General features: G+C 62.1%; 50 protein-coding genes. 31 read left to right on the top strand and 19 right to left on the bottom strand.

Annotation, left to right across the window (positions count from 1 at the left end; genetic code table 11):
- The 6 genes from CQ14_RS28905 to serA form a co-directional block, all read left to right on the top strand.
- Positions 1 to 1,200, top strand: a 1,200-nt coding sequence (locus CQ14_RS28905; protein WP_156435550.1) for a PQQ-dependent sugar dehydrogenase, incomplete at its 5' end; no start/stop codon positions are given.
- A 111-nt stretch (positions 1,201 to 1,311) separates the two neighbouring features.
- The gene (locus tag CQ14_RS28900) at positions 1,312 to 1,878 is read left to right on the top strand and encodes a c-type cytochrome (RefSeq protein WP_057861214.1); all 567 of its coding nucleotides are present in this window, start codon (positions 1,312 to 1,314) and stop codon (positions 1,876 to 1,878) included.
- Between the two features lie 286 nt (positions 1,879 to 2,164).
- Positions 2,165 to 3,556, top strand: a complete 1,392-nt coding sequence (locus CQ14_RS28895; RefSeq protein ID WP_057861240.1) for an amidase family protein — start codon at positions 2,165 to 2,167, stop codon at positions 3,554 to 3,556.
- Between the two features lie 11 nt (positions 3,557 to 3,567).
- Positions 3,568 to 4,044: a glutathione peroxidase gene (locus CQ14_RS28890; RefSeq protein WP_057861213.1), complete on the top strand. Its 477-nt coding sequence runs from the start codon at positions 3,568 to 3,570 to the stop codon at positions 4,042 to 4,044.
- Between the two features lie 17 nt (positions 4,045 to 4,061).
- Positions 4,062 to 4,310: a DUF3297 family protein gene (locus tag CQ14_RS28885; protein ID WP_057861239.1), complete on the top strand. Its 249-nt coding sequence runs from the start codon at positions 4,062 to 4,064 to the stop codon at positions 4,308 to 4,310.
- Between the two features lie 305 nt (positions 4,311 to 4,615).
- Positions 4,616 to 5,875, top strand: a complete 1,260-nt coding sequence (gene serA / locus CQ14_RS28880) for a phosphoglycerate dehydrogenase (RefSeq protein ID WP_057861212.1) — start codon at positions 4,616 to 4,618, stop codon at positions 5,873 to 5,875.
- Between the two features lie 24 nt (positions 5,876 to 5,899).
- Here the strand turns inward: serA and CQ14_RS28875 are convergent, their stop codons facing one another.
- From CQ14_RS28875 to CQ14_RS28860, 4 genes are all read right to left on the bottom strand, one after another.
- Entirely contained in the window at positions 5,900 to 6,331 is a 432-nt protein-coding gene (locus CQ14_RS28875; RefSeq protein ID WP_057861211.1) for a GNAT family N-acetyltransferase, read from the bottom strand.
- Complete coding sequence (locus CQ14_RS28870) at positions 6,328 to 7,515, bottom strand: DUF418 domain-containing protein (protein WP_057861210.1); 1,188 nt, start codon at positions 7,513 to 7,515, stop codon at positions 6,328 to 6,330. The genes CQ14_RS28875 and CQ14_RS28870 overlap by 4 nt, the downstream gene beginning before the upstream one ends.
- A gap of 33 nt (positions 7,516 to 7,548) precedes the next feature.
- On the bottom strand, positions 7,549 to 8,916 hold the full coding sequence (locus CQ14_RS28865; RefSeq protein WP_057861209.1) for a malonyl-CoA decarboxylase: 1,368 nt from the start codon (positions 8,914 to 8,916) through the stop codon (positions 7,549 to 7,551).
- A 118-nt stretch (positions 8,917 to 9,034) separates the two neighbouring features.
- On the bottom strand, positions 9,035 to 9,835 hold the full coding sequence (locus CQ14_RS28860) for an AraC family transcriptional regulator (RefSeq protein ID WP_057861208.1): 801 nt from the start codon (positions 9,833 to 9,835) through the stop codon (positions 9,035 to 9,037).
- Between the two features lie 68 nt (positions 9,836 to 9,903).
- Here CQ14_RS28860 and CQ14_RS28855 point away from each other — a divergent pair, with 68 nt between their 5' ends.
- Entirely contained in the window at positions 9,904 to 11,085 is a 1,182-nt protein-coding gene (locus CQ14_RS28855) for an MFS transporter (RefSeq protein WP_057861207.1), read from the top strand.
- A 2-nt stretch (positions 11,086 to 11,087) separates the two neighbouring features.
- Here the strand turns inward: CQ14_RS28855 and CQ14_RS42625 are convergent, their stop codons facing one another.
- Positions 11,088 to 11,702 carry a bestrophin-like domain gene (locus tag CQ14_RS42625; protein WP_082650073.1) on the bottom strand — a complete coding sequence of 205 codons (615 nt, stop codon included), beginning with the start codon at positions 11,700 to 11,702 and terminating at the stop codon, positions 11,088 to 11,090.
- Between the two features lie 384 nt (positions 11,703 to 12,086).
- Between CQ14_RS42625 and CQ14_RS28845 the strand changes: the two genes are divergently transcribed.
- The 5 genes from CQ14_RS28845 to CQ14_RS28815 all read left to right on the top strand — a co-directional run bounded on the left by CQ14_RS28845 (position 12,087) and on the right by CQ14_RS28815 (position 15,786).
- On the top strand, positions 12,087 to 12,434 hold the full coding sequence (locus CQ14_RS28845; protein ID WP_057861205.1) for a hypothetical protein: 348 nt from the start codon (positions 12,087 to 12,089) through the stop codon (positions 12,432 to 12,434).
- Positions 12,434 to 13,105, top strand: a complete 672-nt coding sequence (locus tag CQ14_RS28840) for an OmpA family protein (protein WP_057861204.1) — start codon at positions 12,434 to 12,436, stop codon at positions 13,103 to 13,105. Before CQ14_RS28845 ends, CQ14_RS28840 begins: the two co-directional genes overlap by 1 nt.
- Positions 13,106 to 13,187: 82 nt before the next feature.
- Positions 13,188 to 13,967 carry a transporter substrate-binding domain-containing protein gene (locus CQ14_RS28835; protein WP_057861238.1) on the top strand — a complete coding sequence of 260 codons (780 nt, stop codon included), beginning with the start codon at positions 13,188 to 13,190 and terminating at the stop codon, positions 13,965 to 13,967.
- Between the two features lie 906 nt (positions 13,968 to 14,873).
- Positions 14,874 to 15,194 (top strand): hypothetical protein, encoded by a 321-nt coding sequence (locus CQ14_RS28825; RefSeq protein ID WP_057861202.1) that lies wholly within the window; start codon positions 14,874 to 14,876, stop codon positions 15,192 to 15,194.
- 373 nt (positions 15,195 to 15,567) lie between these two features.
- Entirely contained in the window at positions 15,568 to 15,786 is a 219-nt protein-coding gene (locus CQ14_RS28815; RefSeq protein ID WP_057861200.1) for a hypothetical protein, read from the top strand.
- Positions 15,787 to 15,927: 141 nt separating this feature from the next.
- Here CQ14_RS28815 and CQ14_RS28810 read toward each other — a convergent pair whose 3' ends face one another.
- The gene (locus CQ14_RS28810) at positions 15,928 to 16,218 is read right to left on the bottom strand and encodes a GYD domain-containing protein (protein ID WP_057861237.1); all 291 of its coding nucleotides are present in this window, start codon (positions 16,216 to 16,218) and stop codon (positions 15,928 to 15,930) included.
- A gap of 286 nt (positions 16,219 to 16,504) precedes the next feature.
- On the opposite strand from CQ14_RS28810, the gene CQ14_RS28805 reads away from it, so the two are divergent.
- Together CQ14_RS28805 and CQ14_RS43965 are read left to right on the top strand one after the other, a co-directional pair.
- Positions 16,505 to 17,014, top strand: coding sequence for a lipocalin-like domain-containing protein (locus CQ14_RS28805; protein WP_057861199.1), 510 nt, complete (start codon positions 16,505 to 16,507; stop codon positions 17,012 to 17,014).
- 408 nt (positions 17,015 to 17,422) lie between these two features.
- Complete coding sequence (locus CQ14_RS43965; protein ID WP_156435543.1) at positions 17,423 to 18,043, top strand: hypothetical protein; 621 nt, start codon at positions 17,423 to 17,425, stop codon at positions 18,041 to 18,043.
- 150 nt (positions 18,044 to 18,193) lie between these two features.
- On the opposite strand, the gene CQ14_RS28800 is transcribed toward CQ14_RS43965, so the two are convergent.
- The gene (locus tag CQ14_RS28800) at positions 18,194 to 18,547 is read right to left on the bottom strand and encodes a cupin domain-containing protein (RefSeq protein WP_057861198.1); all 354 of its coding nucleotides are present in this window, start codon (positions 18,545 to 18,547) and stop codon (positions 18,194 to 18,196) included.
- A 613-nt stretch (positions 18,548 to 19,160) separates the two neighbouring features.
- On the opposite strand from CQ14_RS28800, the gene CQ14_RS28795 reads away from it, so the two are divergent.
- Both CQ14_RS28795 and CQ14_RS28790 read left to right on the top strand, forming a co-directional pair.
- The gene (locus CQ14_RS28795; protein WP_057861197.1) at positions 19,161 to 20,012 is read left to right on the top strand and encodes a formate/nitrite transporter family protein; all 852 of its coding nucleotides are present in this window, start codon (positions 19,161 to 19,163) and stop codon (positions 20,010 to 20,012) included.
- A 61-nt stretch (positions 20,013 to 20,073) separates the two neighbouring features.
- On the top strand, positions 20,074 to 21,807 hold the full coding sequence (locus tag CQ14_RS28790) for a bifunctional protein-serine/threonine kinase/phosphatase (RefSeq protein WP_057861196.1): 1,734 nt from the start codon (positions 20,074 to 20,076) through the stop codon (positions 21,805 to 21,807).
- Positions 21,808 to 21,922: 115 nt separating this feature from the next.
- Here the strand turns inward: CQ14_RS28790 and CQ14_RS28785 are convergent, their stop codons facing one another.
- Entirely contained in the window at positions 21,923 to 22,717 is a 795-nt protein-coding gene (locus CQ14_RS28785) for a substrate-binding domain-containing protein (RefSeq protein WP_057861195.1), read from the bottom strand.
- A 194-nt stretch (positions 22,718 to 22,911) separates the two neighbouring features.
- Entirely contained in the window at positions 22,912 to 24,135 is a 1,224-nt protein-coding gene (locus CQ14_RS28780) for a polyhydroxyalkanoate depolymerase (protein WP_156435542.1), read from the bottom strand.
- 175 nt (positions 24,136 to 24,310) lie between these two features.
- On the opposite strand from CQ14_RS28780, the gene CQ14_RS28775 reads away from it, so the two are divergent.
- Together CQ14_RS28775 and CQ14_RS28770 are read left to right on the top strand one after the other, a co-directional pair.
- The gene (locus CQ14_RS28775) at positions 24,311 to 24,964 is read left to right on the top strand and encodes a glutathione S-transferase family protein (protein WP_057861193.1); all 654 of its coding nucleotides are present in this window, start codon (positions 24,311 to 24,313) and stop codon (positions 24,962 to 24,964) included.
- A gap of 307 nt (positions 24,965 to 25,271) precedes the next feature.
- A complete protein-coding gene (locus tag CQ14_RS28770) occupies positions 25,272 to 25,706 on the top strand; it encodes a cupin domain-containing protein (RefSeq protein WP_057861236.1) in 435 nt (144 codons plus the stop codon).
- A gap of 251 nt (positions 25,707 to 25,957) precedes the next feature.
- Here the strand turns inward: CQ14_RS28770 and CQ14_RS28765 are convergent, their stop codons facing one another.
- A complete protein-coding gene (locus tag CQ14_RS28765) occupies positions 25,958 to 26,173 on the bottom strand; it encodes a hypothetical protein (protein WP_057861192.1) in 216 nt (71 codons plus the stop codon).
- A 234-nt stretch (positions 26,174 to 26,407) separates the two neighbouring features.
- Here CQ14_RS28765 and CQ14_RS28760 point away from each other — a divergent pair, with 234 nt between their 5' ends.
- Positions 26,408 to 26,752, top strand: coding sequence for a hypothetical protein (locus CQ14_RS28760; RefSeq protein ID WP_199805637.1), 345 nt, complete (start codon positions 26,408 to 26,410; stop codon positions 26,750 to 26,752).
- 14 nt (positions 26,753 to 26,766) lie between these two features.
- Here CQ14_RS28760 and CQ14_RS28755 read toward each other — a convergent pair whose 3' ends face one another.
- Positions 26,767 to 27,873: a mandelate racemase/muconate lactonizing enzyme family protein gene (locus CQ14_RS28755; RefSeq protein WP_057861190.1), complete on the bottom strand. Its 1,107-nt coding sequence runs from the start codon at positions 27,871 to 27,873 to the stop codon at positions 26,767 to 26,769.
- Positions 27,874 to 27,991: 118 nt separating this feature from the next.
- Here CQ14_RS28755 and CQ14_RS28750 point away from each other — a divergent pair, with 118 nt between their 5' ends.
- Positions 27,992 to 28,828, top strand: a complete 837-nt coding sequence (locus CQ14_RS28750) for an AraC family transcriptional regulator (RefSeq protein WP_057861189.1) — start codon at positions 27,992 to 27,994, stop codon at positions 28,826 to 28,828.
- Positions 28,829 to 28,919: 91 nt separating this feature from the next.
- Here the strand turns inward: CQ14_RS28750 and CQ14_RS28745 are convergent, their stop codons facing one another.
- The gene (locus CQ14_RS28745; protein ID WP_057861188.1) at positions 28,920 to 29,459 is read right to left on the bottom strand and encodes a hypothetical protein; all 540 of its coding nucleotides are present in this window, start codon (positions 29,457 to 29,459) and stop codon (positions 28,920 to 28,922) included.
- Between the two features lie 228 nt (positions 29,460 to 29,687).
- On the opposite strand from CQ14_RS28745, the gene CQ14_RS28740 reads away from it, so the two are divergent.
- The 5 genes from CQ14_RS28740 (at position 29,688) to CQ14_RS28720 (ending at position 36,088) form a co-directional block, all read left to right on the top strand.
- On the top strand, positions 29,688 to 30,614 hold the full coding sequence (locus tag CQ14_RS28740) for an SMP-30/gluconolactonase/LRE family protein (protein ID WP_057861187.1): 927 nt from the start codon (positions 29,688 to 29,690) through the stop codon (positions 30,612 to 30,614).
- A 255-nt stretch (positions 30,615 to 30,869) separates the two neighbouring features.
- Positions 30,870 to 31,463 (top strand): GNAT family N-acetyltransferase, encoded by a 594-nt coding sequence (locus CQ14_RS28735; RefSeq protein ID WP_057861186.1) that lies wholly within the window; start codon positions 30,870 to 30,872, stop codon positions 31,461 to 31,463.
- A gap of 24 nt (positions 31,464 to 31,487) precedes the next feature.
- Positions 31,488 to 33,131, top strand: coding sequence for a GMC family oxidoreductase (locus CQ14_RS28730; protein WP_057861185.1), 1,644 nt, complete (start codon positions 31,488 to 31,490; stop codon positions 33,129 to 33,131).
- Positions 33,132 to 33,492: 361 nt separating this feature from the next.
- On the top strand, positions 33,493 to 35,034 hold the full coding sequence (locus tag CQ14_RS28725; protein ID WP_156435540.1) for a response regulator: 1,542 nt from the start codon (positions 33,493 to 33,495) through the stop codon (positions 35,032 to 35,034).
- 559 nt (positions 35,035 to 35,593) lie between these two features.
- Positions 35,594 to 36,088, top strand: a complete 495-nt coding sequence (locus tag CQ14_RS28720; protein WP_199805636.1) for an RlpA-like double-psi beta-barrel domain-containing protein — start codon at positions 35,594 to 35,596, stop codon at positions 36,086 to 36,088.
- Between the two features lie 38 nt (positions 36,089 to 36,126).
- On the opposite strand, the gene CQ14_RS28715 is transcribed toward CQ14_RS28720, so the two are convergent.
- From CQ14_RS28715 to CQ14_RS28705, 3 genes are read right to left on the bottom strand one after another with little or no spacing between them, the layout of a single operon-like run.
- Positions 36,127 to 37,107 (bottom strand): PDR/VanB family oxidoreductase, encoded by a 981-nt coding sequence (locus tag CQ14_RS28715; protein ID WP_057861183.1) that lies wholly within the window; start codon positions 37,105 to 37,107, stop codon positions 36,127 to 36,129.
- 7 nt (positions 37,108 to 37,114) lie between these two features.
- Positions 37,115 to 37,867 carry a GntR family transcriptional regulator gene (locus CQ14_RS28710; protein WP_057861182.1) on the bottom strand — a complete coding sequence of 251 codons (753 nt, stop codon included), beginning with the start codon at positions 37,865 to 37,867 and terminating at the stop codon, positions 37,115 to 37,117.
- A gap of 3 nt (positions 37,868 to 37,870) precedes the next feature.
- Complete coding sequence (locus CQ14_RS28705; protein WP_057861181.1) at positions 37,871 to 38,920, bottom strand: aromatic ring-hydroxylating dioxygenase subunit alpha; 1,050 nt, start codon at positions 38,918 to 38,920, stop codon at positions 37,871 to 37,873.
- Positions 38,921 to 39,177: 257 nt separating this feature from the next.
- On the opposite strand from CQ14_RS28705, the gene CQ14_RS28700 reads away from it, so the two are divergent.
- Positions 39,178 to 40,191 (top strand): Bug family tripartite tricarboxylate transporter substrate binding protein, encoded by a 1,014-nt coding sequence (locus CQ14_RS28700; protein ID WP_245320579.1) that lies wholly within the window; start codon positions 39,178 to 39,180, stop codon positions 40,189 to 40,191.
- A gap of 19 nt (positions 40,192 to 40,210) precedes the next feature.
- Entirely contained in the window at positions 40,211 to 41,227 is a 1,017-nt protein-coding gene (locus CQ14_RS28695) for a methyltransferase (protein ID WP_063800440.1), read from the top strand.
- A 43-nt stretch (positions 41,228 to 41,270) separates the two neighbouring features.
- Here CQ14_RS28695 and CQ14_RS28690 read toward each other — a convergent pair whose 3' ends face one another.
- The 3 genes from CQ14_RS28690 to CQ14_RS28680 form a co-directional block, all read right to left on the bottom strand.
- Positions 41,271 to 42,773 (bottom strand): flavin-containing monooxygenase, encoded by a 1,503-nt coding sequence (locus CQ14_RS28690; protein ID WP_057861179.1) that lies wholly within the window; start codon positions 42,771 to 42,773, stop codon positions 41,271 to 41,273.
- An 85-nt stretch (positions 42,774 to 42,858) separates the two neighbouring features.
- Positions 42,859 to 43,701, bottom strand: a complete 843-nt coding sequence (locus CQ14_RS28685; protein ID WP_057861178.1) for an AAA family ATPase — start codon at positions 43,699 to 43,701, stop codon at positions 42,859 to 42,861.
- Between the two features lie 99 nt (positions 43,702 to 43,800).
- A complete protein-coding gene (locus CQ14_RS28680; protein WP_057836459.1) occupies positions 43,801 to 44,043 on the bottom strand; it encodes a GlsB/YeaQ/YmgE family stress response membrane protein in 243 nt (80 codons plus the stop codon).
- 141 nt (positions 44,044 to 44,184) lie between these two features.
- On the opposite strand from CQ14_RS28680, the gene CQ14_RS28675 reads away from it, so the two are divergent.
- The 3 genes from CQ14_RS28675 (at position 44,185) to sseA (ending at position 46,897) form a co-directional block, all read left to right on the top strand.
- Positions 44,185 to 45,360 (top strand): vWA domain-containing protein, encoded by a 1,176-nt coding sequence (locus CQ14_RS28675; RefSeq protein ID WP_057861177.1) that lies wholly within the window; start codon positions 44,185 to 44,187, stop codon positions 45,358 to 45,360.
- Positions 45,361 to 45,511: 151 nt separating this feature from the next.
- Positions 45,512 to 45,925 carry a rhodanese-like domain-containing protein gene (locus CQ14_RS28670; RefSeq protein ID WP_057836457.1) on the top strand — a complete coding sequence of 138 codons (414 nt, stop codon included), beginning with the start codon at positions 45,512 to 45,514 and terminating at the stop codon, positions 45,923 to 45,925.
- A gap of 117 nt (positions 45,926 to 46,042) precedes the next feature.
- The gene (gene sseA / locus CQ14_RS28665) at positions 46,043 to 46,897 is read left to right on the top strand and encodes a 3-mercaptopyruvate sulfurtransferase (RefSeq protein ID WP_057861176.1); all 855 of its coding nucleotides are present in this window, start codon (positions 46,043 to 46,045) and stop codon (positions 46,895 to 46,897) included.
- Positions 46,898 to 46,915: 18 nt separating this feature from the next.
- Here the strand turns inward: sseA and CQ14_RS28660 are convergent, their stop codons facing one another.
- On the bottom strand, positions 46,916 to 47,755 hold the full coding sequence (locus CQ14_RS28660) for a hypothetical protein (RefSeq protein ID WP_057861175.1): 840 nt from the start codon (positions 47,753 to 47,755) through the stop codon (positions 46,916 to 46,918).
- Between the two features lie 330 nt (positions 47,756 to 48,085).
- Here CQ14_RS28660 and CQ14_RS28655 point away from each other — a divergent pair.
- Positions 48,086 to 49,302, top strand: a 1,217-nt coding sequence (locus tag CQ14_RS28655; RefSeq protein WP_057861174.1) for a L,D-transpeptidase family protein, incomplete at its 3' end; no start/stop codon positions are given.

Genomic DNA, 49,302 nt, shown 5'->3' with positions numbered 1-49,302 from the left:
CCGGCCGCCGCTACGCCACCGGCCGCCGGAGCGGCGCCTGCGGCTGCACCGCTTCCGCCTGGGTCGCCGTTGATCGGCCGTCCCGCCGGCAACGATGCCGCGGCCAAGCTTGCGCCGATCGCGCCGCCGCCGATCGCAGCCACGTCCGACAAATTGCCGACGGCGAAGCTCAAGGTGCCGGCCGGTTTCAACATCGAGGTGTATGCCGCCGGCATGGCGAACGCCCGCTCGCTCGCGCTCGGCGACAAGGGCACGGTGTTCGTCGGCAGCCGTCTGGTCGACAAGGTCTATGCCATCGTCAACAAGGACGGCAAACGCGAGGTCAAGGTGCTGGCCTCCGGCCTCTATCGGCCGAACGGCCTAGCCTTCAAGGACGGCACGCTCTACATCGCCGAACTGTCCAAGGTCTCCAAGATCGAGAAGGTCGAGGACAACCTGGACAACCCGCCGAAGCCGACCGTGATCTTCGACAAGCTGCCGAAGGACGAGGCCCATGGCTGGAAGTTCATCGCCATCGGTCCCGACAATAAGCTCTACGTTCCGGTCGGCCAGCCCGGCAACAACGTCCTGCACGACGACGAGCACGGTCTGATCCAGCGGATGAATCTCGACGGTTCGGGCGCAGAAGTGATCGCCCGCGGCGTCCGCAACACCGTCGGCTTCGACTGGCATCCGGAGACCAAGCAGCTCTACTTCACCGATAACGGCCGCGACTGGATGTCGGAAGACGTGCCGGAGGACGAGCTCAACCGCATCACCAAGGTCGGCGAACATTTCGGCGCCCCGTTCTGCCTGCAGGGCAATATCGTCGATCCCGAATTCGGCTGGGGTAAATCCTGCAGCGAATACACCGCGCCGGTGGGACTGTTGGGGCCGCATTCGGCAGCGCTCGGCATGCGCTTCTACACCGGCAGCCTGTTCCCGAAAGCCTACAAGAACGCGGCCATCATCGCCCGCCACGGCTCCTGGAATCGCTCCAAGAAAGTCGGCGGTGACCTCATGGTTGCCAAGTTCAACAAGGACGGCACGATGAAGTCGCTGGAGCCGTTCCTCACCGGCTTCCTGGAAGACAATAAATATATCGGCCGCCCGGTCGATGTGCTGCAGATGAAGGACGGCTCGCTGCTGGTCTCCGACGACTGGAACGGCGCCGTCTACCGCATCACCTACGGCAAGCAGAAGGTGGCGGGGAAGTCGTAGTCTCAATCGTCATTGCGAGCGCAGCGAAGCAATCCATTCCGCCACTTGCGGAGGCGTGGATTGCTTCGTCGCTTCGCTTCTCGCGATGACGGAAGTGCTTGGAATAGGCCGATGCGCAAAACAATAACGATGCTGGCGTTCGCTTTAATCGCGGCCTCCGCCAATGCCGAAACCATCGAACAGCGCATCGCGCCGTGCCTCGCCTGTCACGGCGAGAAGGGCCAATCGGAGACCGAAAACACGCCCTCGCTCGGCGCGCAGCAGGCGCCATACGCGCTGATCCAGCTCTTCATGTTCCGCGAGAAGCTGCGCGTCTTCGAGCCGATGAACGAGATGGCGAAGCCGCTGACCGACGACGATCTTCGCCTGTTCTCGGACTTCATCGCCAAGATGCCGAAGCCTGTAGCACCAGGCGAAAATGGCGATCCGGCGCGGATGCAGCGCGGCCAGGCGCTGGTGCAGCAGCACCGCTGCGACACCTGCCACAACCCAGATCTTTCGGGGAAGGAAAACGTCCCGCGCATCGCCAACCAGCGCGAGGACTATCTCGCCAAGACGCTTGCCGAGTACAAGGACAACAGCCGCCACGGCTATGATGCCAGCATGGCCGACGTGATGGCGCCGATCTCGGTCGCGCAGATCGCCGATCTCGCCTATTACATCGCCCATATGCGCTAGCTTTAATCAACCTCGCCCCGCTTGCGGGGAGAGGTCGGATTGCGAAGCAATCCGGGTGAGGGGGTACAGGTCTCACCACAGACGGAGCTCGCGGAAGCAGCCCCTCACCCCAACCCTCTCCCCGCAAGAACGGGGAGAGGGAGCGCGCGGGCCCTGCCATTTCCTCCCGCTGGCATTGCCCTGCGCCCGGCGGTAGATTTTTGATTTGACGCGTTTTCCTGACGCGAACCGGTTTCCACTTCGCTTGAAAACGCTCTAAAAGGGCGGCAATCGAATGGAGTTTTGCATGCAGGATCTATGGCGTCTGTCGGCTGCTGAAATGGCCTCGCTGATCAGGTCGAAGAAAATCTCGGCCAGGGAGGCGGCGACCGCGGCGCTGGCGCGGCTGGATGCAGTCAATCCCAAGATCAACGCCGTCGTCGACCACAGGCCCGAGGACGTTCTGGCTCAAGCCTCCGCTGTCGATGCCGCCATCGGGCGCGGCGAAGACACCGGTCCCCTCGGCGGCGTGCCCGTCACGGTGAAGGTCAATATCGACCAGGAGGGCTTTGCCACCACCAACGGGCTGAAGCTGCAGCGCGATACCATCGCGAAGAGCAACAGCCCGGTGATCGACAATCTGCGCAAGGCAGGCGCCGTCATTCTCGGGCGCACCAATTGCCCGGCGTTTTCCTATCGCTGGTTCACCACCAATCTCATCCATGGCGACACCAAGAACCCGCGCGATCCCTCGATCACGCCGGGCGGATCGTCCGGTGGCGCGGGGGCCGCGGTCGCGGCCGGCATCGGGCATATCGCGCACGGCACTGATATCGCGGGCTCGATCCGCTACCCGGCTTACGCCTGCGGCGTGCACGGCCTGCGCCCGACCTTGGGACGCGTCGCCGCGTTCAACTCGGCGCTCCCCGAGCGGCCGATCGGACCGCAGATCAGCGCGGTCTCGGGCCCGCTGGCCCGCACCATCGGCGACATCAGGATCGCGCTGGCGGCGATGTCGGTGAAGGATTATCGCGATCCCTGGTGGGTGCCGGCGCCGCTGGAGGGGCCGGCGATGCCCAAGCGCGTCGCGATGTGTCTCAATCCTGACGGCCTCGATCCCGTGCCCGAAGTGAAGGCCGCCATTGCCGACGCCGGCAGGCGGCTTGAACGCGCCGGCTGGACCGTCGAGGAAATCGCGAATACGCCGCCGCTGCGCGAGCCGGCGGATCTGCAGACAAAGCTCTGGCTCGGCGACGGCTACGAGGCGCAATTGGAAGCGGCCGAACGTGAGGGCGACCCCGGCGCGCTCGCGTGCCTGCGCGGCAACCGCGCAAAAGTGCATCCCTTCGACCTGTCGAAGGCGCTGACACGGCGCGCGACGCTGACGCGCGAATGGCTTTCGTTCTTCGAAAACTACGCCGTGCTGCTGATGCCGGTATCGGGCGAATTGCCGTTCCCCGATCATCTCGACCGCAAGGACGAGGCGTCGTTCGCGCGCGTCTGGCATGCGCAATTGCCGCAGATTGCGATTCCCTTCATGGGGCTTCCCGGGCTAACGGTTTCGACGGGATTGGTGGGACGCGTTCCCGTCGGCGTGCAACTGGTTTCCGGGCGTTACCGCGAGGATCTCTGTCTCGCCGCGGGCGAGGCAATCGAAGCCGGCGGAACGCCCGCGGCGGCGATCGATCCGGTCGGCTGATAGAGAGGACCATGCCAGGCGTTTATGATTTTACGGCGCAGTCGCTCGCCGGCGAAGAGGTTCCGCTGAAGCGGTTCGAGGGCCAGGCGCTCCTGATCGTCAACACCGCGAGCGCCTGCGGATTCACGCCGCAATATAGAGGGCTGGAGCAGTTGCATCGTGATTTCGCGCCACGCGGCTTTGCGGTGCTCGGCTTTCCCTGTAACCAGTTCGGCGGCCAGGAACCGGGCGACGCCAAACAGATCGAGGCGTTCTGCACGAGCAAGTATGACGTGACGTTCCCGATGTTCGCCAAGATCGACGTCAACGGCAGCCAGGCGCATCCGTTGTTCAACCATCTGAAGAACGCGAAATCGGGATTGCTGGGTTCGTCGATCAAATGGAATTTCACCAAATTCCTGGTCGACCGGTCGGGCGGGGTGGTCGGGCGTTACGCGCCCACCGCGATCCCAGAGGGACTAAGAAAAGATATCGAGGCACTGCTGTGAGCGAGAACGACAAGCCAATGAGCGACCAATTTCCCGACCGTCTCTCGGTCGATCCGAACAGTCCGTACTACAACGCCGAGATTCTCGCGCGCGACGTCGGCATTCGCTTCAAGGGCGTCGAGAAGACCAATGTCGAGGAATACTGCATCAGCGAGGGCTGGGTGCGCGTCACCGCCGGCAATGCCAAGGACCGTTACGGCAACCCGCTGACCATCAAGGTGCACGGCCCGGTCGAGCCGTATTTCCGGGATAAGGCGAAGTCCTGAGGAGGTCTCTCGCTCGTCATTGCGAGCGCAGCGAAGCAATCCATATCTCCGCTTGCTGAAGCATGGATTGCTTCGTCGCGGAGTTTATCATCGGGCCGGCCGAAGGCCGGACCCGTTGGCTCCTCGCAATGACGGTGGAGGCACATAATCCGATCTCTAAAACGAAATGAAGGCGCTGGCGGCGTAGGGCCGGATGGCATAGGAAAGGGCGAAACCAATGGCCCCGACCGGACGTTCGCTCTGCCGCTGATCGCCGATTTCCGGGCCGCCAGTTTACCATTCATCCGCTGAAGGACGCTGCGATCTTGGCCACCACGCTTCCCCAACTCTCGCTTGCGAAGGACAAGATCCGGGTCTTGCTCCTTGAAGGTGTCAACGACAGCGCCGTGCAGCTGATCGAGGCTGCCGGCTATTCCAACATGACGCGCCTGCCCAAGGCGCTCGAGGGCGATGCGCTGAAGGAGGCCATCAAGGGCGTGCATCTGCTAGGCATCCGCTCGCGCACGCAAATCACGCCGGATGTTCTCGAGGCCGCGGACCGCCTGATCGCGGTCGGGTGTTTCAGTGTCGGCACCAACCAGGTGGACCTCGACGCCACGCGCCGGGCCGGAATTCCGGTGTTCAACGCGCCGTTCTCCAACACGCGTAGCGTGGCCGAGCTCGTGATTGGCGAGATCGTCTTCCTGCTGCGCCGGATCGTCGCGCGCTCCAACGCGGCCCATGAGGGGCGTTGGGACAAGTCGGCCAACGACAGCTACGAGGTGAGGGGCAAGACGCTTGGCATCGTCGGCTACGGCAATATCGGCTCGCAGCTCTCCAACCTCGCCGAAGCACTGGGCATGCGGGTGATCTTCTATGATCACACCGACAAGCTTCGCCACGGCAACACCGAGCCGACCGCGAGCCTGCATGAGCTGCTGGCGCAAAGCGACGTCGTGAGCCTGCATGTGCCGGAAACTGCCGCCACGCACGGCATGATCGGGCGCGACGAGATTCGCGCGATCAAGCACGGAGCGTATTTCATCAACAACAGCCGCGGCACGGTCGTGGACCTCGAAGCGCTCGCCGAGGCGCTGCGCGAGAACAGGCTTCGCGGCGCCGCGGTCGACGTCTTTCCGGTCGAGCCGCGCTCGAACTCCGATCGCTTCGTCTCGCCGCTGCAGGGACTGGAGAACGTCATCCTGACGCCGCATATCGGCGGCTCGACCGAGGAGGCGCAGGAGCGCATCGGCGCCGAGGTCGCGCGCAAGCTGGTCGATTACAGCGATTCCGGCTCGACCATGGGCGCCGTCAACTTCCCGCAGGTTCAGTTGCCGTCGCGGCCGTTAGGCACGCGTTTCATTCAGGTGCAGCGTAACCTGCCGGGTATGCTCGGGCGCTTGAACGAAGTGCTGGCGCGTCATGCCGTCAACATCGCCGCGCAATATTACGAGACCGCGCATGACGTCGGCTATGTGGTGCTGGATGCCGATGCGTCGGCCGCCGACGGCGAGCGCGTGCTCGCGGACATAAGGGCGCTGGAAGGCACCATTCGGGCCCGGTTGCTCTATGAGTACAAGACCTGAAACGAAAACGCGCGATCGCTCCGATCAGTTCTCGGATAACAGCCCCTTGTCGATCGCCGATTGCCGGTTCCGGAAAATCGCCATAGCGGTCTTCATCCGCAGAAAGCCGAACTTCGCATAGAACGGCTCGCGACCGGCGACCGCATAAAGGATGATCTTCGCGTGTCCTTGTGACATGGCGAGCAGTCGTTCGACGATCTGCTTTCCGAGACCCGTTCCCTGATGGGTCGGCAGAACCGCGACGTCGCAGAGATAGGCGCAGTCGCGTCCGTCAGCCAGCACACGGCCGACGCCGACCAGCCGGCCGTTGTCGCGGGCAAAGCAACAGAACATGCTGTTGCCGAACACCACCTTGAGATCGTCCGCATTCTTGTTGCCGAGCGGAGCCGCCCGATAGAGCGCTTCCAGTTCCTGCCAATCCATGCCCGCCTTGTCGTCGGTCCAGTCTATCGTCATCGCGCCGCCTCAACTGGTGAATGCAACATCGGCTGTCGTACACCATACATCAACGTACGCCACAGCCATTCGACAGGGCCGTACCGATAGCGGCGCAGCCACCACGCGCTGAACAACACCTGTCCGACGTAGACGGCGATGCCGATGGCCAGCGCGCTGGCGACCCCGAGACGGCCGAACAGGCCGAGGCCGTAGCCGTAGAAGATCCAGCCGAAGATCAGGGACTGCATGAGGTAGTTGGTGAAGGCCATGCGTCCCAGCGGCGCAGCCCAGCCGAGCAGCCTCTTTCCGCTCTTGAGATTGGCGGTGCCGATGATGGCTGCCCCGTAACCCAGCGCCAGCAGTATGGTGCCGAGAGGCTCCATCAGGGAGCCGATCCGGCCGCGTGCGATAAAACCGTTGGCATGGCAAAGGATCAATGCCGCGCCAAGGCCGATACAGGCGGCAGCGATCGAAAACAGCAGGCGAAGAGGCGGGCTTCGCAGAATGCCGGTGCGCCATGCGAACGCGCCGAGAAGAAACAACCCGATCGTGCGCAGAAAGATAAAGACGTGCAGCGGAAAGAAAAGGGGAAGCTCGCGAATCCGGAACGCCAGCACGTCGAGGAAGCCGCCCGTCGCATAGATGCGATGCGCCTCCGCCACGCCCTGCCTCAGCGCAGCCGTGCTGGGCCACCATCCCGACGGGGGAAACGCCTGCATCGCAAGGTACAGCCCGAGAGCCGCCAGCGCGGCGACAGCCACGAGCCAGCGTGGTCCGAACAGGAACGGCAGGACGATCAGGCCGGCGAGCGCATACTCGGTGAGAATATCGCCGTTCCAGATCAGGCAAAGGTGAATGAGCCCGAACGCCAGCAACACGGCGAGCCGGCGCACGAGGAGCGAGGTGCGACGTTCGCTCTTGGCAAGCCGTTCGAACTGGATCGCAAGACCTGCGCCGAACAGCAGTGAAAACAGCGCAAGCGCCTTCAGATCGACGGCCAGCATCAAGATCGTGTCGACGGCACGGTCGATCGGCGATGCCAGGGGGGTCTGCGGAAGAAACCGCTCGAAGATCGAAACGCGAAATATGGTTACGACGTTGATTGCGAGCACGCCGAGCAGGGCGATGCCCCGCAACACGTCGATGGCGTCGATCCGCTCAGCGGGACTTATCGGCCGGAAAGGTGCGGCGCCATCGGCCATTGCAGCGTGATTTCCAATCGAGCGGCGAACGGATCACTCGCCGGTCAACGACAGCCGCATGTCGAGCAGCCGCCGGCCGCCCTCGGTCTTCAGCAGCTTCTTCACCGCACTGGAAGCGGCGATTTCGCCCTGGTTGGCGTAGGCCTCGTGGTTCTTCTCGATGTCCTCGAGCCGGTAGAGGTAGTTGACCATGATGCCGGCGGATTCGCGCAGGCCCTTGGGCGAGAGGTCGCCGAGCCAGTCGATCTTCTCCAGCCGCGCGCCGTTGCCGATGTGGAAGCGGGCCACCGAATCGACCAGCCGGCCTTTTGAGGTGCGGGCTTTGAGGAAGTAATGCGCCGCCAGCGGTTCGATCACGGCGCGCAGTTGCGCCGTTAGTTCGGCGTTCTCGTACCAGTCCGGCTTGTCGAGGGCCTCCAGCAGCGTCCGCTCCTCGTCGCTGAGCGGAACGTCGTCGCCCTTTTTCAGCCATTGCATGAAGCCCGGCACCGGCGACAGCGTGATGAACGTATCGAGCTTGGGCAATTCGCGCCGCAATTCCTCAGCCACCTGCTTGATCAGGAAGCTGCCGAAGGAAATGCCGCCTAACCCCTTCTGCGTGTTCGAGATCGAATAGAACACGGCGGTGCGGGCACGTTCGATCGGTACCGGCTGGCGCTCGGCGGCGAGCAGCGGCGCGATCGCGGTCGGAATGGTCTCGGTCAGCGCCACCTCGACGAAGATCAGCGGTTCGTCGTTGAGCTGGGGATGGAAGAAGGCGTAGCAGCGGCGGTCGACCGGGTCGATGCGGCGGCGCAGGTCGGCCCAGTCGCGGATCTCGTGCACGGCCTCATAGCGAATGATCTGTTCCAGAATATTGGCCGGCGTCGACCAATCTATTCTTCGCAGCACGAGAAATCCCCTGTTGAACCAAGAAGACAGCAGATGCACCACGTCGCGATCGAGCGCGGCCAAATCCTTGTTGCCCTTCATCAGGGCAAGCAGGTCGGCGCGCATCGCCACCAGGTCGCTGGTGCCGCCGGGCGCGCGGTTGAGCCGACGGATCAATTCCTGCCGCCGCGGTTCGGAAGCGAAGTGAAGGTCGCTGGCGTCAGTGTCGTTCGGCTGGCTGCGCCAGCTCTCGATCGCCTGCGACAGTTTCTCGCGGTCCGGGCCGAAGTCGCGGGCCAGCGCTTCGAAGAAGGTGAGGCGATGGGCGGCGTCGAGGTCGTGGTAGCGATCGAGCACGTCCCGCGCCAGCGCGGTGGCTGAGGCTTCGCCGCGGCCCGACAGCAGGGCCTCACAGAGTTCAAGTAGTTCGGAGGAGTCTTGGCGGGCGACCGACGGATCGCCCCGGCGCAGCAGCGTGCGGCCACGTTCTGAGATCGTCGCGAGAAGGTCGGAGAAAAAGGCGTTGGCCATGCGGTTAAGTCGAATCCAGTGAGGGTGCCGGAATCTTATACGGAATTTAGGGCGGTGCCGATCACAATCAAGCGCATGGATCGTACGGAAATATGTCATGTCTCCGCAAAGGGATTACTCACTCCTTGCCGGCGAATTCCGTTGGCGTCTTGCCGGTAACCTGCCGGAAGGCATGGGAAAACGCAGGCACGCTGGCATAGCCCAGATCCGAGGCAAGCTGCTTGACCGAGACCCCGGCCTCGGTCGACAGCTTCTCGATGGCGGCTGCAATCCGGGCGCGCTGGCACCAGCTCTTGAAGCTCAACTGGGTTTCCGCCGAGAACAACCGCGACAGCGTCCGCGCCGAGGTGCCGACTTCGCGCGCCAGCGTCTCGATCTCGTGGTCGACGGTCGGGTCCGCGAGCACGATGTCGGCGGCGCGCCGGCAGCGCGGCTCGTGCGGCAGCGGAATGAAAGTCGCGGAATCCTCGGCCTGGTCGAGCTCCATCATGGCCAGCCGCAGCAAAAGCTCGGTTCGCTCGCGGTCGTCGCGATCGTCGAACAGAGCGAGGATGGTCTGGTGCAGGAGCGGCGACACCCGCACCACGAATTCAGCGTCCAGGCTGTGGCTGCGCGCCTCGCGCTGCAGCCAGTCGAGTTCGAAATAGAGCGTCCGCATCTCGATATCGGCGAGCACGTCGATTGCATGTTCTGATAGGGCCGGGACCCACACCGCGCGGTCCGGCGGCACTAGCCAGCGGCCTTTCGGCGTCGTCACCTGCATCGTCCCCCTGGCCGCATAGACCAGCTGCGCCTCGCGGTGCATATGGGTGTGGATCCGAAAACCCTTCTTGTAGCTGTTGGCGATCATGTGGATGCCGTCGCCGGTCGAGGTGAGGCGCCCGATAATGGCGGCAATTGGCTTTTCGGCGATATTCATTGGCGACATCCCGTCAGGACATCCCCGTATAACCTATTTCAGGACATTACGGGATTCGGGAATCGACCATGAACAGCCCCAGCCGGGTTATCACTTTCGTCAATGCCGCCCATTTCATCGACCATTATGCGATGCTCATTTTTGCGGCCGCCGTCATCATCATGGGCCCGGCGCTCGGCATGGCCTATTCGGAGCTGTTGCCCTATGCCACCCCCGGTTTCGTCGCTTTCGGGGCGGGCTCGCTGATCACCGGCTGGCTCGGCGACCGCTGGAGCCGGCGCCACATGATGGTGATCTTCTTTCTCGGCATCGGCGCGTCGATGATCGCCGTCGGCTTCGTGCAGACGCCGCTGCAGCTCGGCGCGGCGCTGCTCGCAATCGGCCTGTTCGCCTCGATCTATCATCCTGTCGGCACCGCGATGATCGTCTCCTATGCCGACCGGCTCGGCCGCGAGATGGGCCTGAACGGCGTCTGGGGCAATCTCGGCGTTGCCTCCTCGGCGCTTGTCACCGGCGTGATCGGGCAATATCTCGGCTGGCGCTGGGCCTTCATCGCGCCCGGAGTCCTCACCATCCTGATAGGCGTCGTCTTTGCGTCGATGGTGGTGCACGAGGACCGCACCGGCACCAAGCAGGCGGCAGCGCAGGCGAGGGTGGCGAAGCAGGACATGTGGCGGGTGCTGCTGGCGCTGCTGATCGTGGTGATCGCGATTTCCACCACCTTCAACGCCATCACGGTGGCGATGCCAAAGCTGTTTGCCGAGCGGCTGGCCGGCGTGACCGAGAGCCCCGCCTTGCTCGGGATCATCGCGGCCGGTGTCTATGTGTTCGGCGCGATGACGCAGTATACGATCGGCAAGCTGATCGACCATTATTCGCTGAAGACCGTGATGCTGCCGCTGTCGTTCCTGCTGGCGCCGTTCATGTATTTTGCGGCCACGCTGTCGAACCTGCCGCTGATTGTCGCCTCCATCGGCATCGTTATGGGCGCGTTCGGGCAGGTCACCGTCAACGACGCCATGGTCGGCAAATACACTACCGAGGAATGGCGCTCGCGCGCCTATTCGGTGCGCTATTTCGTCGGCTTCACCGCGGCCGGCGCCTCCGTCGGCCTGGTGGCGTGGCTCTATGAAAAGGGCGGCTTCTCCACCATGCTGCAGGCGTTCGGCGCGCTATGCCTATTGGTGATCGTGGCTGCCATCATCCTGCCGCAGGAGATCAAGGTGCCGGCCGCGCAGACCGCGCCGTAACTTCATTCGATCGTCGGCAGCACCATCTGCAGGTGATGGTTCGAGACCTGCATCAGACCCTGGAAGGGGTGGCTGAGATCGACGATCAAAAACAGCGCGCTCGATACCGAGAGCGCGAATACGAGCGTCGATACGACAACGACCGGGCCTGGCTCGGCGAACAGGCTGAAGCTTCCGAAGATCACGACCAGCCAGAGCACCAGTACGATGAAGAACGGCGGCGGTATCGCGTCGTCGGCTTGCGTGAACACCAGAAGCCGTGTCCGGCCCATATCGGTCGTCAGCTGAATGATACGCGCCTTCAGCGAGGTCTGTTCCGTGTTGGACGGCTTGAGCGCTTCGACCGCGCTGTAGAACCGCTCGGCGGTCTCGCTGACGACGAAGGTCGCTTCGTCGGCTTTGCCCGCGACGTTTTCCCGCCAGATGCGGGCGGCTGCGGAGGGGATGATTTCGCGCAGCAGGGTGCGCGCCGCCTTTGCGTCCGGTCCGTATTTGTCAGCATCTGGTCGACCAGCACGGCGTTGGTGCCGAGCTGCCGGATATTTGAGTTCTGGTTGTCGTAGGTATTCTTCGCCGACGCGATCATCAGGCCGATCACCAGCGCGGCCAGGGTTGATAGAAAGCCGGCGCCGAGGCGGATGGCTTCCTTGGAACCTCCCTCGAGAAGCTCGGCGCGCAAGGTGCGCCTCAGGACCACGCCAATGACTGCGCGATCAGGATCGAGGCGAAGGAAGCCAGAAACGCGGCGGTCGAGCTCATGGCGTCATGACCCTGTCATGGTGCATTCGGCTGGTATAAGGGGTTATTGCATATCGGGGCGTGTACGCCCGCGCCAGCCGCGACGATTTGTTGCGGCGCAATAGCCCAAGGCAGCGCAGCTAAATCAAACAGACCACTTGACCATCGCCACCCTCCTTGTGTGAGGTGCGCGCATGACCCGAATCCGGCTTTTCCTTTGTATCATTGCGATGTCAGTGCCTTCGCTAGCGGCAGCGCAGTCCATGAATTTCGAAAATGCGGCGGCCATGCTGGCCGCGAGCTGCGGCAAGGACATCGATGACAATTGCCGCGGCGTCAATCTTGACGCCACGCGCCTCAGGGAATGCCTGGGCCGCAACCAGGACGTGGTGTCGGCGAAGTGCAAGACCGATTATCCCCAGGCCCTCGGCGCCATCCAGGCGCGCATTACCGCGCGTACCTCCCTTGTAAAACTGTGCAATTGGGAGCTGAACCGGTTTTGCGGCGAGGTGCGGCAGGATCCCGTCAAGGGACTGCAATGCCTGTTGGAATCGACCAAGAAGGCGACCCCGAACTGCAACAAGGCGATCAACGCGGCGGGGTATCAGTGATGCGGGGGGGAAGAGGAAAGCTGCGCGACATCGGCCTTTTGCTGGGTGCCCTGTCCCTGATTGTGTGGCCGACGGGCGCGGCACGCGCGCAAACCGCGACGTCGACCGCTGACATGATTGAGAAGCTTGCGGTCGAAGCCGAGTCGGATGTCGATCTGGCTGCGTTGCGCCAGCAGGCTGCCGATCGCATCAAGGCGAGGGCGGATGCCCAGCCGCAAAAGCGGCCGCCGATCGCGCCGCAATTGACGAAACTGCCGCAGATCCGTTTCGACGTCGTGTTCGACCAGGATTCGTCGCTGATCCGGCCGGCGTCCTATCAGACCATCGGCAGCATCGCCGACGCGCTCACGGACCCGAAGACGCGGCCCTATCGCTATCTGATCGTCGATCACGTCGAATCCGCCGGAAGGCGCGACCATAATCTGATCCTGAGCCAGCGCCGCGCGGAATCGATCCGCGACGTGCTGGTGAACACCTTCAAGGTGGCGCCAAAACGGCTTCAGGCGCTTGGCTTGGGCGAAGAACAGTTGCAGGATGTCAACCGTCCGGCGTCCCCTGCCAATGCGCGCGTGCAGATCATTGTGATCGGCAAGTTCGAAACGGCCGAGCCGGCCAAGCCGGCAACGCCGGCTGCAGCACCAAAAGGCGCGGCAAAGAAAAAGAACCGCTGACCGTCTCCGCATGGATCAGCGCTGAAGGTCCGCAATAAGCGGGCCGGGAGGAGCAGCCATGTTCAATCAGTTCCGGCCGGGAATGTCCGGCCTCCTTCTGGGATTAGCCATCATGACGACAACGCCCGCCAGCGCCGATGCGCTGAAAGACGAAATCGCGCCGACGGGGAAGCTGCGGGTGGCGATCGCGATCAGTCCGGCCGGTGGCGCATTCTGGTCGACGAAAACCGAAACCGGCTACGCCGGCGTGCCGGTCGATCTCGGCAAGGCGATGGCGGAGCAACTCGGCGTCCCCGTCGAATATGTCGCGCACAACAATTCCGGGCAGATCGTCGATGCGGTCTCGAAGGGCACCTGGGACATCACCTTCCTGCCGAAAGATCCGGAGCGTGAGGGCCGAATGTCGTTCGGCCCGATCTATGAAGTTGCTGACGCGACCTACATCGTCAAGCCGGGCTCGACGGTCACGAATTTTGCGACGCTGGATCAACCCGGCGTCAAGGTCGCCGCGGTCAACAACACGACCACGATGCGCGGTGCGATCGCGCATCTGAAGAACGCCAAGGTCACGGGCTATCAGACCTACGACGAAATCTTCGGCCTGCTCAAGGCGGGCGAGATCGACGCGTTCGCGCTGTCGCGCGACCAGCTCAACGCGATGGCCAAGCAGATCCCGGGCACCCGCGTGCTGGAGGAAACCTTCAAGCAAACCGTCACGGCGGTCGCGGTGCCGCCCAATCATCCGCTGTCGCTGGCGTTCGCGGTCAAGTTTCTGAACGAAGCGATCGCCAACGGCACGCTGCGCAAGGCTTATGACAATAACGGCCTGAAGGACCGGCCGGTGCGGACGCAGACTAATTAGGCTGTCTACCTATAAGCTTGGTGGCGTGACGCGACGACGTTATGTCCGCTGTGCTCGTAAGCGACTAAACCTGCGCGGCGGCGCAATATGTCACGAAGGGCCGTTTCCGGACCTCGTCGCAACGGAGGTCCGAGTCCGCGGTCATCACCGGACATTGCCGGCGCCGGGGATCGCGCGACTAAGAGCACCTTTGCAATCATCGTCCAGTTTGGCGGCAGCAGACCTCAGGCAAGCCTCGAGGCGGCCCTGTCCGGGTTCGACGCTCGCACACTCTTGGTTGAGCCGCTCCCTGCATGTTTGGTCAAGCGCACTGAGCCTAACAAGCGCCAAGAGGCAAGCATCTGAAAGTTCGTGCATGTGCTCTCGAAAGCAGGCGCGGAGATTGTCTCGGCCCGGCTGAATCCCGGCGCACAACTTTATCTCGTCGGCTGTGCAAGGTCCTACCTGCGTCTCTTGCGCGGTCGCATTCGATGCCAACGGCATGAGGGCGGCGCAAACCATCAGAGCGATCTTTATCATCGACTCTCTCACCTTTTGGGTGGCGTGCAACGTGTCCTGTACCCGGCATCGCAATGTCACTTTTCTATGCGCCCCATTGGGGGTGCGCTAGGTCCGAACACTTGATCTGGATCAAGATTGGAGCATCCGCTCAACCGGCGGCAGGGTTCCATCCAAGCGAGCGGGGCGATGTCCGCTATGGGGCATTTTCGGCTGATTCAGCTAGGACTATCGGCCGGTCAATGGCCGCTTTGCCCGGTGAGCGATCAAACTTGCGCGCTGGCGCAATATGTCGCGACGGGCCCGGAGCCGACATGGGCAACATGAAGCTTTTCGGAAATTGCTCAGTCAAGCCTTAATCACTTTCGATTATTAAGGTGACTATTACAATCTTAAGGCGAACCGACAATGGACACGTTGACGCGTCCTGCAGCGATCACCGGCATCGTGTTCGGCGTTGTTGCCCTTCTTGCGGTGGGCCTCGGCGTCTACTGGCTCTTCAACAAGCGGGCAAGGCTGAAACATTTGGCCGAACTGAGGAAGAGGCTTGATGACCTCAGACCTGCCGATCCTGAATACGGCGCGGCTAGAGCGCTTTACACGTCCATGGTCATAGATGCGCACCGCTGGGGCTTCTTTCATTCCGAGACTGGATCAAGCGACGGCAGCGGGAGCGCTCAACATGGCGGCGACCATCACGATGGTGCTGGCGGGGGCGGAGATCACTGATGATGTGTAGCCGGACATGAGCACAGGATTGCTCTGTCAAGCCATAGCAGCGCGGGCAATGGTGTCGTTCACGCATCGAGGCGAACGGTACAGTGTTGAGCCCTATTCGGTTGGATACGAGGCGCGGGATGAGCGCGGCCGGCCGCTCCTTCTCCGCGCATGGTCTGACGTCGAGTGGCGGGATTTCGAAGTCAAATTCATGAGCCAAATCGAAATTGACCGACGACTTTACGGCTGACAGGCAGGGCCATGAGGGGATGACCATCGTCCTCTGCGATATCAATGGAAAGACGTGGCCGGTACAATCGCCTTCCGTAGATTGACCGCCTGATATGAAGAAGATCTGCCAACTGATGCGGCTGAATGGTGTGACATGAAGATCGGGGATCGAGTTGAAGTCGTAGCGGTGCCGGCATCGCTGCCGTCCGGAATGGGCACTCAGGCGTTGTTCGAAGCCTGTGTAGGTCGCGTCTTTCCTATTGATGGCTTCGAGAACGGGCTTCTGGAGTTGCACGTGGGCGAAGTCGTCGGCGAGAAGAGCTACATGCACACCATCTGGATTGAGCCAGAGTGCGTTCGTCTGCGCCCCTGATGCGGACGATAACTGATTCAGTGAGCGCCCCAGACTTGCGCAGTGGTGCAATATGTCGCGAAAGGCCACAGGCAGACATGCGTCATTAAGCAAAACCCCGGCAGCAAGGCCGGGGTTTTGTATTTGAGAGATGCAGTTCGCCTACAATGATGCAGCCATTTTCCTGTAGTCGTCCTCGGCGAACGCTCGACAAGTCTGCGTCCGTACAAATCCGAGAGCTGCCGTCCCCATGGCGAGTTTTGTGGCCACTTCGTCGTTCGGCGCTTCGATAATGGACACGGCATCATATTGGCCCGTTACGAGGTAGAAGGCTTTCAATTCGGCACCAGCATCGCGGAGGCGTTGCTTTGCCGCATCGAGGCGCTTGGGCCCGTCCTTGATTGCTTCGGCGCCCTTCTGAGTGAAGTTGATTAAGGAGATATAGGTGGGCATAGGTAAGCCTCCCTGGTCATTATCAGGTTGACCGGTCTTCGGCATTCCGTGTGGACAGACCAGACAGCATAACGCGGAATGCCTGTCTTTGACTTAAATCAACGAGGTGTAACTACTCGTTCGCTGCCGATCACGAAAGCGGACACCGCGCGACACAATCGGCATGTCTCAACTGGGGCCCAAAGCGGACAAGCGAGCATGGCCGATACTGACAGGTGGCCAATCCTTGATTCCGCGCGATATGCTAGTTGCCGTCAATTGACCAGCTTTAGCCAAGGAGACCCTCATGGACAGGCGGTTTTCGTTCCTTTGCGCGATCACGTTGGTGACAATCGTGGCTAATCCAAACAGCAGCATTGGCCAAGAGGCGTCACTTAAAAGCCAACTCGTCGGGACGTGGATTTACGTCTCGAGTACGGCCAAGCGTGACGATGGCAGCGATGTTCCACGCCCGAGCTTGCAGGGCGCCGTGACCTACACCAATGAAGGTCGATTTCACTTCATAACTACGCGCACCGATCTGCCAAAGTATGCGTCCAACGACTCCGCTCGCCCTTCCCCGGAAGAGGCTATGGCCGTCGCCTCGGGATCGATCGCCTATACGGGAACGTACACGGTGGACGAAAGCACAAAAACGATCCACGTAAGTATCGAGACGGCTACGTTTCCGAATCTTGTAGGAGCCCCCAATCAGCGGCGGATCGTTTCATCCATTGGCGCCGACGAAATGAAGTTCATGAATCCTCGTACACCTGCCGGATTAACACTGGAAATCGTGTGGAAGCGCGCGAAATGAGCAGCTCAGCCAAAATGTCGCCTTCCGGCCGATTGTGTTGAAAAAGTCGAAAATGCCGCGTCAGAAAAATTCGCGCAAAAGCGAGCTTATCGCCGACTTCGGCCGGGGATGCGTTCTCAGAGCGTGTCGGAGGCCACTGAATGAATCCGCTCAAGTCGAAGCGGTCCCCCACGTTCCTAAACGCCTTGCGCAGCGGCGGCTCTTAGAAGATTGGTCCCAACGCCGGAGCGGACTTTTTTCAACACAATCGGCCATGAGCGGACATTCGCATTATCGCTGCGCGACATGGACGAAAATGGATACGTAGGGCAACTTTTCACCTAGAAATTGTCAATGGCTTTACGAAGGTCTTGATAGCTACTTGGCTGCTCTAGCAAAAAGTCAGTCGCAGCCTTGAAATGATGCCAAATGAAAGCGCCAGGATCGCTCTTTCTAATTTCCGCAGGCTTGATCGCGATGGGGGCAGGTTGCATCGATCAGGGCGCGTTCCTTATTCCTATTCCAGCCGCGTTTGCGCCTGTAACTAAGTTTGGATGCCCAGATGCTGGAACGATTTTCACTTATAACGTTCCGGCATGGAACACCAATCGTCCCAACCGGATGGTTGCGATCGAGCAAGATCAGTTCAATTGCCGGATTAGGTCGGACGCTCAAGGAATCTACGACTGGTTCGGCGGCCTTGGTGCGCATCTCGACGACAGCGATGTCGCCGAAAAACAATTGGTCAGCGATCTATGGCCACTTAGCAGCGGCTCCATCAGAAGAACTAGCAAGTATGATCTTCCTCCATCCAGATACGGTGAAATAGAATACGTCGTTTCCTATGGACTAGCTCGCGTTCCGGCAGGTCTGTTTTGGGCCTACAAAATCAGGAAGGATTATTACTGGCAACACAAGCTCTATCGCACCACTACGCTTTGGTGGTCTCCTTCATTGAGGTGGACAATACGGCAATGGCCTGAGGAGCCCGGCAAGGTTTCGCAAGTCGGGGGATTTAATTGGGAGCTGTTGTCGGTATCTTCTGAATAAGACCAACTCGCGGGGCACGACCGCTTTGGGTCATTTTCGGCGGATTTAGCTGAGACCATCGGGCCGGCTAATGTCCGCTTTGACCTGTGAGCGACCAAGCCTGCGCGGTGGCGCAATATGTCGGGAAGCGCGATAACGAGACGTGGTGCGCTATGCGGTCTTGTGTGGCGCCGCCGTTTTGGCATCGCCGGTATTTGGCGTTCCGGTCGGTTCGATGAGCAACAGGTGCACTTCCTCGCGGGCAACCGGGCGATGCTCGACGCCCCTTGGCACGATGTACATTTCGCCGGGGCCGATCGTGATCGTTCGGTCACGCAGCTGGATGTCGAGAACGCCCTTCAGGACGAGAAAAAAATCGTCCGTGTCATCGTGCTTGTGCCAGACGAACTCGTCCTTCACCTTCACGACCATGACGTCATAGTCATTGAGTTGCGCAACGGTTCTCGGCGACCAGTACTCATCGAACGTGGCCAGCTTGTCGGTCAGGCTGATCTTGTCTTTCATCGTTGCACCTTCCAGTCCTTGAGGCGGGCTGACCGTCGAGGTCTGAGGATAGTCCTTACGTCATTCGGGGACGATGCAAGCCTCGAACCCGAATCCATCGAGCCGCGAACGTACCGAAATCGATTCCGGCCCACGGCGTGCGTGCCCCGGAATGACTGATAGGGCGGGCCGCGCGGCAGGCGCAACATCTGTGCAACTGCACAAATACAAGGCATCAGTTCCGGTCGGGATATCCCCGCGATGGGGCCATAACCACGTAGAAATACGCGCTTTTTCCAAGCCTGCGGCCCGGTTTCGGGTTGGCACATCGATTGCTTAATCCTGTCTCAGTCAATGACGACTGCCGTCCGTTCGGATTGCCAAGGCCAGCGTTGGCCGAAGGCGTTGGGATCAAGCAGCCTCGCGTGAGGCGCTTCGAGCAGTCTTCGGGACCACCTCACGATAGCTCGCGCATCCCAAGTCCCTGATCGGGCCTGACCTGCGTCGTTCCGTGCCGTTCAATGGCGGTACGGGATTCGTCGCGCACGAGGACGGCAAGATTTTTCACTCAATCGGTGCACGGCTGCGCAGCATCCGGCGCGCTCTAACGTTGTCTCGAAAAGGGGAACAAGGAATGGCCTATCTCGCGCCTTCGGAATTTGTGACCAAGATGGTCGACGCCGGAGAATCCAAAATCTTCATGTCGACGCGCGATACGGTCATCCGCGCCTACATGGCCGGAGCGATCCTCGCGCTTGCCGCGGCGTTTGCGATCACCATCAACGTGCAGACCGGTGTGCCGATCGTCGGCGCCGCATTGTTCCCGGTCGGCTTCTGCATGCTGTATCTGCTCGGCTTCGACCTCTTGACCGGCGTGTTCGTGCTGGCGCCGCTCGCGCTGATCGACAAGCGCCCGGGCGTGACGCTCGGCGGCGTGCTGCGCAACTGGGGCCTCGTCTTCCTCGGCAATTTCGCCGGCGCCTTTACAGTGGCGGTCATGATGTCGATCGTGTTCACCTTCGGCTGGTCGCAGGCGCCGGACAAGGTCGGCCAGGTGATCGGCACCATCGGCGAGAGCCGCACCGTCGGCTATGCCAGCCATGGCGCGGCCGGCATGCTGACCCTGTTCATCCGCGGCATGCTCTGCAACTGGATGGTTTCCGCCGGCGTCGTCGGCGCGATGATCTCCACCCATGTCAGCGGCAAGGTGATCGCGATGTGGATGCCGATCATGCTGTTCTTCTTCATGACCTTCGAGCATTCCATCGTGAACATGTTCCTGTTTCCGTCCGGCCTGCTGCTCGGCGGCAAGTTCACCTGGTGGGACTATATCTTCTGGAACGAGATTCCGACCGTCGTCGGCAACCTCGTCGGTGGCCTCGCCTTCACCGGGCTGACGCTGTACGCGACCCATGTGCGGACCGGCCCGTCGCGCAGCGCCTCTGCTGCCGCATCTTCGCGGCCGTCCTCGCGCATTGCCGCTTGATCCCAGGATGAAGATGGGCCTCTCCTCGCCAGGGGAGAGGCCCATTGTCGTGAAAGCCGGAATGCCGCGCCAGCTGAAAATATCGGTCGGACAATTTTCCGATAAGGGAGCCAAGGAAACCAATCAGGATTTCCATGGCGTCCTGATCCCGGACGAGCCGCTGCTCAGCCTCAAGGGCATTTCCATCGTGCTGGCCGACGGTATCAGCACGAGCAAGGTCAGCCGGGTCGCCGCGGAATCGGCGGTCAAGGGGTTCTTGACCGACTATTACTGCACCTCGGAATCCTGGTCGGTGCGTACCTCGGCGCAGCGCGTGCTGGAGGCAACTAATTCCTGGCTGCATTCGCAGACGCGCAGCCAGTATGCCTATGACAAGGACCGCGGTTACGTCTGCACGCTGTCCGCCATGGTCATCAAGTCGACCACGGCGCATCTGTTTCACATCGGCGATTCCCGCATCTATCGTCTCTCCGGCAACACGCTGGAGCAACTGACCAACGATCACCGCATCGTCATCTCCTCGCAGCAGAGCTATCTCGGCCGGGCGCTCGGCGTAAATCCGCAAATCGAGATCGACTACCAGATGCTGCGGATCGAGCCGGGCGATATCTTTGTGCTCGCGACGGACGGCATCTACGAGCATCTCAGTGCCCGCCAGCTTGCAAAGGCGGTGAACGAAGTCGGCGGCGATTTCGACGCGGCCGCGAAGGGGATTGTCGACCAGGCTTTTGACGCCGGCAGCACGGATAATCTCACCGTCCAGATCGTCCGCATCGATGAAGTGCCCGACGGCGCCGCGGCCGAAGTGTTCGCGCAGCCGCATGAGCTGCCGCTGCCGCCGCTGCTGGAGGCGCGGGCGGTGTTCGACGGCTACCGGATCGTGCGCGAGCTGCACGGCTCCAGCCGAAGCCACATCTATCTCGCCGTCGACATCGAGACCGACGCGGTCGTCACCATCAAGATCCCTTCGATCGACCTGCGCGACGATCCCGCTTACCTGAAGCGGTTCATGATGGAGGAATGGGTAGCGCGGCGGATCGACAGTCCGCATGTGCTCAAACCCTGCCTGCTGCAGCGCAAGCGCAACTTCCTGTACGTCACCACCGAATACATCGACGGGCAGACGCTGACGCAGTGGATGATCGACAACCCGAAGCCGAATCTGGAGACCGTGCGCGACATCGTCGAGCAGATCGCCAAGGGGCTGCGCGCCTTCCACCGCAAGGAAATGCTGCACCAGGACATCAGGCCCGACAACATCATGATCGACGCCACCGGCACCGTGAAGATCATCGATTTCGGCTCGACGAAAATCACCGGCGTCGTCGAGGCCGAGCCATCAGGCATGCGCGACGACATCCTCGGTACCCAGCAATATACCGCGCCGGAATATTTTCTCGGCGAGCCGGCGACGACGCGCTCGGACCTGTTTTCGCTAGGCGTCATCACCTACCAGATGATGACAGGAAAACTGCCCTACGGCGCGCAGATCGCCAAGGCGCGCACAAGGTCGCAGTTCAGCAAGCTGGTCTATCGTCCGGCGTCGCATGGCGACCGCGAATTGCCGCAATGGATCGACGGCACGCTGGAGAAGGCGGTGCACCCCAATCCCCTCAAGCGCTACGACAGTTTTTCTGAATTCTTGTTCGACTTGCGCCAGCCCAATGCGAACTATCTCTCCACGTCGCGGACGCCGCTGATCGAGCGCAATCCGCTGCTGTTCTGGAAAAGCACCACCATCGTGCTGGCGCTGGTCGTAATCGTGCTGCTGGCGATGCAGCATATGCATCGGTAGTTTCGTCATGTCCCGCTTTAGGCGGGGCATCCAGTACTCCGTGTCGTCAGCTTTCTTTCACAATGCCGGCTGCGGCGTACTGGATCGCCCGATCAAGTCGGGCGAAGACAGCCGGCTAGTTCGTCGTGCTGGCCGCAATCGGATCGAGCCCGCTCTTGACGATTTCGCCGCGCGCGGCAGGCGAGGCGAGAAACTTGATCAGCGCCTTGCCGGCGTCCGGCTCCTTGGAAACGCTGGCGATGCCTGCGGAAAATACCGTGATCTTCTGCAGTTCGTCCGGCAACGGACCGACGATGTCGATGCCTTCCACCGGCTTCAATTCGCTCATCTGCTGGAAGCCGATTTCGGCCTCGCCGCGCGCGACGATCTCGCCGACGGGGGTCGCCGGGATTTTTCTCGCCTTGTCCTTCATTTCGTCGGCGATGCCGAGCTTGCCGAACATTTCGGTCGAGACGTAAACGCCGCTGGCGCTGTCGGAATAGGCGACGGTCTTCACCGCCAGCAGCGCGCGCTTGAGCGCTTCGGGTGTGCTGATGTCCGGCTTCGGCGTACCCGATTTCACGGCAACCGCGATCGGCGACTTCACGAGATCGACGCTGGTACCGGCCGTCACCTTGCCTTTTTTGGCGAGATCTTCGAGTGCATAGCCGACCATGATCAACACGTCCGCCGGCTCGCCGCGCTCCAGCCGCACGGGAATCGCATTGGTTGTCGTGCCCATCGAGGGCCCGTAGGCGGTCAGTACCTTGTGGCCGGTGGTGCGTTCGAATTCCGGGACCAGCGCCTTGTAGGCGGCGGACAATCCGCCGGAGATCATCACCCGCACTTCCGCGGCTGAGGCCGTGGCGGAGAGCAGGATGGCGCTGACGGCGCCGAGTGCGAGGGCGCGGAGATTTGCTGAAAGTCGCATTAGTTATTCCTCCCGGGCCGACTCTTGAGCGGTCGGCCTCGGGAGGGTTTTACAGTGCGAAGGGGAGGACGGCTAGAGCCGCCAGCCCCGTCATTGCGAGGAGCGGGGCGACGAAGCAATCCATGCATCCGCGCGTGCGGCGCGATGGATTGCTTCGCTTCGTTCGCAATGACGTGGAGAGATCGCTGGCTCTCTCACGAATTCACATGCACGAAATCGCGCAGCAGCGGATAGATCTCGTTATTCCAGCGCTTGCCCGAAAACACGCCGTAATGGCCGACGCCGGCCTGCATGTGATGGACCTTGCGATAGGCGCGCACGCCGGTGCAGAGGTCTTGTGCGGCGAGCGTCTGGCCGATCGAGCAGATGTCGTCCTTTTCGCCTTCGACCGTCATCAGGCCCATGCGCCTGATCGAGGCCGGGTCGACCTTCCGGCCGCGATGCATCAGTTTGCCCTGCGGCAACAGATGCTCCTGAAACACGTCGCGCACGGTCTCGATGTAGAATTCGGCGGGCAGGTCCATCACGGCGAAATATTCGTCATAGAAGGTCTTGATGACTGCCGCCTTCTCCTTCTCGCCCTTCGCCAGGTGATTGGCGAGGTCGATATGCTGCTTGATGTGCCGCTCCAGGTTCATCGAGACGAAGGCGGTGAGCTGCACGAAGCCGGGATAGACTTTTCGGAACGCGCCCTTGCACTGCACCGGCACGTAGTTGATCAGGTTCTTCTCGAACCAGTTGATCGGCTTGCTCTTGGCGAATTCGTTGACCTTGGTCGGCTGGATCCGGGTGTCGATCGGCCCGGCCATCAGCGTCAGCGTGGCCGGGCGGGCCGGGTGGTTGCCCTCCGACATCACGGCAGCCGCAGCCAGCGCCGAGACCGACGGCTGGCAGATCGCCACCATGTGCGCGCGCGGGCCGATCTTGTCGAGGAACGTGATCAGATGGTCGGTGTAATCCTCCAGGCCGAAGCGGCCGGCATGAAGCGGAATGTCGCGCGGATTGTGCCAGTCGGTGATGTAGACGTCGTGGTCCTGCAGCAGCGTCTTCACCGTGCTGCGCAGCAGGGTGGCGAAATGGCCGGACATCGGCGCCACCAGCAACAGCCGCGGCTGCTCTGGCGCGTTCTCCTTCTTGAAGTGCAGCAGCGACCCGAACGGGGTCGCATAGGTGACCTCCTCGGTCACCTCCAGCTCCTGGTTGCCGACCAGCACCCGGTCGATGCCGTAGGCCGGCCGGTGATAGGTGAGGGAGGAGCGCGAGATCAGTTCGAGCGAGGCGGCGAGCCGTCCGAACAATTTGTCCGATACGCCCTGCGGCACCAGATTGAGGTATTTCAGCGCCGCCGACGCCCCGGTCCGCCATGGCGCCGTCAGGTCCATGTGGTTCTGGTAGGCCTGGTACATCATTGACATCATTCACATCAGCCCCTGTCCCCGGGGGCCATGCAATATCGACGCCAGAGCGGGGCTGATCGCCTGCAAAACTGGCACGTGGCTTGCTGCGTACAGGGCCCGGCGCACAGGCATTGGGCGGCGGCGCGGCCGGCTGTCTGGGCCCGCGGGGTGTTTTGGGGTTCGAGGAAAAGGCCATATGGCGAAGACCACACTGACCATCTCCAGCAAGAACTACTCGTCCTGGTCCTTGCGCGGCTGGCTGCTCGCGAAATTCTCCGGCCTCGAGTTCGAGGAGGTGGTCACCGCCCCGGACGATGCCTCGGCGCGGGCCGAAATCCTGCTGCTTTCGTCGTCGATCCTGGTGCCGTGCCTGCGCCATGACGGCGCCACCATCTGGGATACGCTGGCGATCGCGGAATACCTCAACGAGGTCAGGCCGGAGGCGGGCCTGTTGCCGGCGGACCGGATCCGGCGGGCGCATTGCCGCTCGATCTGCGGCGAAATCCATTCCGGCTTCACCACGCTGCGCGCCTCACTGCCGGTCAACCTCAAGGGCCATTTCCCCGGCTTCAAGATCTGGTCGCGCGCGCAGGCCGATATTGACCGGGTCTGCACCATCTGGCGCGAATGCCTCGCTGAATCCGGCGGGCCGTTCCTGTTCGGCGAGCGCACCATGGCGGACGCGATGTACGCCCCCGTCGTCACCCGCTTCATGACCTATGACGTCAAGCTCGAACCGGCGCTCGCAGCCTACGCCAGCACCATTATGGCGATGCCCGAAATGCAGGAATGGATCGAGGCCGCCAAGGCCGAGCCCGCCGATATCGAAGAACTCGAGGTCGAATATTAGGCAGGGGCGCGAGGCCTTGCCCGTTTGAACGGCTCAGGCAACGCGCAGGCCTTGCCCAAGCCGGTGCCAGCGGCGAACGGCACGCGCAGTCGTTCCTGGCCGTTTTGCACAGGCTGCGGAATCGGAATTCCTGCCTCCAGCCAATCGGTTCACTGCACTGCCGCCATCCTCTCGCCGCAGTGCAACGCGGCTGGCGCGGATTTCGCATAGCAACACGTTAGCCGTGACGCGACGATGCGAGGCTGCCGAAAATTTGGACGCTCTCCGCTTGGCCGCGATCCCGCCAACGCGAACCGTGGAGGCTTCATTGAACAAGCAGGCTATCGTCAGCAAATTCTCCCACGTCAAACCCGGCGATACCGAATTCAAGGGCGGAGGTCTGCGCGACTTCTTCCTGTATCGCGATCTCGGCATTGCCGATGCCACCGGCGGGCAAGTGATCTGCCATCTGGTCAAGGCCAATCCCGACTTGCCGCCGGAAGAAGGTACCGGCTGGCACAAGCACGAATGCGAATTCCAGATCGTGATCATGACCAAGGGCTGGGCGCGCTTCATGTATGAGGACAAGTCGACCCTGGTGCAGGCCGGCGATGTCGTGCACCAGCGGCCCGGCATCACGCATTACCTGTACGATTACTCCGAGGACATGGAATACCTCGAGATCGTGAGCCCCGCCGACTTCAAGACCGTCGATGTGCCGCCTGCCGTCGACAAGGTGCCGCCGCCCACCCCCTGGAGCTGACTGCCATGTCGTCCCCTGAAGAATTAACACTTGTCGTCGGCCGCTGGCTGCGGCCGATTGTGATGGTGCTCTATGTTGTGCGCTGGTTCGGATGGCGAGCGACATCTAGCCGTGAACAACGGAGTACGGTGCCACATCAGTGATTCGGGCGCGGTTCGTTCCGCCCGCGTTCCCTAAGTTAACACGGCGCGTGTTCCCGTCGCATTCTGGCACAAATGCGGGGTGCGGCTGACCGCGCCCCGCGGTTTCTTTTAGATCGCGCCGGAGCGCGGCAGCCGCCAGCCGACCACCGTGGCCTCGACCATGCCGCCGGTCCTGTCGTTGCGCCATTGACCATCGATCCAGCGGCAGGCGAAGGGCAGTTGATAGGTTCCGCTGTGATCCTCGCAAAGAACTTCCACCGGCAGGTTCGGCGGCGGCTCCCCGTTGCCGTCGAACTGCGCCAGCCGCTTTTCACGCGTTGCCATACAATCAATCTCCACTGCCGCGGCCGGTGAATACCGGTTTGAGGTTCGCGGCTAAATCCATCCACGTTAAGGGAATGAAGCACAGCGCCTGAATGAGGTATCAGTATGGTATCTCTGCGTTCGGGGACCTGCTTGGCGCAAATTGCCGTGATAGATGTTCCCTGCGCCAGATGCATTTGGAACGAGGATTTGATGATTGCTCCGAGGATCGCTTTCGCCGCTTTCGCGCTGCTGATGGCCTCAATACTTTCGACCGTCCACGCGCAGGACGTTCCCGGTATCGAGATCTGCACCGTCGAAAAAACCATGGAGCGGCGTACCTCCTGCCTGCAGAGCAATGTTGACTTCCTGCAGAAGACGATCACCAAGCTCACGACCGATCATCAGCAGAAGCTGGATGCCAGTAACCGCCAGATCGAGGCGCTGAAGGGCGCGGTCGTGAGTCTGCAAAAAGTCGTTAGCGATTTGCAGGCAGCGCAGAGCAAGGCGGCGGACGATGCGAAGAAGACAACACCCGCGGCTAAGGATGCCGCGCCTGCTGCGAAGGATGCTGCGCCGGCAAAGGACGGCGCGAAGTAGCGGCTATCCGCGGATCACGCCACGCGATACTGCTCCATGACGGCCTTGTCCGGCTCATAACCGAGTCCCGGCCCCTGCCGCACCTCGACATTGCCATCACCATCGACGTCGATGCGGCCGCGCCACAAGCACGCGGCGCGTTTCATCGAGAACACCTCGACAAAACTTGCGTCGTCGCGCAACGACATCAGGTGCAGTGTCGCCAAAAAGCCCGGCCCGAAATAGGGCGAATGCGGTGCAAGCCTGACGTCGAACTCGTCGGCGAGGTCGACGACATCAAGATATTCGCTGATGCCGCCGACCTTGATGACGGAGGGCTGCGCGTGGCTCACCGCACCCGCTTTCATCATCTGCCTGAACTGATGCACCGTGCAGGCATTCTCGCCGGCCGCCACATTGAGTCCGCCCTTGGTCCGCACTTCGGCCAGCGTTGCAAAATCTTCCGGCGGCCAGACTGGCTCCTCCAGGAACAGCGGCGCGGCGTCGCGGCAGGAATGCGCAAACGCAATCGCATCCTCGCCATTCAGCGGACAGTTCATGTCAACCATCAGCGGAATGTCGGGGCCGATCGCCTGCCGCGCAGCAAATACTGCGGGCGTCGTGGTCTCATGCAATTTGATAGCCTTGTAGCCCTGTCGCAGCGCCGTCTCGCACTCGCGTGCGATCAATTCGGGCTTGCCGATCCGCAGCAGGCTCGCATAGGCGGGAACGTGCGTACGCCTGGCTTCGCCGATCAACCGGTGCAGCGGCATGCCCTCGACCTTGGCGGCAAGGTCCCACAACGCGATATCGAGCGCCGAGATCGCAAACATGGTGATGCCGTAGCGGCCGAACAGATGCAGGTTGCGCTGGATCTGTTCCATGAAGGCGGGAATATCAGCCGCGTCCGGGACTTGCTGTCCCTGCGTCTGCGGCGCAATCATTTCCTCGATGGCGGCAAAGCTCGTTCGTGGGCAGACATAGGCAAAGGCATCGCCCCAGCCGGCGATGCCGGCATCGGTGGAAACTTCCACCATGACGATTTCCAGCGCCGAGATCGCGGACGCGCCTTGCTTGAAACTCGCCACCCCCGCGTCATAGGGAATGCGGATATGATGGGCCCGAACCTTCGTGATGAGCATGGAACCCCTCCCAAAGCGTCGCCTACATTTGTCAGTGAAGATCGAAGAGCAAGGACTGTCAAATGAGGCGCGGCATAACCGGCGATAATGCGCTTGCTTCGCATGAAAGCTGTCAGTCATGAACCCGGCCCAGAAAGCACTCTGGTACATTGAAAGCCATCTCGCCGAGCCGCTGACGCTCGATGATATCGCCGGCATCGCCGGCGTCTCGCGCTTTCATCTGGTGCGGGCGTTTGCCGCCGCCACCGGTCTGTCGGTGATGCGCTACGTACGCGCCCGCCGGTTGACCAAGGCGGCGCAGGCGCTCGCCGCCGGCGCGCCCGACATCCTAAGCCTCGCGCTGGATGCGGACTACAGCTCTCACGAAGCCTTCACCCGCGCGTTCCGCGACCATTTCGGCACGACGCCCGAAGCGGTCCGCGCCGCAACGTGCCTCGATCATCTCAAGCTTCAGGAGCCCATCGTCATGGATTCCACCCTGCTCGAAAACCTCAAGCCCCCGCGTTTCGAAACCTCCAAGCCATTGCTGGTCGCCGGCATCGCCGAACGCTGCACCCACGAAAACAGCGGCGCCGGCATTCCGAACCTGTGGCACCAGTTTCACCAGAGCGTCGAGCATCTCCCGACGCGGATCGGCAAGGTCGCCTATGGCGTCTGCTGCAACGCCGACGATGCCGGCAATTTCGACTACGTCGCCGGTGTCGAGGTTTTGGACTTCTCCGACCTGCCGCGCGAATTCGCCCGCGTGCGAATACCCGAACAGAAATACGCGGTGTTCACCCATTCAGAGCACATCTCGACCATTCGCCGCACCGTCAACACGATCTGGAATCACTGGTTGCCGAATTCCGGCATGAAGGCCGCCGATGCCCCGAGCTTCGAGCGCTACGACGAAAAATTCGATCCGGTCACCGGCAATGGCGGGCTGGAGATCTGGATCCCGGTCAAGGAGTAGGAAACGGGTAGCGCGTAGGATGGGCGGAGCGGAGCGATAGCCGTCCTCCCTTGCGAGTCCCGATTTGATGGGTTTCGCTTCGCTACCCACCCTACATTTTGCAAAACTCTATACCTTGCCCCGCCAACGACGTGACCAAATGCCGGCAACGCACATCCACCCATCCCACGCACTCCTCGGGGATCACGCGGATGCCTTCGCCGACGATCCTGGTCAACGGACCCGGAACCCATGCGACCAGGTAATTCGTTTGGTCATCCTCGTGGAGATACGCTACCCACGTATCCCAAGGCGGTACGTTGTCGACGGTGAAGAAGCCCTGCGTTTCGGCCTCCGCGACGCCGCATGCGAGATTTTCGTCTGGGAAGTACGCGAGCAGTTTGCCCTCGTAGCCATAGAACTTCTTTTGCAGGGAAATGTTGCCGCCACCGAGGGCCCGACGACGCTGCGTTGCGACAGACTCAATCCATGACTTGCGACTGCTGCTTCCGAATTCGGGCGCGATATCGATGCTTCGAAAGGTCACCAAGGGCGACCAAGGTCGCGGCCGCGATGAGCACCAGGCAATCGTCTCCGCCATGTTCTGAATGAGGTCACCCAAGGAATGGCCCTTCTCGCAATCGAGGTTCATTGGTCTTCCTCTTGCAGTAGCAAGTAGTCGTAGGACGGGTGGAGCGAAGCGATACCCATCCTACACTGGCACCGGACCAAACCTGCCGCAATGCTGCCCTGCGCTTCGCGAACGCCCGTGGTTGCTTGGCAAGCGATATCGACTTTGCCATAACAAGCGCGACAAGAAACGTTGCGCGTGCGGGGTCGTCCGGAATCCGCCTGCAGCCGAAAAGAGCCGGGAGGATTCATGGCCAATATCCGCGTTCTCGCCACCGACCTCGAATTTCCGGAAGGCCCGGTGGTCATGCCTGACGGCTCGGTGGTGCTGGTCGAAATCCGCGGGAAAAGGCTCACGCGGGTCTATCCCGACGGACGGAAAGAGGTCGTCGCGCAAATTCCCGGTGGCCCCAATGGCGCGGCGCTCGGGCCCGACGGCAAGATGTACATCTGCAACAATGGCGGCTTTAGCTGGATTCCGACCGGCAAGATGATCATGCCGGGGCCGCAGCCGGAGGATTATCAGGGCGGCTCGATCCAGCGGGTGGATATGCAGAGCGGCAAGGTCGAGACCGTCGTCGACCGATGCGGCGAGCATGCGCTGCGCGGGCCGAACGACCTGGTGTTCGACAGGCACGGCGGGCTGTGGTTCTCCGATCTCGGCAAGCGCCGCGCCCGCGAGATGGACGTTGGCGCGTTCTACTACATCAAGCCCGGCATGAAGGAGATCGTCGAGGCCGTGCACGGCGTGCTGCCCGCCAACGGCATAGGCCTGTCGCCGGACGAGAAGACGGTCTACATCGCGGAGACGCCGACCGCGCGGCTGTGGGCCTACGAAATCGCCGAGCCCGGCACCATCAAGCCGCGCGACGTGATCTATCGCGGCGAGCGCGGCAAGCCGATCGCGGGGCTTGGCGGCTACCAGATGTTCGACTCGATGGCGGTGGAAGCCAATGGCAATGTCTGCGTCGCGACGCTGGTGTCGGGCTGCATCTCCGTGATCGCGCCCGACGGCACCTTGGTCGAGCAAGTGCCGACCGGCGACCGCGTCACCACCAACATCGCCTTTGGCGGGCCGGAGCTGAAGACGGCCTACATCACGCTGTCGGGCAAAGGCGAGCTGATCGCGATGGACTGGGCGCGGCCTGGACTCGCGCTGAATTTCTTGAACAAGTGATAACGTCCGTCATTGCGAGCGCAGCGAAGCAATCCATGCCGCCACACAGGGATAGATGGATTGCTTCCGCCTTCGCTTGTGCAGCTTCGGCGGACAAGTCGTCGCTGCGCTCCTCGCAATGACGGCGAAAAGAGGATAACCCTCATGGTGAGGAGCGCGGAACGCGCGTCTCGAGCCATGAGGCCAGAGACGGGGCCTTCATCCTTCGAGACGCCGCTTCGCGGCTCCTCAGGATGAGGAGAAGGAGTGTACTGAATGGCCTTTCTTGAACCGGTAACCCTGCAGGGCACGCATGCCCGGCTCGAGCCGCTGTCGCACGATCACGCCGACGGACTGGTGGAAGCCGTAAGCGACGGCGAACTGTGGAAGCTCTGGTACACCGCCATCCCGACCGCCGAGAACATGAAAAAGGAAATCGACCGCCGGCTCGGCCTGTTCGCGGCGGGAACGATGCTGCCGTTCACGGTGTTTGACGCCGAGGGCAAGATCGCGGGCATGACGACCTACATGAACGTTGACGCCGCCAACCGCCGCGTCGAGATCGGCTCGACCTGGTACGCCAGGCGTGTGCAGCGCAGCGCGCTCAATACGCAGTGCAAATTGCTGCTGCTGACTCATGCGTTCGAGAAGTTGAATTGCATTGCGGTGGAATTCCGCACGCATTTCTTCAATCACCAGAGCCGGCGCGGCATCGAGCGGCTGGGGGCCAAGCAGGACGGTATCCTGAGAAGCCACCAGATCGCGCCGAACGGCACGTTGCGCGATACCGTGGTTTACAGCATCATCGCCAGCGAGTGGCCAACGGTGAAGGCCCATCTCAATTATCAACTCAACGACAAGCCGCGGTAATTAAGCCGCGCGAGAAGCGAGACGATGGAAACGTTCGATTACGTGATTATCGGCGCGGGCTCCGCAGGCAGCGTGCTCGCCAACCGTCTGGGAGAAGATCCCGCGAGCCGCGTCTGCGTGCTCGAAGCAGGCCCGAGCGACTGGCATCCCTACATCCATCTGCCGGCCGGTTTCATCAAGACCTTCCACATGAAGAGCATCAACTGGGCCTATCAGCAGGAGCCCGGGCCGTGGACTGGCGGGCGCAGCATCTACGCACCGCGCGGCAAGACGCTCGGCGGCTCGTCGTCCATCAACGGCCATATCTACAACCGCGGCCAGCGCCAGGATTTCGATACCTGGGCGCAGCTCGGCAATCGCGGCTGGGGCTATCCGGACATCCTGCCCTATTTCAAGCGGATGGAGCGCCGCGTCGGTGAATGCGACGACACCTATCGCGGCCGCGACGGCAGTCTCACCGTCACCACCATGGACTGGCAGGACCCGCTCTGCGAAGCCTTCATGGAAGGCGCGGTCAGCCTCGGCATTCCGCGCAATCCTGATTACAACGGCGCAATCCAGGAGGGCGTGTCCTACTGCCAGCGCACCATCGAGAAGGGCCTGCGCGTCAGCGCCGCGACGGCGTTCCTGCATCCGGCGCGCAAGCGGGGCAACGTCGACGTGCGAACGCATGCGCATGTCACCAACCTCATCTTCGAGGGCAAGCGCGCCGTCGGCGTGCGTTATCTCAAGGGCGGCAAGGGCGGCACGCCCGTCGAGTTGCGCGCCGGCAAGGAAGTCATCCTTTCCGGCGGTACCTACAACTCGCCGCAGTTGCTGCAATTGTCCGGCGTCGGCTCGCCGGAACTGTTGCAATCGCACGGCATCGAGGTCCGCCACGCGCTGCCGGGCGTCGGCGAGGGCCTGCAGGACCATTACGCGCCGCGCTCGGTCGCGCGCGTCAAGAATATCAGGACCATCAATGAACTCAGGCGCGGCGTGAGCCTCTGGGTCGAAGCGCTGAAATGGGCGACGACGCGGCGCGGCCTGCTCTCGCTGTCGCCGACCATGGTCTATTGCTTCTGGCATTCCGGCGAGACCACCGAAAGCTCCGACCTGCAGCTCACCTTCACGCCCGCAAGCTACAAGGAAGGCGTGCAGGGCCAGCTTGAAGATGAACCCGGCATGACGGTTGCCTCATGGCAGCAGCGCCCCGAGAGCCGCGGCTATGTCCGCATCCGCTCGGCCGATCCGTTCGCGCCGCCGATCATCCAGACCAATTATCTGGTGGAAGAGATCGACCGCCGCGTCGTCGTCGCCGGCATGAAGCTGGCGCGCCGGTTGCTCGCGTCGAAACCGCTCGCGCCCTATTACGCCTATGAGGATTTCCCCGGACCGAAGGTGCAGAGCGACGACGAATTGTTGGCCGCCGCCACCGAGCGCGGCACCACCACGTTCCATCCCGGCTGCACCTGCCGCATGGGCCCGGCGGATGCCAAATGGGCCGTGGTCGACGACGAGCTGCGCGTACACGGGCTGCAGGGCCTGCGCGTCGTCGATGCCTCGATCATGCCGCGCATGATCTCGGCCAACCTCAACGCCTCGACCTTGATGATCGCCGACAAGGCCTCCGACATGATCCGCGGCAAGACGGCGCTGGAGGCGGTGAGGTTTCCGGTGCCGGCGTAGCGCATTTCAACAAGTGGAATGACGGTCAGCCCGGGACCGAGCTCAGTTTCAAGTTCTATCGTCAGGCAACGAACAAGATCGTCGGCATCTCGGACGAAGCTGCGGCGTTTCTCGGCGAATTTTTCCAGGACGTGTTCATAAAGGCGCAGATGCCCGCTTCTGATGGCCAAGCGGAACTTACGATCAGTTAGAGTATTACCGCTCGTGAGCCACAGCAGACCTGGGCCGGGGATTCCCCCTTTTCAATAAGGGATTGCTTGATGCAGATCAAAGCGGCTCCTGCTCTTGCTTGTGATTTGAATATTTGGGTGGGCAACCGGAGTTGGCGCAGGCGGTATCCCGCTCCGCCTGGGTGAACAAGATGACCATCACACCGGCAACCATCTACGTTGTCGACGACGACTCATCGTTTCGGGTTGCTATTGCCCGGCTGCTCCGAACTGCTGGTTACCGGGTCATGGTCTATGAATCCGGCCGACAGCTTCTCGCAAATCCGCCGCGCACGGAAACAGGCTGTGTACTGCTGGACATGCGCATGCCCGACCTCGATGGGCTCGACGTGCAGGAGCGATTGAACGAAATCGGCTCTGGCTTGCCTATCTTGTTTTTGACGGGACACGGGAGCGTTGAGACCAGCGTGCAAGCGATCAAGGCTGGTGCTGAAGACGTTCTAACAAAGCCGATCCTAAAATCCACGTTGCTCGAAGCCATTGAGCGGGCCGCCCGATGCCGCGGTCGCACCGAGCGGCGATCGAAATCGACAAGCCAAATCCGGACCGCTCCGGCAACTCGCTCTTCTGCCGAGCCGGCGGGCGGACTGGATGCGCGATTCGCCGAAGTCATGGATGCCGCCCCGGTGATGATCTGGGTGTCCGGACCGGACAAGCAATGCATCTGGTTCAACCGGCCATGGTTGACCTTTACTGGCCGCGACATGCAGCAGGAACTCGGTAATGGTTGGTCGGAGGGCGTTCATCAGGAGGATTTCGATCGCTGTCTGGAAACCTACGTCAGCCACTTTGACGCGCGGAAGGAATTCAGAATGGAATATCGGTTGCGTCGCCATGATCGCACCTATCGTTGGATCGATGATACTGGAATTCCGCGCTATGCTCGGGACGGTTCCTTTCTTGGATACATTGGCTCTTGTACCGATATCCATGAGTACAGGGAAACGCAGAGCGAACTCCGACGTCGTCTCCTCGAAATCAGTCGATTAACTCGGCGTGCCGACGCTGCGGCGATAGCCTCGTTGTTTGCACACGAATTGAATCAGCCCTTGGCGGCTATCCTGAGCAATATCGAATCCGCAGAGCTGGACGTTGAAGGGTCTTCCGCGCCCGTTGGCGTGAAGGAAATCCTTTCCGACATTCGTCGCGACAGCCTGCGCGCGTCACAAATCATCCGTCATATGCAGAACCTGTTGCGAAGCGGCGAGCCGGAGATACAAAAGATCGACTTGAATGACGTCGTGGGTCTCGTTCATGAAATCTTGAAGCCACATGCTGCCGAAGCAGGTGTCGAAATGAAAACACACCCCTCGCAAAGCATGCTGGCGGTGCGTGTCGATCCGACTTGGTTGCAGCAGGTTGTGTTGAATTTGGCGTTGAACGCGATGGACGCAACGATGAAAGATCGTCCGGGCCAACGGCGGGTCGTGATGGAAACTCGGCAAGTCGATCGGTCCAAAGCGGGGTTTTCCGTCTCTGATACGGGAACAGGCATTCCAGCTCACCAGCTTTCCAGCATCTTCGAACCGTTCGCGTCGAAGCGAGGCGGTTCGGGGCTTGGGCTGTCCACGTCGCGCGGGATCGTTGAGGCTTTTGGCGGAAGGATCTGGGCAACGAACAAAGCGGGCGGCGGTGCCGTTTTTCAGTTCACGTTGCCATTGCTCGGCGCATAGTTCGTCCAACGTTGCACCGTATGAGTCCGGCTCTGGCCTAAGAGGACATCACAGCCGTGGCGCCAAACGTCCGTTATTGGAGGAGGTAGAGCGGAATGGGCTTGCGCTCGGTGATGTCGCTTAATGACCGGCAGCGTTGAAAAAGTCCTCTCTCGCTGCGACGTGAGGGACCATATCAATTACCGCATTAGCTATCGCTGCCGTCCGTATCGAGTCTACAGAGCCTTGTAGCGGCTGAAATCGCCAATGCGCTACATTGGCGAGATTTTCGGAGCCCGGCGGCTTCGAGTTTTCAACACAATCGATCCCCAGCGGAACTCGTCGAGACAGTGCTCTACGCGAGGCTCCGTTCAGTCATGTTGCTGACGCAATCTCTGTCTTAGTCGATGAGAACTAAGAACGCTGTGCGAGGACCATCGTCGGTTCCCACAACGGTTCCCGTCGCCCGGGTTGGCGCGAATCCGCAAAGAGTTGGCATGAGTTCGTGAACGCTTCCGCGTTCGCTTGACCATGTTTTGCGGCATCGGGAACCGGCCGATCGTAGAAAATCAAAGGAGCTATGATGCTGTTCCGCTCGAGCGCCGCAATTTGCGGCGCGCTGGTTGCGCTTGTCATTTCCGTTCCCGCTGCTCGAAGTGAAATCGCTGCAGTTCATTCAATCGCTGTCGTCGCGGCCGCTTCGGGAGATGCGATCGTTGGTGCAGCATCCACATACAATCCGTTCAAGCCCGGATGGCGAGAGGGCGGCCCGAACACAGCCTCGGGCGAGCGCTATGATCCCTCTGTCTGGGCGGCCGCCATCAAGACAAGCCTGCGTCAGAAATTTGGTGGGGTCCTGTATGGCGCGAGAGCGAAGTATGCCCTCGTTGAAGCTGTAGGCAAGAAGGTCATCGTCAAGATAAATGACGTGGGGCCACTAACGCCTGGCCGCATCATTGATCTCAATGAGCGGACGATGCGCTATTTCGATCCAAGCATGCAGCTCGGAGTACTTAACGGCGTAAAAGTAATGCCGCTGTTGGGGGACTATTGGATCCCGGGACCAGTTGGCTAAACATCGCACGCGAAAAGGTAGAGCACGGCGTCGAAGCGCTAGAAAGCCTCAGCCCGGTACAGCGTGTCGATCGTAACGACCCCGATCGCGCGCGACACGCACGGGCAGATCTTGCGGTTCTCGCGCTTCTGCTGATCGCTGAAGAACACGTCGCGGTGGTCGATCTCCCCCTCGACGGCTACGATGTCGACGGCGCAGACGCCGCATTCGCCGCGCTGGCAGTCCGATATCACCTCGAAGCCGGCGCCGTTCAGCGCGTCGAGCATCGAGCTGTTCTGGGGCACGACGAGTTCAGTGCCGGTATCCTTCAGCCGCACCCGAAATTCCGCTGTCGGCATCAGGCCGCTGGAGCCGAAGGTCTCAAAGCGCAGATCGGCAGGCGCGCGTCCTGCGTCATTCCAGGCGCGGCGCGCGGCTTCCAGCATTCGCATCGGCCCGCAAATGACGGCGATGGCGTCGCGCGGCAGCGCGTGGAAGGTGGCGTCCAGATTGAGCCGGGCGCCCCGGTCGGAGGCGTGCACGGTCAGCTGGTCGCCGAGCAGCGCCGTCAGCTCATCGAGGTACGCGGCGTCGCCATGCGACTTCACGGCATAATGCAGCGGCGCGTCGATGTTCCGGCGGCGCAGCGCCGCAGCGATTCCCGTGATCGGCGTGATGCCGATGCCCCCGGCGATCAGGCAATAGTTCTTCCTCGTCCAATCGATTTCGAGCAGCGATGTCGGATTCGAGGTCTCGATCCGCGCGCCGGCTTTCAACTTCCACATACCGCGCGAGCCGCCGCGGCTGTCCGGCGCCAGCCGAACCGCGATCCGGTAGGTGCCGGCGTCACTGTTCTCGACCAGCGAGTAGGAACGCCGCGCCGGCTGTCCGTCGATCAGCACGGTGACGCTGATGTGGCTGCCGGCAGGGTAGGGCACGACATGGCCGTTCTCGGGGCGCAGGCGAAATTCGCGGATCGTCGGCGTCACGTCGCAGATCGCGTCGACCGTGCACCAGCTCCATTGTTCGGCAAAACGCATGGCGTTCCTATTCGGCTGACGATTTGAGCAAAGCGAGTGCAGGCATCAGCTCGAGATGCGTGCGGTTGCGGACCGCGAGCCGCAGATTGCGCGCGGCAAGCCGGGAATGCTCGCGCATCACGGCCTCGGCCCGCGCGCCCTCGCGGTTCTCGATCGCGTCGACCACGATGCGGTGATGATCCTGCCCGAGCAGCAGGATCTGGTGCGCTTCCGGCAATGCCGACTGCGCCATTACGAACGCGCTGGGGGAAGCGAACGGCAGCGCCGAGACGCGGTCGATTTCGCGGATCAGCGGCGCGCTGGCGGACAGTTCGTTGAGCATCGCGTGAAAGCGCGCGTTCATCGTCACATAGGCGGAAAACGCTTCCACCGAAATTGGGTCCTGCCGAACCAGTTGGTCGAGATCGGCAAGGCATTCCTTGAGCGGCTCGAGGCTGCGCGCGCTGACGCCGCGCTCGGCGGCGAAGCGGGCGGCGAGGCCCTCCAGCGTGCCGCGCAGCTCGATCGAATCCAGGATGTCGCGCTCGGTGAAGGCCTTCACCATGAAGCCGCCGGAAGGGATCGCCTGCAGCAGGCCTTCGTCCTCCAGCCGCACCAGCGCCAGCCGCACCGGCGTTCGCGACACGCCTGTGATGTCGACCGCCTGCAATTCGCTGATGCGCTCGCCCGGACGCAGCCGCCCGGACAGGATCATGTCGCGCAGCGCGAGTTGCGCACGCACGGTCTGCGAGACGGAGCGCTCGGTGTCGCGTTCGCTCACGGCTTACTCCGCAGCTTGCATGGTCGGTGGCGTTTTCTCGCGCGCGACCATGCGGTCGATCACGCGCCGCGCCCACATCGCACCGGCATCGATGTTGAGGTTGTAGAAAGTGCGATCCGGATTTTCGTCCATCGCGCGCTGCTGCGCTTCGAGGATGATTTCATCCTCGTGGAAGATGCCGGCAACGCCCTCGCGGATTTCGGTGGTTAGTTTCTGCTCCGTTATCCGGTAATTGCGGACGAAGGCCCAGAAATAGTGACAGGTGGTCGCGGTCTCCGGCGTCATGGTGTTGAGCACAAAGCCGTTGACGCCCTGCGAGCGGTCGCCTTCCGGCGCGCCGGTGCCGGCGGGCGCGACGCCGACGTCGATATTGACGGTGCCGGGCGCCTGGAAATGGATGATCTGCCAGCGGTCGACCGCGCCCGGCTTCTGCAACTGCGCGGCCCAGAACGGCGGCGCGTCGATGCCCTTCATCCAGCGCGTCACGGTCACGGTCTTGTCGCCATGGGTGACGTCGAACGGGGCTTCAGCGACGTGGTCGTTGCCGATGCTGGAGCCGTGCACGAAAGTCTCGTGGGTCAGGTCCATCAGATTGTCGACCACGAGGCGGTAGTCGCATTTGACGTGAATGGTCTTGCCGTCGCCGGCCCAGGCCGGATCGTCGTTCCAATGCATGTCGGGCACCAGCGCAGGGTCGGCCAGCGCCGGATCGCCCATCCACAGCCAGATGAAGCGGTGGCGCTGCACCACGGGATAGGAGCGCACGCAGGCGGAGGGATTGATGGTGTCCTGCGAGGGCATGTAGGTGCAGCGGCCCTGCGCGTTGAATTTCAGCCCGTGATAGCCGCAGATGACGGTGTCGCCGTCGAGCCGTCCCTTCGAGAGCGGCACCAGGCGGTGCCAGCAGGCGTCCTCCAGCGCGGAAACCTGCCCGTTGGACTGGCGATACATCACGACATGCTTGCCGCAGATCGTGCGCGGAAACAGCGCGTGCTTGATATCGACGTCCCAGGCAGCGGCGTACCAGGCATTGAGCGGGAATGAGGACGGCATGGCTGCACTCCTGTTTGAGTGCAGGATGTATACATCGATGGCTCTGAGTTCGCAATTTGTATCTTTTTTCGGTTCTATAATACCATGTAAGTATACATTAAATCTGTGAACGAGTTCATTTCGCCAGCTTCGGTTAGCCGCCACCTTGATCGAAACCGAGCGTGGGGCTTTCGCGGACGGCAGGCTAGGAGGCGTCATCAACGCAAGTGACGGTTGAGCTCGCCTGGGCAGCGATCGACCGTGACCAAGGGGAGGCAATGGCGACGATGTTCCCGCAGGCTCCAGGAAGCTCCGGCCGCCGCAAGGCGAGGCTGCGACCGCTCGTCGGTCTTGCCGCCATCGTTATGGCTCTGGCTGCGCCGATATCCGCGCGCGCCGATTGGCCCGAGCGGCAGGTCAAGCTGATCGTGACGTTTCCGCCCGGCAGCGCCAATGACGCCGCGGCCCGGATTTTCGCGGATGCGCTTGGCAAGAAATGGGGCAAGCCCGTCGTCATCGAGGATCGGCCCGGCGCCGAAGGCACGATCGGTGTCGGTTCATTTATTGCCGGCCAGGATGATCATGCGCTGTTGTACACCGTGGCCGGCTCGATCACCGTCGCGCCACTGCTGGTCGAGAAGCTGCCTTACGACGTCAACCGCGATCTGGTGCCGATTTCCGCCACCACGGCGATCGTCCTGATGCTCGCCGTCAGCAACCAGCTATCCGTGAGCAGCATCCCGGAACTGATCGAGGCGTTGCGGGCCAATCCGGGGAAGTATGCCTGGACTTCGGGGCCGACCCTGCCGCGGTTTGTATTTTCGGCATTCCTGAAGCAACACGATCTGAAGATGAACTTCGTTAGTTATCGCGATGCCTCCCAGCCCCAGGCCGATCTGGGTGAAGGCCGCATCCAGGCTCTCCTGACCTCGTTGACCGCATCATCCTCGCCCGTTCAAGCCGGCAAGGCGCGCTTCCTGACTGTCGCCAATCCGAGCCGCGCAGCGACACTTCCCGACATCAAGACCGCGCGCGAACTCGGACACCCCGAGCTTGAAATCGAGGGATTGGCGGGAATTTTCGCCGGCAAGATCATGCCGGAGGCCGTGCGAAGCCGAATTGCCGCCGACGTTACCGCCATCTGTCGCGAACCCGATGTTCGCAGCAAGCTGGAGGCAGGCGGGCACATTGTGTTGAGCGGCACGACCGAGGAACTGAAAGCGGGGATCGAAAAGCAGCGATCCGCGATGAACGAACTGGCCAAGATAATCGATATCCGAAATCCGCAGTGATGTGGTGAAAGGAGGCACGATGGCATCTCAAGTATCGGCCCTCAGGCTTTTCGACCTCATACAGTCGCACCGTGTGACCGCAGTGATCTACGTGGCCGCCAGACTCGGGCTCGCCGAGCTGTTGAGCTACGGGCCGCAGACGGCTGGCAAGCTTGCAAAGGCAACCGGCGCGGATGAACGGTCGCTTCGACGTCTGCTCACTGCGCTCTCCACCATCGGCATATGTTCGCGAACCGGCGAAGATAGCTATGCCTTGACGGAGGTGGGCGCCTGCCTCGACGGCGCGGCGGAGCAGTCGGTCAAGGGCTGGGCGATCCTTGAAGCCGAGATGCTTTCAAAATCCTGGAGCGGGATGCTTGAATCCGTGATGACCGGCAAGACCTTCGCGGAATTGCAGGGCGTTGCCGACAGTTTCGAACTGATGGGGCGAACGCCTGGAAACGTCGACAAGTTCAATCTTGCGATGACCGAACTCACGCGACTTGTCACACCGGATATCCTTCGCTCTTACGATTTTAGCGGGATATCCCGCTTGATGGACGTCGGCGGCGGCTCGGGCGAGTTGCTCGGCGCCATCGCGCAGCAAAACCGGAAGCTACGCGGCACCGTTTTCGATCTTCCGCGGTGCGCCGAGGCCGCTGGCAAACATCTTCGGCAGATCGGCGTCAGCGACCGGGTCGAATTCGTCGCCGGTGATTTCTTCGAATCGGTTCCGGCGGTGGCTGACGCAATCATTCTCAAGAGCATAATCCACGATTGGAATGATGCGCGCAGCATCTCGATCCTGCGCAACTGTCAGCAGGCGCTGCCGGGTGGCGGCAAATTGCTGTTGGTCGAACGGCTGATGCCGGAGGCGCCGGGCGTGACCAACGACGACAAGGCGCATGCAATGAGTGATCTCAACATGATGCGCGGGCCCGGCGGCAGCGAGCGCACCAAGGGGCAATATCGCGACTTGCTCGAGCGAAGCGGCTTCGCTCTGGCCGCGGTTCATCCGGCCGGCCGCTTCAACGTGATCGAGGCGCGTTCCGCCTAGGAATGCCGGGTGAGGGGATGCGCCGCTCACCCGGCATCACACCTCAGCCGTAAACGAACGCCTTGTCTTTGAGGTCGATGGCCGGAAACTCATCCTTCTCCGCCCAGTAATCCTGATTGTGCTGCCATTCCGGCTTTTCGCCGCGCTTGGGCAACAGGTGCATGCCGCGCATCATGTAGCCGGGATTGAAGTTCTCCGGATCGATCCAGGGCAGCAACGGCATGTTGTGGTCTTCGGGACGAAGCTCCGCCGTCACCTTTTTCGCGCCGGTCGCCTTCATGTGCGTGAGCAGCCGGCAGACGAAGTCGGCGACGAGGTCGACGCGCAGCGTCCAGCTGGCGCGGAAATAGCCGAACACCCAGACGAGGTTCGGCACGCCCGTGAACATCATGCCGCGATAGGTGACGGTATCGGCGAAGTCGAGTGGCTTGCCGTCGATGGCAAACTCGATGTCGCCATTGGCGCAGAGGTTGAAGCCGGTCGCGGTGACGATGATGTCGGCCTCGAGCTCCTTGCCGGATTTCAGCAGAATGCCCTTTTCGGTGAAGCGATCGATCTCGTCGGTGACGACGGAAGCCTTGCCGGACTTGATGCCCTGGAACAGGTCGCCGTCAGGGATGAACGCGATGCGCTGCCGCCACGGCCGGTATTTTGGCGTGAAATGGGTCGCGATGTCGTAGTCCTTGCCGAGATAGGCTTCGACGGCGGACAAGAGATCCTTCTTGGCCGCTTCCGGTTCGGCAAAGGTCTTGCGGGTGAAGGCATCCTGGTCGAACAGGATTTTTCGCCGGGTGATCTCGTGGATCCAGTGCTCGTCGACCTGTAGTTTCCGCAGCTCTTCGGCGATCTCGATGGCGTTGCGCCCGGTGCGAAAGTAAGTCGGCGAACGCTGCAGCATGGTGACATGCGCGCAGTCGGCCGCCATCGCCGGGATCAGCGTCGCGGCGGTAGCGCCGGAGCCGATCACGATGACGCGCTTGTTCCTGTAGTCGAGATCTTCAGGCCATTTCTGCGGATGGACGATCCGGCCCTTGAACTTGGCCATGTCCTTCCACTCCGGCGTATAGCCCTCGGTGTGGCGGTAATAGCCCTGGCACATCCAGAAGAAATTGGTGGTGAAGCGCCGTCGCTCGCCGGTGTCGGTACGCGTGGCCTCGATGGTCCAGAGGTTTTCCTCGCTCGACCATTTCGCCGAGGTGATGGTGTGCTGATAGCGGATGTGGGGAGCGAGATCGTTCTCCTCGATCACCTCGCCCATGTATTTCAGGATCTCCGCCGCACTCGCGATCGGCGCCGTGGTCCACGGCTTGAAGCGATAGCCGAAGGTGTGCAGGTCGCTGTCGGAACGGATGCCGGGATAGCGATGCGTCGTCCACGTGCCGCCAAAGGTCTTCTGCGCTTCCAGCGCCACGAAAGTCGTTCCCGGGCACTGCGTGGTGAGGTGATAGGCGGCGCCCACGCCGGAGATGCCGGCGCCCGCGATCACGACGTCGAAATGCTCGGTGGTCCGGGGCGCAGTTGTGTCGATCTGGGTCTGAACGTTCATCTTCCCTGTTCTTTTTTCATTTGTTGTGTCGTGAAAAACGAAACGCCAGAACCGTGAGGTTCTGGCGCCGTAGGTCGTCAGCGAATTACACTTCGCGCCGGCTGAGGAACGCCAGCCGCTCGAACAGGTGCACGTCCTGTTCGTTCTTGAGCAGGGCGCCGTGCAGCGGCGGGATCAGCTTGCGCGGGTCGCGCTCCCTCAGCATTTCCGGCGTGATGTCCTCGTTCAACAAGAGCTTCAACCAGTCGAGCAGCTCCGAAGTCGAGGGCTTCTTCTTCAGGCCCGGCACTTCGCGCACCTCGAAGAAGATGCGCAAGGCTTCTTCCACCAGGCGCTTCTTGATGCCGGGGAAGTGCACGTCGACGATCCGGCCCATGGTGTCGGCGTCGGGGAACTTGATGTAGTGGAAGAAACAGCGGCGCAGGAACGCGTCCGGCAATTCCTTTTCGTTGTTGGAGGTGATCATCACGATCGGGCGCAGGCTCGCCTTGATGTTCTCGCCGGTCTCGTAGACGAAGAACTCCATGCGATCGAGTTCGAGCAACAGGTCGTTGGGAAATTCGATGTCGGCCTTGTCGATCTCGTCGATCAAGAGCACCGGACGCTTGTCGTGGGTGAAGGCCTCCCACAATTTGCCGCGCTTGATGTAGTTGGAAATATCGGAAACGCGGGGATCGCCGAGCTGGCTGTCGCGCAGGCGTGATACCGCGTCGTATTCGTACAGACCCTGCTGCGCCTTGGTGGTCGACTTGATGTGCCAGGTCAAAAGCGGCGCGCCGAGCGCTTTTGAGACTTCCTCCGCCAGCACGGTCTTGCCGGTGCCGGGCTCGCCCTTGATCAGCAGCGGCCGCTCGAGCACGATCGAGGCGTTGACGGCGACCTTGAGGTCGTCGGTGGCGACATAGTCCTTGGTGCCGGTAAATTTCATCTATCCGTTTACCTTGTTGCTAGTTCTTGGGCCGCTCGCGGCCTGAACAGTAAACGACCGCCGGTCCGGCGGTCGCGATTGGAGTAGCTGGCGGCTTCGTCAGCGTCTGATCAGCGACAGGATCACCAGGATGATCACCGCGCCGATGGTGGCGTTGATGATATCGCGAACCCAGCCGACGCCGAGGCTGACGCCCAGTTGCGGCAGCAGCCAGCCCGCCAGCAGCGCGCCGATAATGCCGACCACGATATTGCCAATCAGCCCGAAACCTGCGCCGCGAACGATCAGCCCGGCAAGCCAGCCCGCAATACCGCCGATGATCAGCGCCGCAATGATGCTCATTGAATTTCCCCTGCCGGAATAAACCCTTTACGGCTCAATTGTAATTGAAAAAGCCTCCCGGTCTAGGCCTGACAGCTATGCGCTGGCCTTTGACATGCTACGGCCCTTGACGGGCGCGGGCGGGCAGGCAATCTGTATCCCATGTTCCTGCAATTCTTCACATCGCTCCGCGACGCACAGGTCCCGGTGACCTTGCGCGAATACCTGACGCTGATGGAGGCGCTCGACGCCGACCTCGCCGACCAGACGGTGGAGAATTTCTACTACCTGTCCCGCGCCGCGCTGGTGAAGGACGAGCGCAACCTCGACAAGTTCGACCGCGTCTTCGGCACCGTGTTCAAGGGGCTGGAAAGCCTGCTCGACGCCATGGACAAGGCCGAGATCCCCGAGGAGTGGCTGAAGAAGCTCGCGGAAAAATATCTCACCGAGGAAGAGAAGAAGCAGATCGAAGCCATGGGCTGGGACAAGCTCATGGAGACGCTTCGCAAGCGCCTCGAAGAACAGAAGGGCCGCCACCAGGGCGGCAACAAGTGGATCGGCACCGCCGGCACCTCGCCGTTCGGCGCCCATGGCTATAACCCGGAAGGCGTCCGGATCGGTCAGGAGAAGAACCGCAACAACCGCGCCGTGAAGGTGTGGGACAAGCGCGAGTTCAAGGATCTCGACGGCAATGTCGAGCTCGGCATCCGCAACATCAAGGTCGCGCTGCGGCGCCTGCGCAAATTCGCCCGCACCGGCGCGCCCGACGAACTCGATCTCGACACCACCATCCGGGAAACCGCCAACCACGGCTATCTCGACGTCGTCATGCGGCCCGAGCGTCGCAACGCGGTGAAGGTTCTGGTGTTCTTCGACATCGGCGGCTCGATGGATTCGCACATTGAGCAGGTCGAGGAGCTGTTCTCGGCGGCGAAGTCCGAGTTCAAGCACATGGAGTATTTCTACTTCCACAACTGCCTCTATGAAGGCGTCTGGAAGCAGAACAAGCGCCGCTTCACCGACCGCACGCCGACCTGGGACGTGCTGCACAAATATCCGCACGACTACAAGGTGGTGTTCGTCGGCGACGCCTCGATGTCGCCTTACGAGATCATGGTGCCGGGCGGGTCGGTCGAGCACGTCAACGAGGAGGCCGGATCGGTCTGGCTCGAACGCGTCACGCGCACCTATCCGCACACGGTGTGGCTCAATCCGGTGGCGCAGAAGCACTGGGACTATTCGGAATCCACCACCATCATCCGCCGGCTGCTTTCGGGCCGCATGTTTCCGATCACGATCGAAGGCCTCGAAGGCGCAATGAAGGAATTGGTGCGGTGACTGTCGTCATTCCGGGGCGATGCGCAGTATCGGACCCGGAATCTCGATCGGATGAACTAATCTCTGGATTCTCAGATGCGCAACTGCGCATCATAGTTCGCGCTACGCGCGCCCCCGTAATGACCGCAAGAACAACGAAAGGCGCAGTCCAATGCCCCAGACCATCCACCGCGGCATCAAATCCCTGATCGACGAAGCCAACGCTGCCATCGAGACCGTCAGCGCCGCCGACGCCATCAAGGCCGCGCAGGATCCGAATGTCGTGATCGTCGATATCAGGGATCCCCGGGAGATCGAGCGCGAGGGCAAGATCCCCGGCGCCTTCTCCTGCACCCGCGGCATGCTGGAATTCTGGATCGATCCGCAAAGCCCTTATGCCAAGCCGATCTTCCAGGAAGACAAGAAATTCATCTTCCACTGCGCCGGCGGCCTGCGCTCGGCGCTCGCCGCCAAGACCGCGCAGGACATGGGCTTAAAGCCGGTTGCGCATATGGGCGGCGGCTTCGCCGCCTGGCGCGACGCCGGCGGCCCGGTCGAGAAGTGGGAGCCGAAGAAGAAGGGGTGATACTCATCACACGCGGGCTTGACCCGCGTGTCCATCCCTTCAAGAAATCCTTCGAAGCAGATGGATTGCCGGGTCAAGCCCGGCAATGACGTCTGGGAAATATTGGAGACCTGAAACATGCCCGCCACCACTGATCCGCTCGTCTCCACCGAATGGCTCGCCGCGCACATCAGCGATCCCAACGTCAAGGTGATCGACGCCTCGTTCAAGATGCCGGGCGTGCTGCCGCTTCCGAAGGACGACTATCTCGCGTCGCACATTCCAGGCGCACTGTTCTTCGACGTCGACGCGGTATCAGACCATTCCAACCCGCTGCCGCACATGTTCCCCTCCGCCGAGCAGTTCGGCCGCGATGTCGGCGCGCTCGGGATCGGCAACGACGACACCGTCGTGGTCTATGATTCCGGCGGCTGGGTTGCGGCACCGCGCGCGTGGTGGATGTTCCTGTCGTTCGGCAAGGAAGTGCGCGTGCTCGATGGCGGCCTGAAAAAATGGGTTGCGGAAGGCCGCAAGGTAGAGAAGGGCGAGGTCGCGGCAAAACCTTCGACGTTCAAGGCGACGTTCGATGGACGGCGCGTGCGCAGCATGCAGCAGCTCGTTGCCAATCTCTCGAGCCGCGCCGAGCAGGTGATCGATGCCCGCGCCAACGAGCGCTACCAGGGCAAGGTGGCCGAGCCGCGGGCGGGGCTGCGTTCCGGCCACATTCCGGGCAGCCTCAGCCTGCCCTACAACAATCTGTTCGATGCGGCGACCGGCACGATGAAGCCGCTCGATGCGTTGCGGGCGGCGTTCGCGGGCGCCGGCGTGAAGCTCGATGCGCCGATCGTGACGAGCTGCGGCTCCGGCGTCAGCGCCGCGGTGCTGACGCTGGCGCTCTATCGTCTCGGCGTCGAGAACCCGGCGCTCTATGACGGCTCATGGACGGAGTGGGGCGCCGCCGACGGCCCGCCGGTCGCGACCGGGCCGGCCTGATCTCCTTAATCGAGCCCGCTACCGCGTCACGCGCGGCGGCTGGAGTTGCGTGAACGGATTGGCCAGCAATTGTTGCTGCTGCGCCGCCGCCTCGCGTGCCAGGCGTGCGCGACGCACGGCCAACTGCCGCTTTTCCCGGGCCCGCTCCGCGGCCCGCTTCTTGACGGCGTTGCGGTCCGGCTTCGCTTCCGTGGTCGCGGAAGCGGCCGATGTCTTTTCCTCGATGACGACAGCGGGACCGCCGAGCGTCGCGATCCGGGGCGCGGCAGGGCTGACTTCAGGCGAAACCGCTGCCGTCGCCGGCTCGGCCGGGGACGGGGGTGTTACGGCCGAAGGTTGCGTTTCAGCGATGGCGGCGAGCTTCTCTTCCGTATTTGCCACGGGCGCTTCCGCTGCGGGCGCCGGAGCAGGCGGTGTCTCGGCGTTGGTCTCCTGCGCAGAAGGTGCCGGCTTGGCAGCTTCCTTGGCGGCTTCCTTTACGGCTTCGGCCTGCACGGGCTCGGCCGTTTTCAGCGCCGCCAGTTTCTCAGGCTCGGCCGGGCCGGCGTCCGGCGTTTGCCCGGCGGTCACCGGGGCGTCCGTGGCCGCTTCCGGAATGGCGTCGGCCGGGACGTTCTCCGCCGGCTTGTCCACGACCGGCGGATCGACGCGCAGCAGCGCCAGCGTCGGTAGCGAGTCGTCGGTCTGGCGGGCAAACATCGGCTCGGGCGCCGCCCGTCGCGAGGGAAGATTGGCAAATTCCTCATGCGCCGCGCGCAACAGCGCGGCGGCGCCGAGGCCGAAAATCAGGACCGACATCGACAGGATGATTGCAGTGAATAGAAAACGAAAGCCGGGAAGCATGGACGCGAGTTCCACCCCCTCCTTGATCGCCGGAGGGTTATTGATTGCCAAGGGAACGCGGTGACCACTGTGCGGCTGGATTTCGCGGGGAGCGCCGCGCGCGAATCAGGCCGATATGAGAGTATCTCAACGCCCGGCAGCTTTTTGTTACAAAATCTGCGGTTTGGAGTCGTGAGCCACGCGATATCGGCGATTTCCGGTGCGCTGAGGCATCTTTGCCGCAGCCAGGCGTCGATCACAAATGACTGGTTTGGGCCGGGTTTCCGGGATTTGTCTTGAATGCGCCGCTATCTTCCGTCATCTGCTGTTAACCGTCCGGTCGGGCTTGGGGTCTATAAAAAGGCGATGATGAACAACCGCATTCTGACGATTTGTGCCGCCATTGCCGCTGCCATGGCCGGAACTTCGCTCGCCCATGCGCAGGGCTATCCGTCAGCCCAAGGTCAAGTCTATTCGACAGCTCCCGGACAGTATGTGCCCGGTGGTTACGCGGCCGAGGAACGTCGCAGCCCCGGCGCGCCCGATTTCGATGCGCTGGACGATGATGACGAGGCGCCGAACGCGCAGAGTTCTGCCGCGTTGCCACCGCCTGGTCCGGTGCTGTCGCCCAGCGATCCCCGCTATGGCCGGCCGGCGGGTGCGCCGGTCTACTCGGACCGTGGCGCTCCGGCGCCGACGGGCCCGATCCTTTCCCCGGACGATCCGCGCTATGGCCGCCCGGCCGGTGCCCCGGTTTATTCAGACCGTGGCGCTCCGGCGCCGACCGGTCCGGTTCTTTCTCCTGACGATCCGCGTTATGGCCGTCCGGCCGGTCCGCCGCCGGTGATCTATGCGGACCGCCCGCCCGCTTCGCAGCAGCAGGTCTATTCGGACCGCGGCGACAGCCGTATTCCCGGCGCCGGCATCGTCTATCCGAACGACGACCGCGCTGGATTGCGCCCGCCAGGGGCCATCGGTGCGGCGCCTGCGCAGGCACCAGCAGCTACCGGCGGGCTCCCGCAGCAACCCGCCGTTGGAGCTGACGGCAGGCCCGTGCAACTCGCCGCGCTGCCGCCGGAAGAGCAGCCGGAAGTGGGGCCCGCACAGCTTCCCGCGCATCTGCGCCGCCAGGAAGTGTCCTTCGCGACGAAGGAGCCCGCGGGCACCATCGTCGTCGATACCGCCAACACCCATCTCTACTACGTGCTCGGTGGCGGCCGCGCGATCCGCTACGGCGTCCGTGTCGGCCGCGACGGCTTCACCTGGAACGGCGTGCAGAAGATCTCCCGCAAGGCCGAGTGGCCGGACTGGCATCCGCCGACCGAGATGATCGAGCGCCAGCCCTATCTGCCGCGCTTCATGGCCGGCGGCCCCGGCAATCCGCTCGGCGCCCGCGCGATGTATCTCGGTTCGACCGTCTACCGCATCCACGGCACCAACCAGCCGTCGACGATCGGCAAGTTCGTCTCCTCGGGCTGCATCGGCATGCTGAACGAGGACGTTTCCGACCTGTTCGACCGGGCCAAGGTCGGCACCCGCGTGGTGGTGATGCCTGGCGGTCCGCCGCCCGCCAACACCGCCTC

Source organism: Bradyrhizobium lablabi, assembly GCF_001440475.1.
In the GTDB taxonomy this organism is placed as follows: Bacteria; Pseudomonadota; Alphaproteobacteria; order Rhizobiales; family Xanthobacteraceae; genus Bradyrhizobium; species Bradyrhizobium lablabi.
The sequence above is the reverse complement of the archived record's forward strand: the minus strand, read 5'-3'. Positions and strand labels throughout refer to the sequence as shown.

Excerpts from the sequence above, each read along its gene's own strand:
- CQ14_RS28900 (WP_057861214.1), top strand. The coding sequence starts at position 1,312 with ATGCGCAAAACAATAACGATGCTGGCGTTCGCTTTAATCGCGGCCTCC.
- CQ14_RS28895 (WP_057861240.1), top strand. The coding sequence starts at position 2,165 with ATGCAGGATCTATGGCGTCTGTCGGCTGCTGAAATGGCCTCGCTGATC.
- CQ14_RS28890 (WP_057861213.1), top strand. The coding sequence starts at position 3,568 with ATGCCAGGCGTTTATGATTTTACGGCGCAGTCGCTCGCCGGCGAAGAG.
- CQ14_RS28885 (WP_057861239.1), top strand. The coding sequence starts at position 4,062 with ATGAGCGACCAATTTCCCGACCGTCTCTCGGTCGATCCGAACAGTCCG.
- CQ14_RS28875 (WP_057861211.1), bottom strand. The coding sequence starts at position 6,331 with ATGACGATAGACTGGACCGACGACAAGGCGGGCATGGATTGGCAGGAA.
- CQ14_RS28870 (WP_057861210.1), bottom strand. The coding sequence starts at position 7,515 with ATGGCCGATGGCGCCGCACCTTTCCGGCCGATAAGTCCCGCTGAGCGG.
- CQ14_RS28865 (WP_057861209.1), bottom strand. The coding sequence starts at position 8,916 with ATGGCCAACGCCTTTTTCTCCGACCTTCTCGCGACGATCTCAGAACGT.
- CQ14_RS28860 (WP_057861208.1), bottom strand. The coding sequence starts at position 9,835 with ATGAATATCGCCGAAAAGCCAATTGCCGCCATTATCGGGCGCCTCACC.
- CQ14_RS28855 (WP_057861207.1), top strand. The coding sequence starts at position 9,904 with ATGAACAGCCCCAGCCGGGTTATCACTTTCGTCAATGCCGCCCATTTC.
- CQ14_RS28845 (WP_057861205.1), top strand. The coding sequence starts at position 12,087 with ATGAATTTCGAAAATGCGGCGGCCATGCTGGCCGCGAGCTGCGGCAAG.
- CQ14_RS28840 (WP_057861204.1), top strand. The coding sequence starts at position 12,434 with ATGCGGGGGGGAAGAGGAAAGCTGCGCGACATCGGCCTTTTGCTGGGT.
- CQ14_RS28835 (WP_057861238.1), top strand. The coding sequence starts at position 13,188 with ATGTCCGGCCTCCTTCTGGGATTAGCCATCATGACGACAACGCCCGCC.
- CQ14_RS28825 (WP_057861202.1), top strand. The coding sequence starts at position 14,874 with ATGGACACGTTGACGCGTCCTGCAGCGATCACCGGCATCGTGTTCGGC.
- CQ14_RS28815 (WP_057861200.1), top strand. The coding sequence starts at position 15,568 with ATGAAGATCGGGGATCGAGTTGAAGTCGTAGCGGTGCCGGCATCGCTG.
- CQ14_RS28810 (WP_057861237.1), bottom strand. The coding sequence starts at position 16,218 with ATGCCCACCTATATCTCCTTAATCAACTTCACTCAGAAGGGCGCCGAA.
- CQ14_RS28805 (WP_057861199.1), top strand. The coding sequence starts at position 16,505 with ATGGACAGGCGGTTTTCGTTCCTTTGCGCGATCACGTTGGTGACAATC.
- CQ14_RS43965 (WP_156435543.1), top strand. The coding sequence starts at position 17,423 with ATGAAAGCGCCAGGATCGCTCTTTCTAATTTCCGCAGGCTTGATCGCG.
- CQ14_RS28800 (WP_057861198.1), bottom strand. The coding sequence starts at position 18,547 with ATGAAAGACAAGATCAGCCTGACCGACAAGCTGGCCACGTTCGATGAG.
- CQ14_RS28795 (WP_057861197.1), top strand. The coding sequence starts at position 19,161 with ATGGCCTATCTCGCGCCTTCGGAATTTGTGACCAAGATGGTCGACGCC.
- CQ14_RS28790 (WP_057861196.1), top strand. The coding sequence starts at position 20,074 with ATGCCGCGCCAGCTGAAAATATCGGTCGGACAATTTTCCGATAAGGGA.
- CQ14_RS28785 (WP_057861195.1), bottom strand. The coding sequence starts at position 22,717 with ATGCGACTTTCAGCAAATCTCCGCGCCCTCGCACTCGGCGCCGTCAGC.
- CQ14_RS28780 (WP_156435542.1), bottom strand. The coding sequence starts at position 24,135 with ATGATGTCAATGATGTACCAGGCCTACCAGAACCACATGGACCTGACG.
- CQ14_RS28775 (WP_057861193.1), top strand. The coding sequence starts at position 24,311 with ATGGCGAAGACCACACTGACCATCTCCAGCAAGAACTACTCGTCCTGG.
- CQ14_RS28765 (WP_057861192.1), bottom strand. The coding sequence starts at position 26,173 with ATGGCAACGCGTGAAAAGCGGCTGGCGCAGTTCGACGGCAACGGGGAG.
- CQ14_RS28760 (WP_199805637.1), top strand. The coding sequence starts at position 26,408 with ATGGCCTCAATACTTTCGACCGTCCACGCGCAGGACGTTCCCGGTATC.
- CQ14_RS28755 (WP_057861190.1), bottom strand. The coding sequence starts at position 27,873 with ATGCTCATCACGAAGGTTCGGGCCCATCATATCCGCATTCCCTATGAC.
- CQ14_RS28750 (WP_057861189.1), top strand. The coding sequence starts at position 27,992 with ATGAACCCGGCCCAGAAAGCACTCTGGTACATTGAAAGCCATCTCGCC.
- CQ14_RS28745 (WP_057861188.1), bottom strand. The coding sequence starts at position 29,459 with ATGAACCTCGATTGCGAGAAGGGCCATTCCTTGGGTGACCTCATTCAG.
- CQ14_RS28740 (WP_057861187.1), top strand. The coding sequence starts at position 29,688 with ATGGCCAATATCCGCGTTCTCGCCACCGACCTCGAATTTCCGGAAGGC.
- CQ14_RS28735 (WP_057861186.1), top strand. The coding sequence starts at position 30,870 with ATGGCCTTTCTTGAACCGGTAACCCTGCAGGGCACGCATGCCCGGCTC.
- CQ14_RS28730 (WP_057861185.1), top strand. The coding sequence starts at position 31,488 with ATGGAAACGTTCGATTACGTGATTATCGGCGCGGGCTCCGCAGGCAGC.
- CQ14_RS28725 (WP_156435540.1), top strand. The coding sequence starts at position 33,493 with ATGACCATCACACCGGCAACCATCTACGTTGTCGACGACGACTCATCG.
- CQ14_RS28720 (WP_199805636.1), top strand. The coding sequence starts at position 35,594 with ATGATGCTGTTCCGCTCGAGCGCCGCAATTTGCGGCGCGCTGGTTGCG.
- CQ14_RS28715 (WP_057861183.1), bottom strand. The coding sequence starts at position 37,107 with ATGCGTTTTGCCGAACAATGGAGCTGGTGCACGGTCGACGCGATCTGC.
- CQ14_RS28705 (WP_057861181.1), bottom strand. The coding sequence starts at position 38,920 with ATGCCGTCCTCATTCCCGCTCAATGCCTGGTACGCCGCTGCCTGGGAC.
- CQ14_RS28700 (WP_245320579.1), top strand. The coding sequence starts at position 39,178 with ATGGCGACGATGTTCCCGCAGGCTCCAGGAAGCTCCGGCCGCCGCAAG.
- CQ14_RS28695 (WP_063800440.1), top strand. The coding sequence starts at position 40,211 with ATGGCATCTCAAGTATCGGCCCTCAGGCTTTTCGACCTCATACAGTCG.
- CQ14_RS28690 (WP_057861179.1), bottom strand. The coding sequence starts at position 42,773 with ATGAACGTTCAGACCCAGATCGACACAACTGCGCCCCGGACCACCGAG.
- CQ14_RS28685 (WP_057861178.1), bottom strand. The coding sequence starts at position 43,701 with ATGAAATTTACCGGCACCAAGGACTATGTCGCCACCGACGACCTCAAG.
- CQ14_RS28680 (WP_057836459.1), bottom strand. The coding sequence starts at position 44,043 with ATGAGCATCATTGCGGCGCTGATCATCGGCGGTATTGCGGGCTGGCTT.
- CQ14_RS28675 (WP_057861177.1), top strand. The coding sequence starts at position 44,185 with ATGTTCCTGCAATTCTTCACATCGCTCCGCGACGCACAGGTCCCGGTG.
- CQ14_RS28670 (WP_057836457.1), top strand. The coding sequence starts at position 45,512 with ATGCCCCAGACCATCCACCGCGGCATCAAATCCCTGATCGACGAAGCC.
- sseA (WP_057861176.1), top strand. The coding sequence starts at position 46,043 with ATGCCCGCCACCACTGATCCGCTCGTCTCCACCGAATGGCTCGCCGCG.